This window comes from Streptomyces viridochromogenes DSM 40736, from assembly GCF_000158955.1.
Taxonomy (GTDB): Bacteria; Actinomycetota; Actinomycetes; order Streptomycetales; family Streptomycetaceae; genus Streptomyces; species Streptomyces venetus.
The window spans coordinates 7,218,070-7,275,740 of record NZ_GG657757.1 but is presented as its reverse complement, the minus strand read 5'-3'; the positions used below and the strand labels follow the sequence as shown (position 1 = coordinate 7,275,740).

At 72.5% G+C, this 57,671-nt stretch carries 42 protein-coding genes, 4 pseudogenes and 1 riboswitch (1 of these 47 running past the window's edge); of the genes and pseudogenes, 16 read left to right on the top strand and 30 right to left on the bottom strand.

Annotated features, from left to right (window positions below; genetic code table 11):
* Nucleotides 1-539: the beginning of a glycoside hydrolase family 2 TIM barrel-domain containing protein gene (locus SSQG_RS31850; RefSeq protein ID WP_003994071.1), read on the bottom strand. 3,352 nt of this gene lie to the left of the window's left edge; 539 of the gene's 3,891 nt are visible here — the first part of the coding sequence; it begins with the start codon at nt 537-539; its stop codon lies off the left edge, out of view.
* Between the two features lie 394 nt (nt 540-933).
* Here SSQG_RS31850 and SSQG_RS31845 point away from each other — a divergent pair, with 394 nt between their 5' ends.
* Nucleotides 934-2,979, top strand: coding sequence for a SpoIIE family protein phosphatase (locus tag SSQG_RS31845; RefSeq protein WP_039934085.1), 2,046 nt, complete (start codon nt 934-936; stop codon nt 2,977-2,979).
* 101 nt (nt 2,980-3,080) lie between these two features.
* Here SSQG_RS31845 and SSQG_RS31840 read toward each other — a convergent pair whose 3' ends face one another.
* Nucleotides 3,081-3,467: a DUF7144 family membrane protein gene (locus SSQG_RS31840; RefSeq protein ID WP_052310373.1), complete on the bottom strand. Its 387-nt coding sequence runs from the start codon at nt 3,465-3,467 to the stop codon at nt 3,081-3,083.
* Nucleotides 3,468-3,562: 95 nt separating this feature from the next.
* The gene (locus tag SSQG_RS31835; protein ID WP_003994068.1) at nt 3,563-3,994 is read right to left on the bottom strand and encodes an SHOCT domain-containing protein; all 432 of its coding nucleotides are present in this window, start codon (nt 3,992-3,994) and stop codon (nt 3,563-3,565) included.
* Between the two features lie 258 nt (nt 3,995-4,252).
* Between SSQG_RS31835 and SSQG_RS31830 the strand changes: the two genes are divergently transcribed.
* On the top strand, nt 4,253-4,831 hold the full coding sequence (locus tag SSQG_RS31830; RefSeq protein ID WP_078506960.1) for an ion channel: 579 nt from the start codon (nt 4,253-4,255) through the stop codon (nt 4,829-4,831).
* Between the two features lie 3 nt (nt 4,832-4,834).
* Nucleotides 4,835-6,250: a DUF2252 domain-containing protein gene (locus SSQG_RS31825; protein ID WP_003994066.1), complete on the top strand. Its 1,416-nt coding sequence runs from the start codon at nt 4,835-4,837 to the stop codon at nt 6,248-6,250.
* A 21-nt stretch (nt 6,251-6,271) separates the two neighbouring features.
* On the opposite strand, the gene SSQG_RS31820 is transcribed toward SSQG_RS31825, so the two are convergent.
* Both SSQG_RS31820 and SSQG_RS31815 read right to left on the bottom strand, forming a co-directional pair.
* The gene (locus SSQG_RS31820; RefSeq protein ID WP_003994065.1) at nt 6,272-6,469 is read right to left on the bottom strand and encodes a hypothetical protein; all 198 of its coding nucleotides are present in this window, start codon (nt 6,467-6,469) and stop codon (nt 6,272-6,274) included.
* 182 nt (nt 6,470-6,651) lie between these two features.
* Nucleotides 6,652-9,337 (bottom strand): annotated as a pseudogene (locus SSQG_RS31815) (LuxR C-terminal-related transcriptional regulator).
* Between the two features lie 271 nt (nt 9,338-9,608).
* Between SSQG_RS31815 and SSQG_RS31810 the strand changes: the two are divergent.
* On the top strand, nt 9,609-10,442 hold the full coding sequence (locus tag SSQG_RS31810) for a class II glutamine amidotransferase (RefSeq protein WP_003994063.1): 834 nt from the start codon (nt 9,609-9,611) through the stop codon (nt 10,440-10,442).
* A gap of 28 nt (nt 10,443-10,470) precedes the next feature.
* On the opposite strand, the gene SSQG_RS31805 is transcribed toward SSQG_RS31810, so the two are convergent.
* From SSQG_RS31805 to SSQG_RS31790, 4 genes and pseudogenes are all read right to left on the bottom strand, one after another.
* A complete protein-coding gene (locus SSQG_RS31805; RefSeq protein WP_003994062.1) occupies nt 10,471-10,980 on the bottom strand; it encodes an O-acetyl-ADP-ribose deacetylase in 510 nt (169 codons plus the stop codon).
* On the bottom strand, nt 10,977-12,386 hold the full coding sequence (locus SSQG_RS31800; RefSeq protein WP_039934084.1) for a phytoene desaturase family protein: 1,410 nt from the start codon (nt 12,384-12,386) through the stop codon (nt 10,977-10,979). Before SSQG_RS31800 ends, SSQG_RS31805 begins: the two co-directional genes overlap by 4 nt.
* A 150-nt stretch (nt 12,387-12,536) precedes the next feature.
* A complete protein-coding gene (locus tag SSQG_RS31795) occupies nt 12,537-13,382 on the bottom strand; it encodes an inositol monophosphatase family protein (RefSeq protein WP_003994060.1) in 846 nt (281 codons plus the stop codon).
* Nucleotides 13,383-13,489: 107 nt separating this feature from the next.
* Nucleotides 13,490-15,321, bottom strand: a pseudogene (locus SSQG_RS31790) (gamma-glutamyltransferase family protein).
* Between the two features lie 240 nt (nt 15,322-15,561).
* Here SSQG_RS31790 and SSQG_RS31785 point away from each other — a divergent pair.
* From SSQG_RS31785 to SSQG_RS31765, 5 genes are all read left to right on the top strand, one after another.
* Nucleotides 15,562-17,265, top strand: a complete 1,704-nt coding sequence (locus SSQG_RS31785) for an NAD-dependent malic enzyme (protein WP_039934082.1) — start codon at nt 15,562-15,564, stop codon at nt 17,263-17,265.
* 124 nt (nt 17,266-17,389) lie between these two features.
* Nucleotides 17,390-18,451 (top strand): AEC family transporter, encoded by a 1,062-nt coding sequence (locus SSQG_RS31780; RefSeq protein ID WP_003994057.1) that lies wholly within the window; start codon nt 17,390-17,392, stop codon nt 18,449-18,451.
* A 166-nt stretch (nt 18,452-18,617) separates the two neighbouring features.
* Entirely contained in the window at nt 18,618-20,276 is a 1,659-nt protein-coding gene (locus SSQG_RS31775; RefSeq protein WP_063749176.1) for an FUSC family protein, read from the top strand.
* Nucleotides 20,277-20,311: 35 nt separating this feature from the next.
* Entirely contained in the window at nt 20,312-21,217 is a 906-nt protein-coding gene (locus SSQG_RS31770; RefSeq protein ID WP_039934080.1) for a LysR substrate-binding domain-containing protein, read from the top strand.
* A 218-nt stretch (nt 21,218-21,435) separates the two neighbouring features.
* Nucleotides 21,436-22,110 (top strand): hypothetical protein, encoded by a 675-nt coding sequence (locus SSQG_RS31765; protein ID WP_039934079.1) that lies wholly within the window; start codon nt 21,436-21,438, stop codon nt 22,108-22,110.
* Nucleotides 22,111-22,136: 26 nt separating this feature from the next.
* Here SSQG_RS31765 and SSQG_RS31760 read toward each other — a convergent pair whose 3' ends face one another.
* From SSQG_RS31760 to SSQG_RS31720, 9 genes are all read right to left on the bottom strand, one after another.
* Nucleotides 22,137-23,663 carry an NCS1 family nucleobase:cation symporter-1 gene (locus SSQG_RS31760; RefSeq protein ID WP_039934078.1) on the bottom strand — a complete coding sequence of 509 codons (1,527 nt, stop codon included), beginning with the start codon at nt 23,661-23,663 and terminating at the stop codon, nt 22,137-22,139.
* A 134-nt stretch (nt 23,664-23,797) separates the two neighbouring features.
* Entirely contained in the window at nt 23,798-24,820 is a 1,023-nt protein-coding gene (locus SSQG_RS31755) for a TIGR03842 family LLM class F420-dependent oxidoreductase (RefSeq protein ID WP_003994052.1), read from the bottom strand.
* 11 nt (nt 24,821-24,831) lie between these two features.
* The gene (gene hydA, locus SSQG_RS31750; RefSeq protein WP_003994051.1) at nt 24,832-26,235 is read right to left on the bottom strand and encodes a dihydropyrimidinase; all 1,404 of its coding nucleotides are present in this window, start codon (nt 26,233-26,235) and stop codon (nt 24,832-24,834) included.
* Nucleotides 26,236-26,329: 94 nt separating this feature from the next.
* A complete protein-coding gene (locus SSQG_RS31745) occupies nt 26,330-27,172 on the bottom strand; it encodes a nitrilase-related carbon-nitrogen hydrolase (protein WP_039934075.1) in 843 nt (280 codons plus the stop codon).
* Nucleotides 27,173-27,327: 155 nt separating this feature from the next.
* Nucleotides 27,328-28,923, bottom strand: coding sequence for a PucR family transcriptional regulator (locus tag SSQG_RS31740; protein WP_003994049.1), 1,596 nt, complete (start codon nt 28,921-28,923; stop codon nt 27,328-27,330).
* Nucleotides 28,924-28,959: 36 nt separating this feature from the next.
* Nucleotides 28,960-30,246 carry an aspartate aminotransferase family protein gene (locus SSQG_RS31735; RefSeq protein ID WP_003994048.1) on the bottom strand — a complete coding sequence of 429 codons (1,287 nt, stop codon included), beginning with the start codon at nt 30,244-30,246 and terminating at the stop codon, nt 28,960-28,962.
* Nucleotides 30,243-31,085 (bottom strand): nitrilase-related carbon-nitrogen hydrolase, encoded by an 843-nt coding sequence (locus tag SSQG_RS31730; protein ID WP_003994047.1) that lies wholly within the window; start codon nt 31,083-31,085, stop codon nt 30,243-30,245. Before SSQG_RS31730 ends, SSQG_RS31735 begins: the two co-directional genes overlap by 4 nt.
* A 170-nt stretch (nt 31,086-31,255) precedes the next feature.
* Nucleotides 31,256-33,238, bottom strand: coding sequence for a hypothetical protein (locus SSQG_RS31725; protein ID WP_003994046.1), 1,983 nt, complete (start codon nt 33,236-33,238; stop codon nt 31,256-31,258).
* Between the two features lie 116 nt (nt 33,239-33,354).
* Nucleotides 33,355-33,606 carry a helix-turn-helix domain-containing protein gene (locus SSQG_RS31720; protein ID WP_003994045.1) on the bottom strand — a complete coding sequence of 84 codons (252 nt, stop codon included), beginning with the start codon at nt 33,604-33,606 and terminating at the stop codon, nt 33,355-33,357.
* Between the two features lie 32 nt (nt 33,607-33,638).
* Here SSQG_RS31720 and map point away from each other — a divergent pair, with 32 nt between their 5' ends.
* The 3 genes from map to SSQG_RS31705 all read left to right on the top strand — a co-directional run bounded on the left by map (nt 33,639) and on the right by SSQG_RS31705 (nt 38,144).
* Nucleotides 33,639-34,406, top strand: a complete 768-nt coding sequence (map, locus tag SSQG_RS31715; protein WP_003994044.1) for a type I methionyl aminopeptidase — start codon at nt 33,639-33,641, stop codon at nt 34,404-34,406.
* A 186-nt stretch (nt 34,407-34,592) separates the two neighbouring features.
* Complete coding sequence (locus SSQG_RS31710; protein ID WP_003994043.1) at nt 34,593-37,121, top strand: ATP-dependent Clp protease ATP-binding subunit; 2,529 nt, start codon at nt 34,593-34,595, stop codon at nt 37,119-37,121.
* 48 nt (nt 37,122-37,169) lie between these two features.
* A riboswitch (ZMP/ZTP riboswitch) is annotated at nt 37,170-37,255 on the top strand.
* A gap of 22 nt (nt 37,256-37,277) precedes the next feature.
* Entirely contained in the window at nt 37,278-38,144 is an 867-nt protein-coding gene (locus SSQG_RS31705; protein WP_003994042.1) for a bifunctional 5,10-methylenetetrahydrofolate dehydrogenase/5,10-methenyltetrahydrofolate cyclohydrolase, read from the top strand.
* A gap of 204 nt (nt 38,145-38,348) precedes the next feature.
* Here SSQG_RS31705 and SSQG_RS31700 read toward each other — a convergent pair whose 3' ends face one another.
* Nucleotides 38,349-39,044, bottom strand: a complete 696-nt coding sequence (locus SSQG_RS31700; RefSeq protein WP_039934071.1) for an NADPH-dependent F420 reductase — start codon at nt 39,042-39,044, stop codon at nt 38,349-38,351.
* A 73-nt stretch (nt 39,045-39,117) separates the two neighbouring features.
* On the opposite strand from SSQG_RS31700, the gene SSQG_RS31695 reads away from it, so the two are divergent.
* On the top strand, nt 39,118-39,513 hold the full coding sequence (locus SSQG_RS31695) for a winged helix-turn-helix transcriptional regulator (RefSeq protein WP_003994040.1): 396 nt from the start codon (nt 39,118-39,120) through the stop codon (nt 39,511-39,513).
* Here the strand turns inward: SSQG_RS31695 and SSQG_RS43175 are convergent.
* Both SSQG_RS43175 and ggt read right to left on the bottom strand, forming a co-directional pair.
* Nucleotides 39,502-39,801, bottom strand: a pseudogene (locus SSQG_RS43175) (transposase); the annotation flags it as partial. The gene SSQG_RS31695 and the pseudogene SSQG_RS43175 sit on opposite strands and share 12 nt — an antisense overlap.
* Nucleotides 39,802-39,945: 144 nt before the next feature.
* A complete protein-coding gene (gene ggt / locus SSQG_RS31685; RefSeq protein WP_003994037.1) occupies nt 39,946-41,751 on the bottom strand; it encodes a gamma-glutamyltransferase in 1,806 nt (601 codons plus the stop codon).
* Nucleotides 41,752-41,855: 104 nt separating this feature from the next.
* Between ggt and SSQG_RS31680 the strand changes: the two genes are divergently transcribed.
* On the top strand, nt 41,856-42,614 hold the full coding sequence (locus SSQG_RS31680; protein ID WP_003994036.1) for a hypothetical protein: 759 nt from the start codon (nt 41,856-41,858) through the stop codon (nt 42,612-42,614).
* Nucleotides 42,615-42,730: 116 nt separating this feature from the next.
* On the top strand, nt 42,731-44,299 hold the full coding sequence (locus tag SSQG_RS31675; protein ID WP_003994035.1) for an alpha/beta fold hydrolase: 1,569 nt from the start codon (nt 42,731-42,733) through the stop codon (nt 44,297-44,299).
* A 225-nt stretch (nt 44,300-44,524) separates the two neighbouring features.
* Here SSQG_RS31675 and SSQG_RS31670 read toward each other — a convergent pair whose 3' ends face one another.
* The gene (locus tag SSQG_RS31670) at nt 44,525-45,268 is read right to left on the bottom strand and encodes an amino acid ABC transporter ATP-binding protein (protein WP_039934068.1); all 744 of its coding nucleotides are present in this window, start codon (nt 45,266-45,268) and stop codon (nt 44,525-44,527) included.
* 142 nt (nt 45,269-45,410) lie between these two features.
* Nucleotides 45,411-45,818 (bottom strand): DUF6278 family protein, encoded by a 408-nt coding sequence (locus SSQG_RS31665; protein WP_003994032.1) that lies wholly within the window; start codon nt 45,816-45,818, stop codon nt 45,411-45,413.
* A 178-nt stretch (nt 45,819-45,996) separates the two neighbouring features.
* Between SSQG_RS31665 and SSQG_RS31660 the strand changes: the two genes are divergently transcribed.
* A complete protein-coding gene (locus tag SSQG_RS31660; protein ID WP_039934067.1) occupies nt 45,997-47,778 on the top strand; it encodes an SGNH/GDSL hydrolase family protein in 1,782 nt (593 codons plus the stop codon).
* Nucleotides 47,779-47,791: 13 nt separating this feature from the next.
* Here the strand turns inward: SSQG_RS31660 and SSQG_RS31655 are convergent, their stop codons facing one another.
* From SSQG_RS31655 to SSQG_RS31625, 7 genes and pseudogenes are all read right to left on the bottom strand, one after another.
* Nucleotides 47,792-48,571, bottom strand: coding sequence for an exodeoxyribonuclease III (locus tag SSQG_RS31655; RefSeq protein WP_003994030.1), 780 nt, complete (start codon nt 48,569-48,571; stop codon nt 47,792-47,794).
* A gap of 43 nt (nt 48,572-48,614) precedes the next feature.
* Nucleotides 48,615-49,250 (bottom strand): MBL fold metallo-hydrolase, encoded by a 636-nt coding sequence (locus tag SSQG_RS31650; RefSeq protein WP_003994029.1) that lies wholly within the window; start codon nt 49,248-49,250, stop codon nt 48,615-48,617.
* 33 nt (nt 49,251-49,283) lie between these two features.
* A complete protein-coding gene (gene pcaC, locus SSQG_RS31645; RefSeq protein ID WP_003994028.1) occupies nt 49,284-50,591 on the bottom strand; it encodes a 4-carboxymuconolactone decarboxylase in 1,308 nt (435 codons plus the stop codon).
* 530 nt (nt 50,592-51,121) lie between these two features.
* Nucleotides 51,122-52,675: an alpha/beta hydrolase gene (locus SSQG_RS31640; RefSeq protein WP_003994027.1), complete on the bottom strand. Its 1,554-nt coding sequence runs from the start codon at nt 52,673-52,675 to the stop codon at nt 51,122-51,124.
* Between the two features lie 147 nt (nt 52,676-52,822).
* Complete coding sequence (locus SSQG_RS31635; RefSeq protein ID WP_003994026.1) at nt 52,823-53,428, bottom strand: dihydrofolate reductase family protein; 606 nt, start codon at nt 53,426-53,428, stop codon at nt 52,823-52,825.
* A 213-nt stretch (nt 53,429-53,641) separates the two neighbouring features.
* Nucleotides 53,642-55,720: an SWIM zinc finger family protein gene (locus tag SSQG_RS31630; RefSeq protein WP_003994025.1), complete on the bottom strand. Its 2,079-nt coding sequence runs from the start codon at nt 55,718-55,720 to the stop codon at nt 53,642-53,644.
* A pseudogene (locus tag SSQG_RS31625) lies at nt 55,717-57,671 on the bottom strand (DEAD/DEAH box helicase); the annotation flags it as partial. The pseudogene SSQG_RS31625 and the gene SSQG_RS31630, both read right to left, overlap by 4 nt.

The following is a 57,671-nucleotide window of genomic DNA, read 5'->3' as shown; positions in this document are numbered from 1 at the left end:
GTGAACGTCCGGCGGTACTGGCCGACGGGGTTGTAGCGGGTCGGGGCGGCCGGCGGCTGCGCGTCCTCGCCGCCGCCGTTGGGGCCCCACCAGGGATAGGTGATGTTGACGTAGATCGGGAAGTCGTAGCCGTGCAGCTGCCAGGCCGAGGGCACGGGGATGGTGTCCCAGCCGGAGTCGTCGACGTCGGTGCGGTAGAAGTCCGTGTCCCGGTCGTCGGGCCGGTCGGCGTAGGCGAACTTCCACGTGCCGTCGAGGCTCATCCGGTACGGCGAGCGCGTACGGTCGGCGGCCAGTGCCTGCGGGAGGTCGGCGTACGGCATGAGCGTGGTGTGCGGCGGCTCGGTGCCCACCCGGTGGACGGTCAGGCCGTCGTTCCACTCCGGAGGCCCGTCCGCCGCCGGGCGCCGGCCGGCCGCGTGCGCCGCGACGGGCGACGCTGACAGGGCGAGCGCGCCGAGCACTGCGGCTCCTCCCTCCAGCAGACGGCGACGGCTGACGACGGGCCGGTCGGTGGGAGACGGGTGCGGGTGCGGCATGACCGTGGCCTTCCTCGGTTCGACAGGGTGCTGCACGGACTGAGGGCACATCAGCTGACGTCCTCAACTGCCCTCCCGGCGTGGGAGTTTCTGTTGGGACGCGTAGCAACTGACGGTGACGGAGCAACTGCTGAGCAGGCACACCCTAGAACTCGAACACAATCGAAGCAATGACCGCGTCGGACTTTGTGCGGTCCTGATGGTTAGCGCCGTCTCCCTCGGTGAAGGGAGTCGACGTGTCCTCGATGCCCCGGCGGACTCCAGGTGCGCGCACCTCGGTTTTTTGCCACTTCGGCGCGACAGTGCCGCCCTTCCGACTTAATGTGACCTCATCGGAAAGCCCGCATGACGGATCTTGGCGGTACCTTTTGCCGCGCCGGAAGGAGCGGCTCGCATGAACGGGTATGCGACCTCGGACCGCGATGCCGTCACGGCCGCGCCCGGCGGGCTCCTGGACCTGCTGAAGGTCGCCGCCGTGGTCCTCGACGCGAGCGGGCACATCGCGCTCTGGAGCCCCGAGATCGAGCAGCTGCTCGGCTACACCGCGGCCGAGGCCCTGCGGCAGCGCGCCGACACGCTCCTGATCGCGCCGGAGAACCGCGACCGCGGCCGGGAGCTGTTCGCGCAGGTCAGATCGGGGGACCGCTGGGCCGGGGTCTTCCCGCTGCGGCACAAGGACGGCACGGAGCGCGCCGTGGAGTTCCGCACCATGCGGCTGCTGGACCCCGAAGGCCAGCCCCACCTGCTCGGCCTCGCCACGGACGCGACGACCGTACGGAACGTGGAGCGGGACCTCGCCCTCTCGCACAGCCTCGTCAACCAGACGCCGCTCGGCATCGCCATCTTCGACAACGACCTGCGCTGGGTCGGGGTCAACCCCGCGCTGGAGCGGATGAACGGCGTGCCCGAGGAGGCCGTGCTGGGACGCCGGGTCGCGGAGGTGCTGCCGGACCTGGACGTGGCGGCCATCGAGAACCGGATGCGGCACGTCCTCAAGACCGGCAGACCCCTGCTCGACCAGCAGACCATCGGCCGGACGGCGGCGGACGAGGAGGACCGCGCCTACTCGGAGTCGTACCACCGCATCGAGGACACCGACGGCCGGGTGCTGGGCCTCGCCATGGCCGTGCTGGACGTCACCGAGCGCCAGCAGGCCGCCGCCGAGGTCGCGCAGGCCCGCCAGCACCTGTCGGTGATCGCCGACGCCGGGGTGCGGATCGGCACCACGCTGGACCTCCAGCAGACCGCCCGAGAACTGGCCGACGTGGTGGTGTCGCATCTCGCGGACCTGGCCGCGGTGGACGTCCTGGAGTCCGTCGTGGCGCACGGCACCATCGCGCCGGTGTCGGACAGCGCGCCCGCCGAGTTCAGGGCACTGGCCGTCGCGGCCGGCTACCCCACCGACGCCATCCACGCCGCCGACCCGGTCGGCGAGGTCGCCACCTACGGCTCGTCACGGATCATCACGCAGTGCGTCCGCAGCGGACGCCCCGTATTGGTCGAAAGCGTGGACACGAAGATGATGCGGCGCATCGCCCGGGACGCGCGCGCCGCCCAGACCCTGCGCGAGGCCGGCGCGCACACCTACCTGGCGCTGCCGCTGATGGCCCGGGGCAAGGTGCTCGGCACGCTCACGCTGTACCGCACGATCACCGAGCGCCCCTTCGACGACCGGGACCGGGTGCTCGCCTCGGAACTCGCCGCGCGCGCCGCGATCTGCATCGACAACGCCCGCCTCTACGGCCGGGAGCGCGGCACGGCCCTGACGCTGCAGCGCAGCCTGCTCCCGGCCACGCCCGCCGAGCGGGAGGGGCTCGACATCGCCGCCCGCTACCGCCCGGCCCTCAGCGAGGTCGGCGGCGACTGGTACGACGTGCTGCCGCTGGGGCCGGGCCGCACCGGGCTCGTCGTGGGCGACGTCATGGGCAAGGGTGTCCAGGCCGCGGCGATCATGGGGCAGCTGAGCACGGCGACGCGGGCCCTGGCCCGGCTGGACCTGCCGCCCGCAGAGCTGCTGCGGCACCTCGACGACATCGCCGGTTCACTCGGGGACGCGATCGCCACCTGCGTGTACGCCGTGTGCGACCTGCGGGCCGGCACCTGCGCGCTGTCCAGCGCGGGTCACCTGCCGCCCGTGCTCGCCGGGGCGGACGGCAGCGCCGAGCTCGTCGACGTGCCCGGCGGCGTCCCGCTCGGGGTGGGCGGCGTGGAGTTCGGCACCGTGGAGGTGGAGCTCGCCCCGGGCTCGCTGCTCGCCCTGTACACCGACGGGCTGGTCGAGAACCGCGGGGAACCGATCGACACCGGCCTCACCACGCTGACCCGCCACCTGCAGAACGCGGGACCCAGCCTGCAACGCACCAGCGACATCCTGCTCAGCGCGCTCAGCCCGGAACCCGACGACGACGTCGCGCTGCTGCTGGTCCGCGCCCGCGCCTGAGGCCGCGACACTCACAGCCGTGAGCCTGTCCGTGTGAGTTGCGTTCTCCCCCTCTGATCCGGGCCACGGCTCCGCCCTCGCACCGTCGAGCGGGCTGCGTCTCACGGATTGCCCGGCGGTTGTTCGAAGGGCTGCCAGACGTCGTCCTTGCGGACCGTGCACAGCGCCCAGATGATGAGCCCGGAGATCGCGATCATCACCAGCGACCAGACCGGATAGGACGGCAGGGAGAGGAAGTTGGCGATGATGACGAGTCCGGCGATGCCCACTCCGGCCACACGCGCCCACGTCGACGCCTGGAACAGTCCGATGCTGACGGCCACGGCGACCGCGCCCAGGATCAGGTGGATCCAGCCCCAGCCCGTGAGGTCGTACCGGAAGACATAGTTGGGGGTGGTGACGAACACGTCGTCCTCCGCGATCCCCGCGATACCGCGCATGATGCCCAGGATCCCGGCGATCATGAGCATGACGGCCCCGAGGGCCATCGTGCCGACGGCCCATCGCGCCTCGCCGTGTGCGCGCCCGTCGGGTGAGTGGTGGTCATCCTGCTGCCTCGTTTCGCCGGGTGGACAGGTCGGGGTCAGGTTTCCGACCGGCCGGAACCGCTCAGGACCATCTCCTTCGCCCTGCGGAACTCCTCGTCCGTGATGTCGCCGCGGGCGCGGATCTCCGACAGCCTGGCGAGTTCGTCCGCGCTGCTGCCGCCGCCCTTGGCGGTCTCCCGGATGTAGCTGTCGAAGGCCTCCTGCTGCTCGCGGGCCTGTGCCGTCTCGCGGCGGCCCATGTCCTTGCCGCGGGCGACGACGTAGACGAAGACGCCGATGAAGGGGAGGACGATGCAGAAGACCAGCCAGCCGGCCTTGCCCCAGCCGCTGAGGGAGTCGTCCCGGAAGATGTCGAGAACCACGCGGAACAGCAGCACGATCCACATGATCCACAGGAAGAAGAACAGGATCGCCCAGAAGCTGCTCAGCAGCGGAAAGTCATACGCGAGATACGTCTGCCCACTCATGTCACTCCTCCGTCCCTGACCCACGCCCGGCAGCCGTGCCGTGCCGCTCCCAGCGTGCTCACGGCCCGGTCCCGGCCGCCTCACCCGGGGCGGGTGAGCGTCCGGCGGCGGGGTCCACCGGGTCGGCAGCGAGTCCGGTCCTCCCTGGTCAAAGGCTCGCGCGCAGTCGATCACCGGAATCACCCGCGGTGGGTGATCCGTCTCCGGCTCCGCCGCGATGGAGTGGGGAGCCCAGTCCACAGGACCGGGAGACACGAGATGGACCGACCAGCGGCTTCCCCGGCCGGGCCCGCCCGTTCTCGGCGAGCCCGGGAGCGGCGTCCCGGGCGACGCGCGCAGTTCGCCGCTCTCGTCCGTACCGCCCTCATCGCCTCCGGGCTCGTCACCGTCTACTACGTGCTGCCCCTGGACGGGCACAGCACGGTCCACACCTCGGCGCTGCTGGCCTTCGGCCTGCTGGTGGTCCTCGTGGTCTTCTGGCGGGAGGTGCGGGCCATCATGTCCTCGCCCTACCCCCGACTGAAGGCCGTCGAGGCCCTGACCACGACGCTGACACTCTTCCTGCTGCTCTTCGCGGGCACGTACTTCCTGGTGGAGCAGACCACCCCGGGCTCCTTCAGCGAGCCTCTGACCAAGACGGATTCCCTGTACTTCACGCTCACCACGTTCACCACCGTCGGGTACGGCGACATCGTCGCCCGGTCCCAGACCGGACGCATGGTGACGATGCTTCAGATGCTGGGCGGACTGCTCCTGGTGGGCGTGGCCGCACGCGTTCTCGTCAGCGCGGTGGAGGCCGGGATGCGGAAACAGGGACGCGAGCCGCCGAAGGGCTGAGCCATGACCGTAACGAGCCCCGAGAAGGCCTTTCTGTCGCCGGCCGAGCGGGCGGCCGGGGGCCGGAGCGCGCGGCGGCGCATCCCGCGTTCGTCCCACGGCTCCTTCGAGGCGGGTCCGGAGCGGTTCGACCCGGTCGACGTGGTGGAGCGCCAGTCGGCGACCCGGGTGGCGGACCTGGTACCGATCCGCTACGCACGGATGCTCGAGTCCCCGTTCCGCTTCTACCGGGGCGCGGCGGCCATCATGGCCGCCGACCTGGGGGCCGCCGCGGACACCGGTCTGCGGGTGCAGCTCTGCGGGGACGCCCATCTGCTGAACTTCCGGCTGCTGGCCTCGCCGGAGCGCCATCTGGTCTTCGACATCAACGACTTCGACGAGACCCTGGCCGGGCCGTTCGAGTGGGACGTGAAGCGGCTGGCGGCCAGCTTCGCCATCGCGGGCCGGGCCGACGGGTTCGAGACCGCGGTGCAGAACAGCACGGTGGAGGCGTGCGTGCGGGCCTACCGGCAGCGGATGCGGGAGTTCGCCGGCATGCGCACCCTGGACATCTGGTACGCGCAGGACGACGCCGACCAGCTGCGGGAACTGATGGCCGCGTCGATGACCAAGGACGCGAGGCGCCGTACCGCCGAAGCGACGGCGAAGGCCCGCACCCGCACCGGCCTCCAGGCCTTCGCGAAACTCACCCGGGCGACGGCCGAGGGACGGCGGATCGCACCCGACCCGCCGCTGATCACTCCGCTGCGGGACCTGGTGACCGACTCCTCACCGCACGGGCAGGAGAAGGAGCTGCGCACCGTCCTGGAGGGGTACGCCCAGTCCCTGTCCTCCGAGCGCCGGCACCTGCTGAGCCGCTACCGCATGGTGGACATCGCCCGCAAGGTGGTCGGGGTCGGCAGCGTCGGCACCCGCTGCTGGATCGTGCTCCTGCTCGGCCGGGACGACGACGATCCCCTGCTGCTCCAGGCCAAGGAGGCACAGGAGTCCGTGCTCGCGGCCCACACCGGCGGCGACCGCTACGACAACCAGGGCCACCGCGTGGTCGCGGGACAGCGGCTGATCCAGACCACCAGCGACATCCTGCTGGGCTGGACGCACGCCGTGGGCCTCGACGGGCACGAGCGGGACTTCTACGTACGGCAGTTGCGGGACTGGAAGGGCATCGCGCGCCCGGACACCATGAGCCCCGGCCTGCTGCGGCTGTTCGCGCGGCTGTGCGGGGCGAGCCTGGCCCGGGCCCACGCCCGCTCGGGCGACCCCGTCGCCATCGCGGCCTACCTGGGCGGCAGCGACCGCTTCGACCGCGCGCTCACCTCGTTCGCCCAGGCCTACGCCGATCAGAACGAGCGGGACTTCGCGGCGCTGGGCACCGCGGCCCGCTCCGGCCGGATTCGGATTCCCACGGCGACCCTGTGACCGGGCGGGCCCCCCGCCCGGTCACTCCGGCAGCCGGCGCATCTCCACGACCCTGAGTCCCAGTGACTGGAATCGGGTCAGCAGCCCGTACAGGTGCGCCATGTCGACGACGGGACCGTACAGGACGGTCTGACCGGACATCGTCACGTGCTCCAGCTCCGGGAAGACCTTGACGAGCGTCTGTGACATCTGCCCGTCGACACGGATCTCGTAGCGCATGAGCTGCTCTCCCGCGGGCGGCCTGGGCGGTGGTGCGCGCCCTGTCCCCCCGATGCTCCGCCCGGGTGGGCCGGCCGCCCTCACCCGGCGCAGGTGAATCCTCGCCGACCTCTTCGCCGACCTCGTCGTCGGCCTCGTCGATGGGTCCGTCGATGGGTCCGTCGAAAGGTTCGTCGAAGGGTTCACAGCAGGCGCAGGTCGCGGGCGCGGCGCACGGCGTCGCCGCGGCGGCTCACCGCGAGCTTGCGGTAGATGCTCTTGAGGTGGGTCTTCACGGTGTTCGCGGAGAGATGGAGGTCGGCGGCGATCTCCTGCGTCGACATCATCTGGGACAGTCCGCGCAGCACGTCCCGCTCCCGGGCGCTCAGCTCCTCCACGGCCAGGTCCGGGCCGGACTCCGCCCGGGTGTGCGGCGGGGTGTGCCCAAGAGCGCGGTACCGGTCGTGACCGGAGACGAGCCAGCCCTCGGCCAGTTGCCGTGGTCTGCCGGTGCTCAGCAGCGGGCGGAGCCAGGGTCCGGCCTCCCGGAACGGCCGGCGCAGCCGCTCGCGCCGGCCGTCGAGCAGCGCGCGGGCGACGAGGCGGCGGGCGCCGTCGTCGTCCCCGGTCTCGTGGGCGGCCTGGGCTCGTACCAGCGTGGCGCGGACGGTGACCGCCGGGCCGGGCCGGTCGTCCTCGGGCAGGCCGTCCATGATGTCGAGCGCCTCCTCGGGACGCCCCGCCGCGAGGCGGGCCCGCGCCGCCCCGACGGCACAGGCCGTCCGGTGCCGTGCCACCGGCTCCACGACCTTCTCGGCGAGCTCGGTACGCCCTTCCGCCAGGTGGGCGGCGGACGCGAGCAGGGCGCTGTGGTCCCGCGCCCCAGGGTGAGCTCGCGGCGGCCGGGACGATCGCCTCGGCCGCTGTCAGCGCGCCCCTGGCATCCCCTCTGGCCAACAGCAGGCGGCCCCGGGTGAGGGTGCGGCCCGCCTCCCACACCGGGTCCTCGACGAGCGACGGGGAGCCGTCCGCCGCGTCGAGGAGCGCCTGGGCCTCGTCGAGTTCGTCGCGGTCGATGTGCACGGCGGCCAGGACCACGGGGCCGGTGCCGGCTCCGGAGCGGTGGGGCAGGCTGTAGTGCTCCGCCTGGCCGGCCGCCGCCCGGGCCTTGTGTTCCGCCCGGCCGGGCCAGCCGTTCAGGTAGTCGATCAGGGCCAGCTGTCCGAGGGCCTCCCACCGGGGCAGCGCCATCGCCGCTCCGCCCGGGTGCCCCGCGACCGCCGACAGGGCGGACCGGGCGTCGTCGAAACGCCCTGCCCACAGCCGGGCGGCGCCGAGGTGGGCGAGCAGGAGGGCGGTGAGTTCCGGATGCTCGTCGAGAAGCTGCGCGGGGACGTCCTTCCGCAGGGCCCAAGCCTGCTCGGCGGCGCGTTCCGCTCTGCCCGGAGAGCCGGTCAGCCGTCCCGCGAGGACTTCCAGCAGGGCGCAGCTGAGCCGGCCCCGCGCCGGGTCGGTCCCGTCTCCGGCCAGTTGCTCCTCGGCCCGGCGCAGATGGGTCAGGCCGTGGTCGAGATCGTGCCGCGCCAGCTCGCGTGCCGCGCGGACGAGGTCGGGCGCCGGACCCCGGACCTCGGATCCCATCCGTGCGAACAGGGCGGACAGGTCCTCGGAGCGCAGGCCGGTGAAGAGCTGCCCGATCGCGAGGTCGTCGACGACCGCCCGGGTGGTGAACTCCCAGTCGTCCGCCGCCGCCCCCTGGACGAGTGCGTCGGGGAGTGCTCCGGAGCGGCGCAGCCACCGCGCGGCCCGGCCGCGCAGCTCCGGCTCCAGGCCGGGGAGGCGCTCCCGGAGGTGGGCGCGGAGTATCTCCGCGAAGAGGGGATGCAGGCTGTACCAGGAGTGGCCGAGGTAGTGGACGAACGCGTTCTCGCGGTGCAGCGCGGCCAGGATCGGCTCCGCGTCACCGCGCTGCGTCAGCGCGTTCACCAGGTCGGGACAGAAGCGGTCCAGGACGCTGATGCGCAGCAACAGGTCCTGGGTGCCGGGTGGCTGCCGGTCGAGCACCTCGGCCAGCAGGTAGTCGGCCACCGTGCTGTGGTCGGCCTCGAACTGTTTCACGTAGGCCTGGGGGTCCGGGCCCTGCCGGGCGGCCAGCGCGCACAGGCTGAGGCCGGCGGCCCACCCCTGGGTCCGCCCGACCAGGGCGCGGACGGCGCTCGCGGGCAGGTGCAGTCCGTGCCGTGACAGCAGCTCGTGGGCCTCCTCCGAGGTGAAGGCCAGCTCCGCGTCCCGGATCTCGGTCAGCTCGCACGAGGCCCGGTACCGGTGGAGCGGCAGCAGGGGCTCCGTACGGGTGACGAGGACCAGGCGCAGGCCCCGTCCGGCGTGGCGCAGGACGAACTCAAGCTGCTCCGCGATCTCGGGCGAGGTCACGCGGTCGAACTCGTCGAGGACGACGACGGTGGTGTGGTCGCGGTTCTCGAGGTCGGCGGCGAGGCACGTCAGCGTCCGCTGGTCGACGCGGCCGGCCTCCGCCGGGCAGCCGACGTCGCCCGCCACGGGCACACCGGTGGCACGCAGCGCCTCCAGCAGATAGGCCCAGAAGACTCCGGGGGCCTGGACGGTGGTGTCGGTCGTGAGCCAGGCGACCGGCTTGGGCAGGCTGGCGGCCCAGTCGGCGACCAGGAGGGTCTTGCCCGCGCCGGCCGAACCGTTGACCATCGTCAGGGGCGTCACGAGGGCCTGGTCGAGGTGCCGGACCAGACGGGTCCGGCGCAGGAACGTGGCGGGCCGCTCCGGCAGCGCGAACCGGGTGCGCAGCAGCGGGTCGCCGGTCGGATCGATGCCCGTGATCGCCGGCTCCGTACCAGTCGCGTCGGTCGTGGCCATGATGCTCACCACCGCCTGTCGTCCGTCAGGACACGAGCAGTACTCCCTTCGCTCAGGATCTCAGTCTTCCCTCCCCCACGCATGCCCGGAGCAGGTCGCGCCCGACGGCACCCGGCCCGGACCGGGTTCGGGGCAACCACCCGCCACGGGCGATGCGGACGCCCCACGGGCCGGGGTTCGCTGGGACCACACGGGCGGGAGACGGATCCGCTCCCCTCACCCACGCAGCCGCACGGTACGCCGGACGCGGCCCGGAACGGGGGTACCGACCATGTGCCGCTGGCTCGCCTACACGGGCACTCCCGTGCTGCTCGACGATGTGCTGTACCGCCCGGAGCACTCGCTGATCGACCAGAGCCTGCACGCGCGGATGGGCGTCGAGACCACCAACGGGGACGGCTTCGGGGTCGGCTGGTACGCGTCACATCTGCGCACGCCCGCCATCATCCGCGACACCGGTCCCGCCTGGAGCAACCGCAACCTCCGGGAGATCGCCGACCACGTCCGCTCGCCGCTGTTCTTCGCCCATGTGCGCGCCTCCACCGGTTCGGCCGTGCAGCAGACCAACTGTCATCCCTTCCGGCACGGGCGGTGGATGTGGATGCACAACGGGGCCATCAGCGGGTTCGCCGAGCTGCGCCGGGACCTCATGCTGGCCGTCGACCCGGAACTGTTCCCGTCGCTCGAGGGCACGACCGACTCCGAGGTGATGTTCCACGTGGCCCTCACCCTCGGGCTCGACGGCGACCCGCCGGGCGCGGTGGCGCGGATGGCGGGGCTCGTCGAACGGCTGGGGCACGAGCACGGGGTGCCGGAGCCGCTCCAGATGACGATCGCCGTGACCGACGGCGAACGGATGTGGTTCTTCCGCTACTCCAGCGCCGGGGCCTCGCGGTCGCTGTTCTACAGCAGCCGGGTGGAGGACGTGCGCGCCCTGCACCCCGACCTCATGTTCCTGCGGCAGATCTCCGAGGAGACCCGTCTGGTCGTGTCGGAGCCGCTGGGCGACCTGCCCGGCGTCTGGAACGCCGTACCGGAGAGCACGTACGGGGCAGTCCATCGCGGCCGGGACGTGTTGCGGCACTTCGAGCCCGAGCCCGTCTGAACCCCGTCCGGCTCCCGGCCGTGATGTCTCAGCGCAGTCGCGCGGCGAACGCCTCGTAGGCCCGCTCGTCGAAGAGCACGAAGCGGACCTCCTCGACGTCGGTCTTCGCCGCCCGCACCGCGTCCACGGCGATCCGCGCCGCGTCCTGCATCGGGTAGCGGTAGACGCCGGTGGAGATCGCCGGGAAGGCGACGGTGCGGGCGCCGAGTTCGTCGGCGATCCGCAGGGACTCGCGGTAGCAGGAGGCGAGGAGGCCCGAGCGGTCCTCGGTCGCGCTGAAGACGGGTCCGACGGTGTGGATCACCCAGCGGGCGTCCAGGTCGCCGGCGGTGGTGGCGACGGCCTTGCCGGTGGCCAGGCCCTTGCCGTACCGCGAGGCGCGGAGCCCCCGGCACTCCTCCAGGATCGCGGGGCCGCCGCGCCGGTGGATCGCCCCGTCGACCCCTCCCCCGCCCAGCAGCGAGGAGTTGGCCGCGTTGACGATCGCGTCGACGCTCTCGCGGGTGATGTCGCCCCGGACCAGTTCGATGAGGGTCATGTCTGCCTCAGTCGCTTCCAGACGGCCTTCGCGGCGTTGTGCCCCGACATGCCGTGCACACCAGGTCCCGGCGGTGTCGCCGACGAGCAGATGAAGACGGCCGGGTGGGGGGTCGTGTACGGGGAGAGGGTGAGCTTCGGGCGCAGCAGGAGCTGGAGGCCGGAGACCGCGCCGGAGGCGATGTCGCCGCCGACGTAGTTGGCGTTGCGTGCGGCGATTTCGGGCGGGCCCGCGGTGGCCCGGGCCAGGACGCGGTCGCGGAACCCGGGGGCGAAGCGCTCCAGTTGGCGTTCGACGGCGTCGGTGAGGTCGCCGGTCCAGCCGTGCGGGACGTGGCCGTAGGCCCAGAAGACGTGCTTGCCCGCCGGGGCCCGGGTGGGGTCGACGACGCTCGGCTGGACCGTGATCAGGAACGGCTTGTCGGGGGCGCGGCCCTCCCGGGACGCCGCGCGCAGGGCCGCGCCGATCTCCGCGCGGTCCGCGCCGACCTGCACCGTGCCGGCGACGCGGGCCTCCTTCGCGGTCCACGGCACGGGGCCGTCCAGCGCGTAGTCGATCTTGAAGACGCCCGGTCCGTAGCGGTAGTTGCGGTAGTAGTCGCCGAAGCCCGCGATGCGGGCCAGGGCGGTGGGCGAGGTGTCGAAGACGTAGGCGCGGGCCGGTGGCAGGTCGTCGAGGCGCTTGACCTCGTAGTCGGTGTGGACGCTGCCGCCGAGGTCGCGCAGGAGGGCGGCGAGGGCGTCGGAGATGGCCTGTGAGCCGCCACGGGCGACGGGCCAGCCGCGGGCGTGCGCCGCGAGGGCGAAGACCAGGCCGATGGCGCCGGTGGCGAAGCCGCCGAGCGGCGCCATGACATGGGCGACGAGCCCGGCGAACAGCGCCCTGGCCCGCTCGTCACGGAAGCGGCGCATCAGCAGGGTCGACGGCGGCAGGCCGACCAGGCCGAAGCGGGCGAGGGTGACCGGGTCGCGGGGCAGCGCGGTGAGCGGCAGCGACATGAAGTCGCGGGCCAGGACGTCCCACTGGGGCAGGAAGGGCTCGACGAGCCTGCGGTAAGCCCCGGCGTCGCGCGGCCCGAAGGAGGCGGCCGTCTCGCCGACCGACCGGGCCAGCACGGCCGCCGTGCCGTCCGGGAAGGGGTGGGCCATGGGCAGTTCGGCGTGCAGCCACTCCAGTCCGTGACGCTCGAGCGGGAGGGCGCGGAAAGCGGGCGAGTTGATGGCGAGCGGATGGGCGGCGGAACACGGGTCGTGCCGGAACCCGGGGAGCGTGAGCTCCTCGGTGCGGGCTCCGCCGCCCACGGTGTCCCGGGCCTCGAAGACGGCGACGGAGAAGCCGCGGCGGGCCAGTTCCACGGCGGCGGTCAGTCCGTTCGGTCCCGCACCCACCACGACGGCATCGAGCATCGACGGCACCTTCGGACCCCTTCGTCAGCCGACGGCCACTGGGGATCAGGATATGCCCGGGGACTGACAGTCACCGGCCGAGGGCGGAATCTCGCCGACAGCAGGGCTGGAGCGCGGTTCGAGCGACGAGCCGCGTACGCTCCGTGAGCGTCACGCCCCGCCCGCCAGAAGGGCCGCGATCCGGCGGGCCGTGGCGGCGTCACGGGCCGCGGTGAACGGGAGCGCGTTGCCGCCGGTGATCCGGAACGGCTCGCCCGCGCGGGTCAGGTGGGCGCCGCCCGCCTCCTCGACCAGGAGCAGCCCGGCCGCGTGGTCCCAGGCCGCCTCCCAGGAGAAGGCGACCGCGTCGGACTCGCCCCGGGCGATGGCGAGATACTCCAGTCCGGCCGAGCCGCAGGGGCGCGGTGCCACGCCCTCGGTGCGCAGGCAGAGCAGGGCGCGCTTCTGCTCGTCCGTCGTGTAGTCCGGGTGGGAGGTGGCCACGCGGAGGTCCCGGCCGGGCTCGGGCACACCGGCGAACAGCCGCTCTCCGTCGAGGTGGGCGCCCTTGCCCCGCTGGGCGGTGGCGAACAGGTCGCGGGCGGGGGCGTAGGTCCAGGACGCGAGCACGGTGCCGCCCTGGGCCAGCGCGACGAGGGTGCAGAACCCGGCCTCGCCCCGCACGAACTGGCGTGTCCCGTCGACCGGGTCGACGATCCAGACCGGGGCGTCGCCGCTGACCGCCTCATAGGACGCCGGGTTGGCGTGGACCGCCTCCTCGCCGACGACGACCGAGCCGGGCAGCAGGGCGGCCAGCGCCTCGGTCAGGAACAGCTCGGCCTTGCGGTCGGCGTCCGTCACCAGGTCATGCGGTCCGGCCTTCTGGTCGACCTCGTGTGCGGCCAGGCGGCGCCAGCGCGGCATGATCTCGGTGGCCGCCGCCGTGCGGATCGCCTCCTCGACGTCGGAGGCGTGCTGTACGAGAAACTCTTCGATGGTTTCGGTGCTTTCGATCACCCCTCCATGACAACACGCGCCACTGACAATCCCCGGCCGCCCGGTGCACTCCGGGTGCAATCCCGATGAACGGTGAAAGGGGGACGCGGCCCGGCCGGGGCTCCCGGTCAGCGGCCGACCGCGTAGCCCTGCATGCCGCGTGGGTTCGCCGCCGCCGACAGCACACCGGTCTCCGGGTCGCGGGCGACCGCGCAGAGGCGGCCCTCCGACCAGGGGCCGCCCACGGTCACCTCGTGGCCGCGCCGTCGCAGCTCCTCGACGACGGCCGGGTCCGTGCGGGACTCCACGGTCACGCTCCCGGGGCGCATGCCGCGCGGGTAGAAGGAGCCGGGGAAGCTGTCGTTGTGCCAGTTCGGGGCGTCGATCGCGCCCTGGAGGTCGGGGCCGCCGCGGACCCGGCCGCGCTGTGTGACCGCCAGGAGGAAGTGCAGCTGCCACTGGTCCTGCTGGTCCCCGCCGGGTGTGCCGAACGCCAGGACCGGCACGCCCGCGCGCAGCGCGATCGACGGGGACAGGGTGCTGCGGGGGCGGCGGCCCGGGGTGAGCGAGCTGGGCAGGCCCTCTTCCAGCCAGGCCATCTGCAGCCGGGTCCCGAGCGGGAAGCCGAGCTCGGGCACGACGGGGTTGGACTGGAGCCAGCCGCCACTGGGCGTGGCCGAGACCATGTTGCCCCACCGGTCGACGACGTCGAGGTGACAGGTGTCGCCCCGGGTCGTCCCGTCGGCGGTGATCTCCGGTTCGCCCGGCACGGGGTTCGCAGGGCTGCCGGCGACCGTCGGTTCCCCGATGCCGAGGGCGTCGAAGCCCTCCTGGGCGGCTCCCGCCACGCGCGCGTGCGCACCCAAGCGTGGGGTGCGTCCGCCGGGGCTGCCGGGCCTCAGGTCGTGGGAGGCCCGCTCGCCGACGAGGGCGCGGCGGGCGGTGTTGTAGGCGTCGGAGAGCAGGTCGTCGAGCGGCACGTCGGCGATGTCCCCGTACCAGGCCTCCCGGTCGGCCATGGCGAGCTTGCAGTTCTCGACCAGGAGGTGGACGTGGTCGGCCGAGCCGTACGGCGGCAGGTCGGGCGGGAGGAGGGCGAGCTGCTGGAGGAGGACGGGTCCCTGGCTCCAGGGGCCCGGCTTGCACACCGTGCCAGCCGTTCCAGTCGTACGTCACCGGCATCTCATAGGTCGAGGACCAGGAGGCGAGGTCAACGGCCGTGAAGGGTGACGGTGTGGCGTTCGCCGCTGGTGTCCAATGGTGAGGGCGCCCGGCCTGGCGGAACGAAGGCCTCGGCGATGAACCCGGTGCGCCACACCTGGCGCGCGGCTTCGATCTGTGCCTCCCGGTCCCCCGCGCCGGCGGTCTCGGCGAGCAGGCGCTTCCAGGTCGCGGCGAGCACGGGGTTGCTGAAGAGCTCGCCGGTGCGCGGTGCCTTGCCGCCGGGCAGATAGACGTCCGCCGAGGAGGCCCACTCCGTCTCGAACAGCTCGCGCACGGTCTCGACGGTCTCGCCGACGCGCTCCACGGGCGCGTGCCCGTGCTCGGCGTATCCGACGGCGTACTTCAGGACGTCGTCGAGGGACTTGGTGCCGTGGTCGCGCAGCAGCAGCATCCAGGCGTCGAACGCGCCCGGCACGGCGGCGGCGAGCGGCCCGGTGCCGGGGACGAGGTCCAGGCCGAGGCCCCGGTAGTGGGCGACCGTCGCCCCGGCGGGCGCGACGCCCTGCCCGCAGAGCACCCGCACCTCGCCGCCGGCCGGGGCGAGCAGGATAGGCACCTCGCCGGCCGGGCCGTTGAGGTGCGGCTCGACGACGTGCAGCACGAACGCGCCGGCCACCGCGGCGTCGTAGGCGTTGCCGCCGTCCTCCAGGACGGCCATCGCCGACTGCGAGGCGAGCCAGTGGGTGGAGGAGACCATGCCGAAGGTGCCCTGAAGGGTCGGGCGGGTGGTGAACATCTGACCTCTCACCGGGTCCGGGGGCCGGAACTCTCTCCCCCGTCGTTGCCCCCGACAGGGCGACGTCAATCACACCGCGCGGCTCGACCGGCTCCGCACGCTCCGGAAAACCCGCAGGTCAGAGCTCGAATGCAGTCAGGTCATGGATCTCCGCGATGTCAGGCATTGGACGCATGCGACGCTGCGTCACAGTCTGGAACGTCTGGCACGAACCCCGGTCCCGACCTGCGAGGAGTCATCATGGGCACAGAGAGGAGCACCGTCGACGGTGTCATCCGGACGAGCGCACGCGGACACTCCGTACTGAACAGTCCGCGTCTGAACCGGGGTACGGCCTTCACCCGGCGCGAACGGCGGGAGCTCGGGCTGGTCGGCCTGGTGCCGCCGCAGGTGCTGACGCAGGACCAGCAGGCCGCCCGCGCCTACGCGCAGTTCCGTTCCCAGCCCGACGACCTCGCCAAGAACGTCTACCTGACGGCGCTGCGCGACCGCAACGAGGTGCTCTTCCACCGGCTTCTCGGCGACCACCTCGCCGAGATGCTGCCGATCGTGTACACCCCGACCGTCGGTACGGCGATCGAGCGCTACAGCTACGAGTACCGCCGCCCGCGCGGCGTGTACCTGTCGGTCGACGACCCCGACGCCATCGAGAGCTCCCTGCGGGCCTCCGGGCTGGGCGCCGACGACGTGGACCTGATCGTGGCGACGGACGGCGAGGCGATCCTCGGCATCGGCGACTGGGGGGTGGGCGGCATCGACATCGCGGTGGGCAAGCTCGCCGTCTACACGGCCGCCGCAGGCGTGGACCCGGCCCGCACCCTGGCGGTGATGCTGGACGTCGGCACCGACCGGCAGGACCTGCTGGACGACCCGCTGTACCTGGGCAACCGGCACCCGCGCGTGGACCGGGACCGCTACGACGCCTTCATCGACGCCTACGTCACCGCGGCCACGAAGCTGTTCCCCGACGCCCTGCTGCACTGGGAGGACTTCGGCTCGTCCAACGCCCGCCGCGTCCTCGACCGGTACCGCGAGAAGACGCTCACCTTCAACGACGACATCCAGGGCACCGGCGCGGTCAACCTGGCCGCCGTGCTCTCCGGCGTGCGCGCCGGCGGTGCCGCGCTGCGCGACCACCGGGTGGTGCTCTTCGGCGCCGGTACCGCCGGTGTCGGGATCGCCGAGCAGCTCCGCGACGCGATGATCGCGGACGGGCTGACATCGCGGGAGGCTGCGGGCCGCATCTGGGCCGTCGACCGGCACGGCCTGCTGACCGACGGCCAGCAGGGGCTGCGGGACTTCCAGATGCCCTTCGCCCGTCGCCGCGCCGAGGTGGCCGACTGGCGGCACGACGAGGACCTCGGTGGTGTGCCGCTGGCCGAGGTCGTCGACCGGGTCCGCCCGAGCGTCCTGATCGGCACCTCGGGGCAGGGCGGCGCCTTCACCGAGGACATCGTCCGCTCCATGGCCGCGCACACCGACCGGCCGGTCATCCTGCCGCTGTCCAACCCCACGCGGCTCGCCGAGGCCGTCCCCGCCGACCTGCTCGCCTGGACCGGCGGCCGGGCCCTGATCGCCACCGGCAGCCCCTTCGCGCCGGTGGAGACCGACGGCGTCACCCACCACATCGGGCAGGCCAACAACGCGCTGGTCTTCCCCGGCCTGGGGCTGGGCACCGCCGTCGCCCGGGCCGGGCGGATCACCGACGGCATGCTGGTGGCCGCGGCCCGCGCCATCGCTGACCAGACCGACGCCACGGCGCCGGGCGCTCCGATTCTGCCCCCGATCGACCGGCTGCGTGACACCTCCGTGGCGGTGGCCGTGGCCGTGGCCCGCGCTGCGGTCGCCGACGGCGTCGCCCGGGAGCCCGTCGACGACACGGTCGAGGAGCGCGTCCGCGCGGCCATGTGGCTGCCGGAGTACCCGCCGATCGAGGCCGTCTGACGGGCCCGCGCCGGGTCTCGCCCCACACCCCCGGGGTCGCCGACCGTACCCCCTCGGCTCTCTGACGTGCTGTCACCGGCCCGCACGGTCGCGCCTCCGCCCTTTCCGAAGGATTGACGCAGTCATGTCTTACGCCGAGATCTTCACCGTCGTGGTGCCGGTCTTCCTCCTGATCGCGGTCGGCTACGGCACCGGCCGCCGGGCGCTCTTCGACGCGGGCGGCGCCCAGGCACTGCGCGAGCTGACCATGCAACTCGCGCTGCCCGCCGCCCTGCTGCTGAGCATCTGGCAGACACCGCGGCACGTGCTGGTCGAGCAACTGCCCCTGGTGGGTCTGCTGGCGTTCGGGTTCCTCGCCGTGTACGCCGTGCTGCTCGGCGTCCTGCGTCTCGCGGCCCGCCGTTCGCTGCGGCGGTCGGCCCTGTTCGCCCTGGCGTGCGTCCAGCCGCAGTACGCCTTCATGGGCACCCCCGTCCTGGGGGGCCTGTTCGGGACCGCGCAGGCCGCCGTGCCGATCGCCGTCGCGGGCATCATCGTCAACGTCGTTCTCGACCCGGTCGTCCTGATCCTCCTCGGCATGCCGGACCATCCGGCGCCCCGGACGGTCGCCGCCGGTGCGGCGGCCCCCGCTCGGCAGCCGGCTCTGGCCACCGTCGGCGGGGGCGCGCCCGAGGCGGCCGCCCCCGAGCCGGCCCCCGCCGGGGCCCCGGCGCCCGGCCCTCGTCCCTCCGTGCTGCGCACCGTCGGGCACGCGCTGCGCGAGCCGTTCTGCTGGGGCCCGGTCCTGGGCCTGGTGCTGTCGGTCGCCGGGGTCGGTGTGCCGGAGATCGCCGACTCCGCACTGAGTCTGCTCGCCGGCGCCGCCTCGGCGACGGCCCTGCTGTACGTCGGCGTCTCCGTCGCCCGCATCGGCCGGCCCGCGCTCTCCCCCGCGGTGTGGGCGGTCTCGCTCACCAGCGTGGTCGTCCTGCCCCTGCTCGTCTACGGAACGGGACTGGCCCTGACCTCGCAGGCCGTGGCCGCCCAGGCCGCGCTGATCCTCGCGTTCCCCGTCTCGCCCGTCCCCCTGATGTTCGCCGCCCGGCACGGCTCGGCCGAGGACGTGCGGACCGTCGGCTCCGCCGTCGTACTGAGCCTGCTCCTCTCCTTCGTGACCCTGCCCCTGCTCATCGAGCTGGTCGGCTGACCGCGGTCGGGGGGCCGCCGGGGCACCGCCTCGCGTGGCTCCCGCGCCCGCCTTCCGGCCGACCACCCCGAAAGGACACGGCCTCATGACACCAGCAGCAGACACGCGACCGGACCGTCCGCGCCGCTTGTCGTGCCCGCGGTGGCCGCGCTCCGTTCTCGGCCGCGTGCCCGGCTCCCTGCCGCTCGCGGCGGCGGCGCGAGGCGCCGTCGCGCTCGCGCTGCCCCTGCTCGTCGGACTCGTCACCGGATGGGTCGTGCCCTCGGTGATCGCCGCGATCGGCGCCCTGTGGGGTGTGAGCCAGGACGGTGCCGATCCCTACCGGGTGCGGGTGCGGCGGCTGGGCTGGACCGGGGTGTCCAGCGCGCTCGGCCTGCTCGCCGGTGAACTCGCCCTGCGCAGCGGGCACCCGACGGCGGTCGCGGTGACCATGGTGGCGGCCGCGCTGGTGGCCGGCGGTGTCAGCCTGCGGGAGCGGATCGCGTCCGTGTCGGGCATGCAGCTCCTGCTCGGTGTCACGATCGGCAGTGGCATCCCCGTGCCGGGGCCGTGGTGGCAGGCGCCGCTGGCGCTGCTCGCCGGTGTCGCCCTGGTCCTCGTGCTGTCCGCGGCCCCGTGGCTGTGGCGCCGGCACCACGTCGAACGGGCCGCCGTGCTCGCCGTGTACCGGAGCGCCGGCGAGGCCCTGGCCGTGGCGGGTACCGACGCCGCCGAACAGGCCCGCCTGCGGATGACGCTGGCCCTGAACCACGCCCACGAGGTGATGGCCCCCCATCTCGCCCCGCGCGGCCGGCGGCGGCAGGACGGGGCCGGGGAGCTGGTCCGGGCGTTCCACTACGCCGTGCGGCTGGGCGAGGCCGTGACGGCGGTGGTGTGGGAGGGCCGTGCGCTTCCGCCCGCCCTGACCGGCGTACCGCGGCACCTGGCCGGCCGTCTGCTGCCGGACCGTCTCACGGCCCCGGAGGACCGCGTGGCGGAGCCGGCACCGCAGACCGACTCGCCGGGGACGCGGGCCCTGGCCGATCTGGCCCGCGTCGTCGACGGCGAACCGGACGGCGCCGACCTGCAGTTGCGTCTTCCCGCGCGCGAACGGCCCGGACGGGCGGCGCGGGTGCGCTACGCCCTGCTGCTGGCGGGATGTGTGCTCGCCTCCCATCTGCTCGCCGAGGTACTGCACCGCCCCCGCGGTTACTGGCTGCCCATGACGGTGGCCTTCGTCTACAAGCCCGACTTCGGCCCGCTGCTGCCCCGGGCACTGCACCGGTGCGTCGGCACGATCGTCGGAGTGGCCGCCATCGGGGCGGTGTCCGCGGCGGCCACCGGAACCTACGCCGTGGTGGGTGTCGTGGCCGTGTTCGGCGCGCTGATGGCCGTCGGCGTGCGGCACCACTACGCGCTCGCCACGCTGGGCCTGACCGCCGTCGTGTTCGTGCTCCTCGATCTGCTGGGCGACCACCGGGCGCTGTACGGCACGCGGGTGGTGGACACGGCGCTGGCGTCCGCGCTCGTGCTCGTGGCGCACTTCGTGGTGTGGCCGGACTCCTCCGAGCACCGGGCCGAGGCACAGACCGAGGCCGCCGTCGCCGCCGCTCGCCGGTATCGCGACGCCGCGCCGGAAGCGGGCCCGGTGCAGCGGCAGTCGCTGCGCCGTGCCGCCTACCACCAGCTGGCCGAGGCGCGTCGCACGGTCGCTCACGCCCGGCGCGAACCGGCCCGCCGCGGGCGGCCACTGCCCGACTGGGAGAGCGCCATCACGGCCGCCGAACGGCTCTGCGACCAGGTCACCGGGCAGGCGGTCGCGGGGGCGGCGAGCCCGGCCCGGTGACGGCTCCCGTCACGCGGCGGGGGAAGAATGGGGCCATGGACCTCCAGGTACTGCGTTCCTTCCAGGCCGTCGCCGAGGGAACGACGGTGACCGACGCCGCGACGGACGCCGGCATCACCCAGCCCGCCCTGTCACGGGCCCTGGCCCGGCTGGAGGACGAGGTCGGCGCGGCGCTCCTCCAGCGGGTCGGACGGGTGCTGCGCCTCACCCCGGCGGGGCGGGTGTTCAAGGAGTACGTCGACGGGATGCTCGACAACTACGACCGGGGGCGGCGAGCCGTGGCCGAGATGGTCCACCCCGACTCCGGAGTGGTGTCGCTGGCCTTCTTGCACACCCTGGGGACCTGGCTGGTTCCGCGGCTCGTCACGGACTTCCGGCGGACCTTCCCCCAGGCGCAGTTCGAGCTGCACCAGGACGGCGAGATGGGGCTGACCCGGCACCTCCTCGACACCACCGCCGATCTGGTCATCACCAGCAGCGACCCCGGCCACCCCTTGATCACCTGGCGGCGGCTGCTGGTGGAGCCGCTGCGGCTGGCCGTCCCGGCCCGGCACCGGCTCGCCAGACGGCGCCGGATCCGTCTGGCCGAGGTGGCCGAGGAGCGGTTCATCCTGCTCAAGCAGGGATACGGGCTGCGCGACATCACCGCGGCACTGTGCCGCGAGGCCGGCTTCACTCCGGTGATCGCCTTCGAGGGCGAGGAGGTGGAGACCCTGCGCGGCCTGGTCGCCGCGGGTCTGGGGGTGTCCCTCATTCCGTCGTCGCCGGACATCACGGCGGCCTCCGAGTCCCCGATCCGCTACCTGGAGATCACCGACGTCCGGGGCGCCCGGGACATCGGCATCGCCTGGCTCAGCTCACGTGCCGTGCCGCCGATCGCGCGGCGCTTCCTCGACCACGCGCTGCGAACGTCGGCCGACCGGGCGACGCCCATGACGTGAATGTCCCTCCTGTGCCGCGAAGTCGAGGTATGTCCCGCCTTGCCCAGGGGGCGCGGGCCCGATCCGCGCTGCGCAGCGCGACCGCGCCGACGCGAACAGTATTCCCGCGGCCCGGCTGGGAGGTCGCACTTCCGCCTCACAGGGACTCATGTGACACTGTCGTCCCGCCCGCCGTGCGGACCTGATCCGCACCGTCCGTCCCCCACGAGAAGGGCGCCGTGCGTTCCCTACCTCTGCCCCTCGCCCTGACCGCACGCCTGTCGCCGGTGGCCGTGCTCGCCGCGGCGGGCTGGGCGCTGTCGTCCGGTCCGCTCGCCGCGCCGCAGGCGGCCGAGCACAGGCCGGCCGAAGAGAAGACCGGGACGCAGTCCGCGTCCGCGCCGTCGACGTCGACCGAGTCGAAGACGTACCCGGCCGCGCCCGCCCCGTGCGGGAGCGTCACCGAGAAGACCGTCACGTCCCTGGTCCCGGGGGCCAAGAAGGCCGGCAAGGAGATCCCGTCCACGGACTCCGCGTTGCGCCGCACCTGCTCCTGGAACGCGCTCAAGGGGTACGACTACCGCTGGCTCGACGTCTCCTTCGAGATCATGGGGTCGGACGAGGCGGCGCAGAAGTCGTACACGGCCCGCACCGAGGAGAAGAGCGGCGGAGGGGCCGTCCCGGGTCTGGGCGACAGCGCGTACTCCGTCGTGAACCTCACCACCGAGGACAAGCAGGAGACCCGCGAGGGAACGGTCGTCGCCCGCGCCGCCAACGCGCTGGTCGTCATCACGTACAACGGCAGTGACTTCGAGTCGAAGAAGGCGCCCGACACGGACACCATCAACAAGGGCGCCATCAAGGCCGCCAAGGAAGCGGTCGCCGCGCTGGAGGACGGTGGCGGCAAGGGCTGACCGCCCTCCGGCGCCCGCGTTTCCCGTCAGACGGTGGTCCGGTTGCGGCCCGTCGCCGTCATCAGCACCAGGTACAGCAGCATCGACGTGCCGAGGCCCACCGCCCAGCCGTAGTCGGCCAGGCCGGCCAGTGCCGGGACGGGGCGGCCGTCGATCAGCGGCCTGAAGCTCGCTCCGCCGACGGCCAGGACGCCGCCGGCCACGAAGGCGACGACGGCCGGCCAGTTCCAGCCGCCCTCGTACCAGTAGCGACCGCCCGTGCGGTACAGGTCGGCCAGGTCCAGCCGGGAGCGGCGCAGGATCCAGTAGTCGGCGATGAGGATGCCGGCGACGGTGCCGAGCAGACCGCCGACCAGGCCGAGCCAGGTGAAGATGTAGCCCTGCGGGTCGGAGTACAGCTTCCAGGGGAAGATGAGCACGCCGAGCACGCAGGTGGCGAGGGCGCCCGCCCGGAAACTGATCTTCCGCGGGGCGATGTTGGAGAAGTCGAACGCCGGCGAGACCAGGTTGGCCGCGACGTTGACCGACAGCGTCGCCACCAGGACGGTGACGAGGGCGAAGAGCAGACCCACCGTGTTGTCGGTCCTGGCCGCGAGCTGCACCGGGTCCCAGATGGCTTCGCCGTAGACGGCCTGCGAGCCCGAGGTGACCATCACCGACAGGAACGCGAACAGCGTCATCGTCGTCGGCAGACCGAGCGCCTGCCCCCACGTCTGCGCCTTCTGGCTCTTGCCGTAGCGGGTGAAGTCCGGGATGTTCAGCGACAGCGTGGACCAGAAGCCGATCATGCCCATGAGCGCGGGTGCGAACAGCTTCCAGAAGTCGGCGCCCCAGCCGAGCTTGGAGGGCTGGTCGAACAGCGGGCCGAAACCGCCCGCCTTGCCGCTCATCCACCACAGCATCACGAACGCCCCGACGAGCACGAACGGCGCCGCCCAGTTCTCGAAGCGGCGGATCGTCTCCATGCCGCGGTAGATGATGACGACCTGGAGCGCCCAGAAGATCGCGAACGACAGCCACATGGTCCAGGCGTGGCCGCCGACCTTCGCGGCGTCCGTCCAGCCGCTGCCGATGAGCTTGCCGGCCAGGAAGTAGATGGCCTCGCCGCCGATCCAGGTCTGGATGCCGAACCAGCCGCACGCGACCAACGCCCGTACGACGGCGGGCAGGTTGGCCCCACGGACACCGAAGGAGGCCCGTGCGAAGACGGGGAAGGGTATGCCGTACTTCGGTCCGGCGTGCCCGGTGAGCAGCATCGGTATCAGCACGATCACGTTGGCCAGGGCGATGGTGAACACCGCCTGCTTCCAGTCCATGCCGACGGCGATCAGACCGGAGGCCAGGGTCCAGGAGGCGGTGTTGTGGGCCATGCCGACCCACAGCGCGGAGAAGTTGTACGTGGTCCAGGTGCGCCCCTCGACGGGGACCGGCAGCAGGTCCGCGTTGGCGTAGCGGCCGGTCGGTGCGGGAACGCCCGGGGCGATCTCCACCCGGCCGTCGGCGAGGGTGACTTGTGAGGTCGGCGGTGTGGCCGTGGGAGCGGTGTCGGTCATGGGCCAGGCCAATCAGGGGAGGTGGGACGGGAAAGGCCATGCGGGTGACGCCGATGGGGGGTGCGCTCGGGAGCGTCCTGGGCCCCCTTCCCGGCCGCCGGGAAGGGGGAGTCAGTGGGGTAGCGCCGGGGGGATCAGCCGTTGACGGCCGGGATCACCCGTGATCCGTACGCGTCGATCACGGCCTCCTGCGCGTCGTGCATGTCGTAGACGGCGAACTGGTCCACGCCGAGCGCGCGCAGCGCGTTCAGCTTCTCGATGTGCCGCTCGACCGGGCCGATCAGGCAGAACCGGTCGACGATCTCGTCGGGCACGAACTGGGTGTCGGGGTTCCCGCTGCGCCCGTGGTGGGAGTAGTCGTACCCCTCGCGCGCCTTGATGTAAGCGGTGAGTTCGTCGGGTACGGCGGCGGAGTGCTCGCCGTACTTGGCCACCAGGTCGGCGACATGGTTGCCGACCATCCCGCCGAACCACCGGCACTGCTCGCGCGCGTGGGCGAGCGCCTCGGGCGAGTCGTCCTCGGTGACGTAGGCCGGGGCGGCCACGCAGACGGTCACCGCCTCCGGGTCCCGGCCGGCGGCGACGGCCGCGTCCTTCACGGCCTTGACCATGTACTCGGTCAGATACAGGTCGGCCAGCTGGAGGATGAACCCGTCCGCCTCCTCACCGGCCATCTTCAGGGCCTTGGGGCCGTACGCGGCCATCCACACGGGCAGTTCGGCGCCTGGCCTGATCCACGGGAAGCGGACGACGGTCCCGCCGCCGAGGTCGGCCTCCCGGCCGCCGGCCAGCGCCCGGATGACCTGCATGGCGTCGCTGATGCGGGCCAGGGTGTTGGGCTTGCGGCCGGCCACGCGCATGGCGGAGTCACCGCGGCCGATGCCGCAGACCGTGCGGTTGCCGAACATGTCGTTGAGGGTGGCGAAGGTGGAGGCGGTGACCTCCCAGGTGCGGGTGCCCGGGTTGGTCACCATCGGCCCGACCTTCAGTTTCGTGGTGTTGGCCAGGATCTGGCTGTAGATCACGAACGGCTCCTGCCACAGCACGGCGGAGTCGAAGGTCCAGCCGTGCGAGAAACCGTTCCGTTCCGCGCGCTTCATCAGGCTGATCACCCGCGAGGCCGGCGGGTCGGTCTGCAGGACGAGTCCGAAGTCCATCTGCGCCACTCCTAGTTGAGGTACTGACAGGTGGATCGCGGGGTGAAGACGCCGTGTCCGGCGTGACCGGTGTACTCCCGCTCGGTGATGACGGGCACGCCCCGCGAGAGGACCGTCTCGACCCGGCCGGTGACGCGTTTGCCCTCGTACGCCGAGTAGTCGACGTTCATGTGGTGCGTGTCGGCGGACATGACCTGCTCGGCGTGCGGGTCGTAGATGACGACGTCGGCGTCCGCGCCCGGCGCGATGGTGCCCTTCTTCGGGTACAGGCCGAACATCCGGGCCGGAGTGGCGCAGGCGATCTCGATCCAGCGGCGGCGTGAGATGTGCCCGTCGAGGACCGCCTGGTGGAGGAGGTCCATCCGGTTCTCGACGCCCGGGAGGCCGTTGGGGATCTTGGAGAAGTCGCCGCGGCCGAGCTCCTTCTGGCCGACGAAGCAGAAGGGGCAGTGATCGGTGGAGACGACCTGGAGGTCGTTGGTGCGCAGGCCCCGCCACAGCGCGGCCTGGTGTTCCCGGGGCCTGAGCGGTGTGCTGCACACGTACTTGGCGCCCTCGAAGTCCGGCTCTGCGAGGTTGTCGGTGGACAGGAACAGGTACTGCGGGCACGTCTCGCCGAAGACGTTGAGCCCCTCGTCGCGGGCCCGGGCCAGCTCGGCGACCGCCTCCGTCGCCGAGACGTGCACGACGTACAGGGGGGCGCCCGCGACCTGGGCGAGCTTGATGGCGCGGTGGGTGGCCTCGGCCTCCAGCAGGGCCTTGCGGACCTCGCCGTGGAAGCGCGGGTCGGTCTCGCCGCGGGCCAGCGCCTGCTCCACCAGGACGTCGATGGCGATGCCGTTCTCGGCGTGCATCATGATCAGGCCGCCGTTCTCGGCGGAGCGCTGCATGGCGCGCAGGATCTGGCCGTCGTCGGAGTAGAACACCCCCGGGTAGGCCATGAACTGCTTGAACGAGGACACGCCCTCCTCGATCAGCAGGTCCATCTCCTTGAGGGTCTCCTGGTTCACGTCGGAGACGATCATGTGGAAGCCGTAGTCGATCGCGCAGTTGCCCTCGGCCTTGGCGTGCCAGGCGTCGAGGCCCTCGCGCAGGGTGTGGCCGACGCTCTGCACGGCGAAGTCGACGATCGTGGTCGTGCCGCCCCAGGCGGCGGCGCGGGTGCCGGTCTCGAAGGTGTCGGAGGCGAAGGTGCCGCCGAAGGGGAGTTCCATGTGGGTGTGGGCGTCGACGCCGCCGGGGATGACGTACTTTCCGGTGGCGTCGATGACCCGGTCGGGGGTGAAGGCCTGCGCGGCGGGGGTGTTGGAGGCCGCGAGGGCGGCGATTCGGCCGTCCTCGATCAGGACGTCGGCGTGCAGTTCGTCGGAGGCGGTGATGACCAGGCCACCGCGGATGACGGTTCGGGTGCTCATGCTCTGTCGCTCCTCGCCGTTTTGACGTGCCGGTTGTGTGTGGCTGGTCGCGCCCGCGCGGCGGCAGCCGCATATCGAATACAGCCCCGCGCCCCTAGAGGTCCGTCAGCGGCCCGTACGTTCCAGGTGCCCGGTCCCGGTAGAACTGCCAGCGGTCGCGGACCTCTCGCAGCTTCGCCATGTCCAGGTCGCGGACGACCAGTTCGCTCTCCTTGTCGCTCGCCACCTCGCCGACGAACTGGGCCTCCGGGTCGACGAAGTACGAGGTTCCGTAGAAGTCGTTGTCGCCGTACTCCTCGACGCCCACCCGGTTGATCGCGGCGACGAAGTACTCGTTGGCCACGGCCGCCGCCGGCTGTTCCAGCTGCCAGAGGTAGCCGGAGAGGCCGCGGGAGGTGGCCGAGGGGTTGAAGACGATCTCCGCGCCCGCGAGGCCGAGCGCCCGCCAGCCCTCGGGGAAGTGGCGGTCGTAGCAGATGTAGACGCCGACCCGGCCGACCTTGGTGTCGAAGACGGGCCAGCCGGAGTTGCCCGGGCGGAAGTAGAACTTCTCCCAGAAGCCCCTGACCTGAGGAATGTGGGTCTTGCGGTACTTGCCGAGATAGGAGCCGTCCGCGTCGATCACGGCGGCGGTGTTGTAGAGGACCCCGGGTTGTTCCTCCTCGTACATCGGCAGCACCAGGACGATGCCCAGTTCCTTCGCGAGTGCCTGGAAGCGGCGGACGATCGGGCCCTCGGGGATCCGCTCGGCGTACTCGTAGAAGGCCGGGTCCTGGACCTGGCAGAAGTAGGGCCCGTAGAACAGCTCCTGGAAGCACAGGACCTGGGCGCCCTGCGCGGCCGCGTCGCGGGCCGCCTGCTCGTGGACCTGGATCATCGACTCCTTGTCGCCGGTCCAGGCGGTCTGGAAGACGGCGGCACGGATCACTCGGCTCATCGGGACCTCCGGTCGCTCGGTGTGCCGTGAGCCTAGGAAGTCCGGAAGTCGTCTTTGAGTTGCACGGTGTCACGTCCGGGGGTGTGCGGCGTGCCACCGTGTCACTCTGCCGTGGGCCCATGTTTCACCGCCGTTTTCCCAGGTGGTCGGGTGTTTCACTGCTGTTGCGCGTCGTGCGCGAGGAGCGCGATGTGCACCGAGGCGGCCTGCTCGAAGTCGTCGAGGTCCACGCCGAGGCGGACCTGTATGGACTCCAGTCGGCGGTAGAGGGCGGGCCGGGAGACGTGGTGGAGCAGGGCCGTGCGGGACTTGTTGCGGCCGGTGGCGAGGTAGGTGCGCAGGACGGACAGCAGGGTCTCGTCGGTCTCGCGCAGCAGCCCGCCCAGCTCCCGTTCCGCGAAGGACTGGACGTGCGGGTCGTCCCGCAGGAGTCGGATCAGGCCCCGCAGGTGGACGTCCTTGAGGCGGACGACGGGCGGAAGTTCGAGGGCCGCGGCGGAGTCGGCGACGGCGTCCGCGACGTGCTGCGCCTCGCGCAGTCCGGCGGGTACGTCGTCCCAGCCGGTCCGGGGGTCGGCCGCGGCGACGACCGTGCGGGCGGTGCCGGACTCGGTGCGCAGCCGGGTCGCGAAGTGTTCGGCGAGAGCGCCCGCGTCCTGGTCGCGGGCGAGGCTGAGCAGCACGGCGGTGGCCCCGTCGGCCAGTTCGGCGACCAGGCCGGGCAGGCCCAGCAGCCGCAGCAGCCGCTCCAGCCGTCCGGTGTCACCGTCGCGGACGACCAGCGGCACGAACGTCCGCCGGTTGACCGGCAGTCCGGCCGCACGCGCCCGGGGCAGCAGCTGACGTGCCGGTACGACACCGCTGACCAGGTCGGTGAGCAGGCTCTGCGCGGACTGCTCCTCCCACGAGCAGGCGGCGCCGCCGAGCATGCGGTGCAGGACGAGGGCCTCGGCGGCGCGGTCGGCGAGCAGCCGCCCGGTGGCGGTGTCGCCGCGGTAGCCGCAGAGCACGATCCGGCCCCACCGCTCCCCGCGGCCGCCCAGTTCGGCCCGGATCCAGCCGTCGCCCTCGGTACCTCCCCCAGTGCCTGAACGGCCTGGGTGGTGCCCCCATGCCTGGCGGGCGATGCGTTCCCAGTCGCGCAGCACGTCGTCCACGGCCGGCCGCTCCCCCGCCGTGCCGAGGACGCGGTGGGCGAGGTTGGTGACGACGACCGGGCAGGCGCTGTGCCGGGCGACCTCGTCGAGCAGGCGTTGCAGCGGGGCTCCCGCGGTGATGAGGGCGGTGAGTTCGGTGCGGACGGCCTCGGAGAGGCTGACGGCGGCGAACTTGCGCCGTACGAGCCGTGACTGGACCTCCTCGGTGAGCTCGGCGAAGGGGAAGGGCCGGTGCAGGACGACCATCGGCAGTCCGCACCGCTCTGCGGCCCTGCGCATCACGTCCGGCGGGGCCGGGAAGGCGCGGCCGAGTCCGAGGACGACGGCGGCGGCCTCCGCGCGGTACAGCGAGCGGACGTACTCGGCCTGCTTGTCCTCGTCGCCGGCCAGCAGCACGCCCGTGGTGAGGACCATCTCGCCGCCGCTGAGCATCACGCCGACGTCGGCGGCCTCGGCGACGTGCACCCAGCGCACCGGCCGGTCGAGCTGGCTCGCACCGGCCACCACCTCGGGCTCCCCGGCGAGCACCCGCTCCAGGGTGAGGACCTGCCGGACCGACAGCGCGGGTTCCAGGGAATCCAAGGTGATGGTCATGGCGCCGTATCCCTTGTTCTGTCGTTCAGCCCACTGCTACTGGATGCTCCTCAGAGCGGTCTCGAGGATCGCGGCGCCTTCCTCGGCCTCCGCGACGTTGAGGGACAGCGGCGGGGCGACACGCAGCGAACTGGTGTTGTGGCCGCCGCCCTTGCCGATCAGCAGGCCGCCCTCGCGGGCCGCCTCCAGGACGGCCGCGGCGGCCTTCGGATCGGCCGTATCGGTCCCCGGTTCGGTGATCTCGATGCCGATCATCAGGCCGCGTCCGCGTACCTCCCGTACGGCCGGCACCTGTGCGGCGACGGCCCGCAGCCGCTCGATGAGCAGACCGCCGACGCGCCGTGAGTTGCCCTGCAGATCGTGTTCCAGCAGATAGTTGAGGTTGGCGAGGCCCGCCGCCATGGTGATCTGGGTGCCGCCGAACGTGGAGATGCTGTTGGAGTCCAGGCAGTTCATGATCTCGGAGCGGGCGACGACACCGCCGATGGACATGCCGTTGCCGATGCCCTTGGCGAAGGTCAGGATGTCCGGCGGCCCGTTCCGGCCGTGGGCCTGCCAGCCCCAGAAGTGCTCGCCGGTACGGCCCCACCCGGTCTGCACCTCGTCGGCGATCCACAGGATGCCGCGCTCGCGCAGCACCTCGCGGAACGCGGCGTACAGCCCGTCCGGCGGCGAGGTGAAGCCGCCGACGCCCTGGATGGGTTCGGCGATCAGCGCGGCCGGGGCGCGGGTGTGCCCGAGCAGGTCGACCAGGTCCTCGACACAGGCCGCGATGAAGTCGGCGTCGCCGAGATGGGCGTAGGGGCCGCGGGTGCGCACGCCGCCGTGGACGTACAGGGTCTGCAGCGGCGACAGCGAGGTCGGGGACCAGCCGCGGTTGCCGGTGATGCCGACGGAGCTGAAGGAACGGCCGTGGTAGCTGTTGCGCATGGCCAGGATCGTGTTGCTGCGCCGGTACGCCGTGGCGAGCAGCAGGGCCGTGTCGTTGGCCTCGGTGCCGGAGGTGGTGAAGAAGACGCGGGCGTCGGGGATGCCGCTCAGCTGGGCGATGCGCTCGGCGAGTTCGACCATCGGGCGGTTGAGGTACAGGGTCGAGGAGTGGATGATCCGCCCGGCCTGCTCGCTCACCGCCTTGGTCACCTCGGGCAGCGCGTGCGCGGTCATGGTGGTGAGGATGCCGCCGAAGAAGTCGAGGTAGCGGTTGCCCTGGGCGTCCCAGACGTGGCGGCCCTCGCCGTGGGTGATCTCGATGGGGTCCTCGTAGTAGAGGGCGAGCCAGTCGGGGAGCACGGCCCGGTGGCGGCCCAGCAGGTCGTCGGTCACGGCTTCACCAGCCCTTCGTAGGCGTCGGGGCGGCGGTCGCGGTAGAAGGCCCACTGCTGCCGCACTTCTTCGATGAGGTCGAGGTCGAGGTCCCGGACCACGAGCTCCTCCTTGCTGTCGCTGGCGACGTCCCCGACGAACTGCCCGCGCGGGTCGACGAAGTAGCTCGTGCCGTAGAAGTCGTTGTCCCCGTACTCCTCCTGGCCGACGCGGTTGATCGCGGCGACGAAGTACTCGTTGGCGACGGCCGCGGCGGGCTGCTCCAGCTGCCACAGGTGGGAGGAGAGGCCGCGGTGCGTGGCGGAGGGGTTGTAGACCAGCTGGGCCCCGGCCAGGCCGAGCTGCCGCCAGCCCTCCGGGAAGTGGCGGTCGTAGCAGATGTAGACGCCGACCCGGCCGACGGATGTCTCGAAGACGGGCCAGCCGAGGTTGCCGGGTTTGAAGTAGTACTTCTCCCAGAAGCCCTTGACCTGCGGGATGTGGTGCTTGCGGTACTTGCCGAGGTAGCTGCCGTCGGAGTCGATCACGGCCGCGGTGTTGTAGTAGAAGCCGGACTGCTCGATCTCGAAGACCGGCACGACGATCACCATGCCGGTCTCGCGGGCGAGGGTCCGCATCCGGCGCACGGTGGGGCCGTCGGGGACGGGCTCGGCCCAGCGGTAGTGCTCGGGCTCCTGGACCTGGCAGAAGTAGGGGCTGTTGAAGACTTCCTGGAAACCGATGATCCTCGCGCCCCGGCAGGCCGCCTCGCGGGCGTGCTCCTCGTGTTTCGCCACCATGGACTCGGTGTCGCCGGTCCAGGTGGCCTGGACCAGAGCGGCACGTACGACGTTGGCCATGAGCTGCTCCTTCGACGCGACGTCAGCGCCTCTACGCCCGTAGAAACGGGCCATAGAGCCACGAACGTAAGCCTCCGGCGAGGGCTTGCCAAGACCATCGTCCCCAACCCGCTGGACCGGGCGCGATTCGCACTCCTGTGGGTGAGTCGCCCGGGACGCCGTGGGGGCGGTCAGGCGGGGAATCCGGCGACCCGGAGGGCGTGCACGAGGTCCCACCGGCGCTCCTCCGACACTCCCTGGGCTGCCTCCAGCAGGAGCGGTACCAGGCGCCGGGGGTCGGGTTCGACGCTGCGGGCCGCCTCCTCAGGGGTGCGGGCCCTGACGTAGGCGTCGAGCAGGGTGCGCACCTCGCGGCGACGTCCCTCGGCGACGAGCCCGAGCACGGCGTGCCCGACCTCGCCCGGGGGCCGGGCGACGCCCTGCCGCAGGATCTGCTGCCCGTCTCCCGGACGCCCGGCCGCGCCCAGCGCGTCCGCCGCGGCGACCAGCCGGCCAGCGGGCAGCGAGGCGGCCTCCCACAGCAGTGTCTGCCAGTCGGCACCCAGCCCGGCCCGCTCCAGCTCGTCCGCGAGCAGCGGGAACGTGGCAGGGGCGCAGTCCGCGGCCTCGACCAGCAGCGCGTGGGCCTCTCCGCTGCGCCCCTCGCCCCGCAGCCGCGCGAGTGCCTCGACGGTGCGTGCGACCTCGCCGCGGTCCCCCACCCCCATGGCTTCGCCCGGCGGCTGCGCGGGCTCCGCTCCCCTGTCCGCGTCGGCCCAGGCGAACCGCGCGCCACGCGGGCCGCGGCCGGTGACGGGGGCGGGGTCGGGAAGCGTCGGCACGGCAGCGGGCGGTACGACGACGGCAGCGTCCTCCTCCTCGGCCATCCCGGCGAACCGTGCGCTGCCGCGCCGGCGTTTGCGCTGCTTGGGGACGGGCGGGCGGGGGGCTGGAAGTTCGGGTGGGTCGAACGGCCGGGAGGCCGGAGCCTCGGGGGTGGCGGACAGCGAGGCTGCGTCCGGCTGGGACCTGGCGTCGGCGGCGGCTTCCCCGGGGGCGGCCCAACCGCTCGCCCGCTCACCCGGCCGCCCCTCCGGCCCGGGACCCGAGCCCGCGTGCCGGGTGTCTTCCGAGCCGAGGCCCGTCTCATCCGGCGCCTGCCCGAACGAACGACCCCCCAGCCCGGGGCCCGAGCCCGCGTGCCGGGTGTCCTCCGAGCCGAGGCCCGTCTCATCCGGCGCCTGCCCGAACCAACGATCCCCCTGCCCGGGAGTCGAGCCCGCACGCCGGATCCCCTCCGAACCGAGGCCCTTCCCATCCAGGGCCTGCCCGAACGAACGACCCCCCAGCCCGGGGCCCGAGCCCGCGTGCCGGGTGTCCTCCGGAGCGACATGGCCCGGCCCGTCCGGTGTCCGCTCGCGGTGCCGTGGTGGGGCGGGCGTTGTGGTGGCGGATGGGTCGCGAGGGTCCGGTCGGATGTGTTCGTCCGGCGCCGCGGAGGGGCCGTCTGACGGGTGGCGCCGCGCTCCGTACCCGTCGGGGGCGCCCCCGACGCCGTGGGGGCCCTGCGCAGCCCCCGGGCCGGCGCCGCCCGGTGCGCCCCCGTCGCCCCGCACCGGGGAACCGGGTCCACCGGGGCCGCGCCGGACCGTCACGGCCTCCCGCTCACGGCGGTCCAGACCGGCCATCCGGGCCCGGAGTTCCGCGCACCGCGCCGTCGCGCGTTCGTGGTCGTCGTGGACCCAGGCCAGGTCGAGGCGGAGGGCGTCGGCCTGGTCGCGGGTGGCGGCCGAGGCGAGGAGGCGGGTCAGTTCGGCCTGGCGGTCGGCGGCGTACCGCTGCTCGCGGAGCATGACGTCGAGCCGGTCCCCGAGTGCGTCGCGGGCGCCCGGCCGGGCGTCGAACGCCGCGAGCGCTGAGGCGTGCAGGGTCCGGGCACGTTCCGACTCCGGGCCGGCGCCTCCGGGGCCGTACTGCCCGGCGAGGTCGTGCAGCAAGGCCTCCACCACGTCCCAGGGCGGCAGCTCGCGCCCGTCGAGGCAGGCCCGCATGCCCTCGGGGTCGCGCTGCCAGAACACCGCGCACCAGCCTCCGGACGGGTCCAGGCGTGCCAGCAGGCCGTCCAGGTAGTGCGCGAACTCCCTTACTTCGGACGGGAGTTGATCCGCCGCCATCGCTCGACTCCCCTGTCCGGACCGGAGGGCTCCGTCCAGTAGGCAACACCAGCCGTGTTACAGACGTGCTACGGGGAGTTTTCGCGTGCGGCGCGGGAGCCTCAGCGCCGCGCGCGTCAGACCGGCACCATCACGCACTGCCCCGCCAGTTCGTCCATGGACAGCCCGAGGACACCGGCCAGCGCGGCCACCGTGAAGAAGGCCGGGGTCGGGGCCCGCCCGGTCTCGATCTTCCGGAGGGTCTCCGCGGAGATACCCGCGCGCGCGGCGATCTCCGTCATGCTCCGGTCGCCACGCGCCTCACGCAGCAGCTTGCCCAGCCGCTCGCCGCGTTCGCGCTCTTCGGGGGTGAGAGGGGTGCGCACCATGCCCCCATTCTAATACCGGTATAGTAATTGGCATGGTGGAGCTGAAGACCGACACATCGATCGATGCCATGTACGAGGCGGGCCAGGTCGTCGCCCGCGCACTGACGGCCGCACGGCAGGCCGCGGACGTGGGCGTCTCCCTGCTGGAACTGGACGAGGTGGCGCACGGCGTGCTGCGCGAGGCGGGCGCGAAGTCACCGTTCCTGGGATACCGTCCCTCCTTCGCCCCGACCCCCTTCCCCGCCGTCCTCTGCGCCTCGGTCAACGACGCGATCGTGCACGGCGTCCCGGGCCGCTACCGGCTGCGCGACGGCGACCTCGTGTCGCTCGACTTCGGTGCCGAACTGGGCGGCTGGGTCGGCGACTCGGCGCTCAGCTTCGTCGTGGGCACGCCGCGGGAGGCCGACCTGCGCCTGATCGAGACCGTCGAGCGAGCCCTCGCCGCGGGCATCGAGGCGGCCGTGGTGGGCAACCGCATCGGCGACATCGCCCACGCGATCGGCACCGTGTGCCGCGCCGCGGGCTACGGCATCCCGGACGGTTTCGGAGGCCACGGCATCGGCCGCCGCATGCACGAGGACCCGTCCGTGCCGAACGAGGGCCGCCCGGGGCGCGGGATGCGGCTACGGCACGGCATGGCGCTGGCGATCGAGCCCATGGTCATCGCCGGCGGCACGGACGGCTTCCACGCGGCCCCCGACGGCTGGACCCTGAAGACCGACGACGGCTCCCGCGCGGCTCACGCGGAGCACACGGTGGCGATCACGGACTCCGGACCGAGGATCCTGACCGCACGCTGACCTCGCCCGGCAGCCCGGATCCTCCCGAAATGCCCCGAAGGTGCCCGTCACCCGCGATCGTGCGAAGGTGTTCTACGAGCGCGCCCCAGGTGTAACGGGCTGCCACCCGGGTTACCCGACCCCGGCACGTCGACCAGCGAGGGCGTCCCCCGCCCGGGCGCCGGGGACGCCGGGAACGGAAGGCCCATGAGCAGCGGCTTCACCAGCCCGGAGGGCTACGGCTCGGACCCCTTCGGAGAATTCCTCGCACGCTTCTTCGGCGGACCGCGTCCGAGTCCCCGGCAGATCGACCTCGGGCGGCTGCTCAGCCAGCCGGCCCGGGAGCTCGTCCGCGGCGCCGCCCAGTACGCCGCCGAGCACGGCAGCCGGGACCTGGACACACAACACCTGCTGCGGGCGGCGCTCGCCACCGAGCCCACCCGGACCCTGCTCAGCAAGGCCGGGGCCAATCCGGACTCGATGGCCTCCCAGATCGACGAGCGGTCGGGCCCCACCCAGCACGGCCCGGAGGACACTCCGCCGCCGACCGCGCTCTCCCTCACCCCCGCGGCCAAGCGGGCCCTGCTGGACGCGCATGAGATGGCCCGGGCCCGCGGCTACGGCTACATCGGCCCGGAGCACGTGCTCAGCGCCCTGGCCTCGAACCCCGACTCGGCCGCCGGGCACATACTGAACGCGGCGCGCTTCGCCCCGTCCGGCCCGCCCGAGGCGCCGGAGGCCCCCCAGGCCGAACGGCCGCGCGTGACGAACACGCCGACCCTCGACAAGTACGGCCGCGACCTCACCGAACTGGCCCGGCAGGGCCGTATCGACCCGGTGATCGGCCGGGACCAGGAGATCGAGCAGACCGTCGAGGTCCTCTCCCGGCGCGGCAAGAACAACCCGGTGCTGATCGGTGACGCGGGCGTCGGCAAGACCGCCATCGTCGAGGGGCTGGCACAGCGCATCTCCGAGGGGGACGTGCCCGACGTGCTGATCGGGCGCCGTGTCGTCGCGCTGGACCTGACGGGCGTGGTCGCGGGCACCCGCTACCGGGGCGACTTCGAGGAGCGGATGAACAACATCGTGGGCGAGATCCGCGCCCACTCCGAAGAGTTGATCATCTTCATCGACGAGCTGCACACGGTCGTCGGCGCCGGGGCCGGTGGCGGTGACGGCAGTTCCATGGACGCCGGCAACATCCTCAAGCCGGCCCTCGCCCGTGGCGAGCTGCACATCGTGGGCGCCACCACGCTGGAGGAGTACCGCCGGATCGAGAAGGACGCGGCGCTGGCCCGCCGCTTCCAGCCGATCATGGTGCCGGAGCCCACCGCCGCCGACGCCATCGAGATCCTGCGCGGTCTCCGGGACCGCTACGAGGCCCACCACCAGGTCCGCTACACCGACGAGGCCCTGGTGGCGGCCGTGGAGCTCTCGGACCGCTACCTCACCGACCGCCGGCTGCCCGACAAGGCCATCGACCTGATCGACCAGGCCGGTGCCCGGGTGCGGCTGCGGGCCCGGACCAAGGGCACGGACGTCCGCGCCATGGAGCGCGAACTGGAGGAGCTGACCCGGGACAAGGACCAGGCGGTCGCGGAGGAGCAGTACGAGCAGGCCTCCCAGTTGCGCGACCGGATCGTGGACCTGAAGCAGCGGATCACCCAGGCTGGCGGCGAGGGCGAGATCGACGAGGGCCAGGACCTGGTGGTCGGGGCCGAGGCGATCGCCGAGGTGGTGTCCCGGCAGACCGGCATCCCGGTCAGCAGCCTCACCCAGGAGGAGAAGGACCGGCTGCTGGGCCTGGAGGAGCACCTGCACCAGCGGGTCGTCGGCCAGGACGAGGCCGTGCGGGTCGTCTCGGACGCGGTGCTGCGCTCCCGCGCCGGTCTGGCCAACCCCGACCGGCCGATCGGCAGCTTCCTCTTCCTCGGCCCGACCGGCGTCGGCAAGACCGAACTGGCCCGGGCGCTCGCCGAGGCCCTGTTCGGCAGCGAGGACCGCATGGTCCGCCTCGACATGAGCGAGTACCAGGAGCGGCACACGGTGAGCCGTCTGATCGGCGCCCCGCCCGGTTACGTCGGCCACGAGGAGGCCGGCCAGCTCACCGAGGTGGTCCGCCGCCACCCGTACTCACTCCTGCTGCTGGACGAGGTCGAGAAGGCCCACCCGGACGTCTTCAACATCCTGCTCCAGGTCCTCGACGACGGACGCCTCACCGACTCCCAGGGCCGCACGGTCGACTTCACCAACACCGTCATCGTGATGACCAGCAACCTCGGCTCCGAGGCGATCACCCGCCGCGGTGCCACCACGGGCTTCGCGGCGGGCGGCGCCGACGCGGACGAGGAGGCCCGGCGGGAGCAGATCCTGCGCCCCCTGCGTGAGCACTTCCGCCCGGAGTTCCTCAACCGCATCGACGAGATCGTCGTCTTCCGGCAGCTCACCACGGACGAACTGCGCCAGATCACCAACCTGCTGCTGGACCGCACCCGCTCCCTCGTCCAGGCCAAGGGCATCACGGTGACCTTCACGGACCAGGCGGTGGAATGGCTGGCCGACCACGGCTACCAGCCGGAGTACGGCGCCCGCCCGCTGCGCCGCACGATCCAGCGCGAGGTGGAGAACGAACTCTCCCGACTGCTGCTGGACGGCAGGGTCGAGGAGGGCGGCCGGGTGACGGTGGACGTAGAGGACGGCCACTTGGCGTTCCAGACGCAGAACTCGGCATCGTAAACGAGAGAGCCGACACTGTCTGGCCCCGAGTTTGGGCACCTACAGTTCGGGGTGGGCCGTGACTGGCGCTGAGGTGGAGCACCACCGGGGAGCGGTCTGACGAGACGTCGTTGCCGTGCGCCTGGGCAAGTGGTCAGCAACGCCTGGAGGGCAACGATGTCCGCGACTCAGACGGCCCAGCTCATGCATGGCACCAGCCTCGCCGAACGCATCGTCGAAGAGGCTGCTGCCAAGGCGGCGGAGATCTCACGACACACGGGTACCAGTCCCTGCCTGGCGACGGTGCTGGTGGGAGAGGATCCCGCGTCGGCCACGTACGTCCGCATGAAACGAGCACGGTGCGCGAAGGCAGGCATCAAGTCCCGGCACATCGTCCTGCCTGGCGCCACCACGACCGCCGAACTGATCGACACCCTCGCGGACCTGTCCAGCGATCCGGACGTGCACGGGATCCTGCTCCAGCACCCCTGCGGCCCGCACATCGACGAGCGAGCGGCGTTCGAGGCCATCGCTCCGGAGAAGGACGTCGACGGGGTCACGATGCATTCCTTCGCCGCGATGAGCTTCGCACTGCCGGGCTTCGTGTCCTGCACTCCGGGCGGGATCATGCGGTTGCTGGAAGCGTACGACGTCGAACTCGCCGGCAAGCACGCCGTCGTGGTGGGTCGCAGCGCGATTCTCGGCAAACCGGCCGGGATGCTCCTGCTCGCCAAGGACGCGACGGTGACGTACTGCCACTCCCGCACGGCTGACCTGTCGGCGATCGTCCGGGAAGCGGATGTCGTGGTAGCAGCCGTGGGACGGCCTCGGCTGATCCGCGGTGAGGACATCAAACCTGGCGCGGTCGTGGTCGACGCCGGCTACAACCCGGGCAACGTCGGCGATGTGGACTACGACACCGCCCTCACACGAGCTCGTCTGATCACTCCGGTTCCCGGCGGCGTGGGGCCGATGACCATTGCCGTCCTGCTCGCGCAGACCGCGGAAGCCGCCGCGAACCAGCTCGGCGTGCAGCAACGCTGACGCCTCGCCAGCACGGTGATGCCGTGTCAGCGAGGTTGTCGCGCAGAGCGAGAGCCCGCGTGTCGGCCTGGCGGGCGGTTCTGCTGATGGATGGCGGCTCGCTGCCTGTGAGGGCCGTGCGTCGCCGAGGAGGCATAGTCTGCCGATGCGTCAGCCGGCCTTGGCGGGTTCTGCGGCACTTGGAGCGGCCGGGACACCTGCTGCTCAGGCAGCCTCGAGCGGAAAGCCCCCGCCGAGTTCCGTTTCCTGGTGGCTCGGTCCGGCCGCGTAGGCCAGCGGAGGTGCGATTGCCTGCGCATCCGCTCCCTCGCCGACCCACAGGGCGATGAACAGCGCGGCGGTCGCTTCCAGGAGTCCCGCACGTTCGAGACCGCCGCCGGCCACGGGGTCGCAGCCCACGTCCTGCACCAACTCGCGTACACGCGCGAGGGCCGTCTCGTCGTCCCCGCAGACCGGCACGGCCAGTGGTCGCCCATCGAAGACGGGCGGCCGCATACGCCACACGTCCTCGTGGCAGAGGTTGAAAGCCTTGACCACGTGGGCTCCTGGCGCCGCCGCAGCCAGTTGCTGCGCGGCTGAGGGGCCTCCTTCCGTCAGCAGCCGGAAGCCCGGGCCGACCGGGTTGGAGCAGTCGAGCAGCACCTTGCCCTCCAGGGCCGCGTGCAGTTCTCGCGCCACGTCTGCTCCCGCACCGAAGGGCAGCGCGGCCAACACCACCTCCTGACCGATCTCGGCCGCCGCGCGCAGACCGGCAGGCTTCGCGCTGCCTCCGATGCGCGTCGCGAGCCGCTCCGCCTTGTGTGCGTTCCGCCCCCCGATGGTCACCTGGTGCCCGGCCCGCACCCAGTGGGTGGCGAGCGCGTCGGCCATGTTGCCCGTTCCCAGTACGCCGATTCTCATCACACGTTCCCTCTCCGTGCCTGCTTCGCCGTTCACACCGACGCTAGAAGGCGGTTCGGGCACCATTTGGTACGTGACGACCGACGCCTTCCTCGCCGACTGCCGCGCCCGCCTCGCCTTCGACCTGCTCTCCAACACCTGGAACGCCGTGGTGCTCTGGGCACTGCGCGAGGGCCCCAGGCGCCCGGTCGACCTACGGGAGCGGATCGGGGGCATCAGCTCCAAGGTCCTCACCGAGACTCTGCGCCGGCTGCAGTTCAACGGGCTGGTCGACCGGCTGGCAGACCCCGACGCACCATCACGGGTCGAGTACAGGCTCACCGCTCTGGGCCGGACCTTGCTGGCGCCCATCGACGCCGTCGGCGCCTGGGCCTTCGAATACGGCGATGAGGTGATGGCCGCCCAGGAAGCGGCATGCACTTCTGACCCAGTCCCCTCGTCCAACCTGCCAGACGGGTCAACAGCGTGAGCGCGGACGTCGCCGGCAGATGAGCGCACATCCCAGGGTGAGGAAGGCTTCGTGGATCTCGTCGCGGATCTCCCAGTGGATCCTCAGGCGGCGGAACCAATGCAGGTGGGCGAACGCGCGCTCCACGTCCTAGCGTTGAGTGCCCAGACCGGAGCCGTGCTCGGTGCCCCGGCGGGCGATCAGCGGCTTCACCCCGAGGTCCCGGACGAGGCGGCGGTACTTGTCATGGTCGTAGCCTCGGTCGCCCAGCACCACGTCTGGGTGGCATCGGGGCCGGCCGCGCCACCCCGCACCCCCGGTTCAGCAGTCCCGGAGTGATCCATCCCCTCGAAGATCATTTCGTGAGGGGTTCTTAGGGGCGCGGGGCTCTATCGATGTGCGGCTGCGCCGCGTGGGCGCGGCCAGCCCCCACGCAGCCGCAGACGAAAGCCGTCAACGCACAGGCCGCACCACCATCGCCGACCCCCCACCCCTGCGCACCGTCTCAGCGGCTGCCAGCCACTTCCCCCCGGGCAGCCGCTGAACACCGGTCGCCGCACCGATCTCCGGGTTGGCCTTGAAGGAATGCCCGATCGCCTCGAGCTGCTTCCTCAACCCGGCGTTGTCGTACAGCCCCGGCTCCAGCTCGGTCTGCGCGGCGTTCCGCTGACTGGCCCGGGGCGCCGCGATGGCGTCCACGAGCGGCAACCCCCGGTCGAGCAGCCCGACGAGCGTCTGCAGAACGGTCGTGATGATGGTCGCCCCACCCGGCGACCCCAGCGCCACCACGGGCTTGCCGTGCCGGTCGAGCACGATCGTCGGTGAGATCGAGGAACGGGGCCGCTTCCCCGGCCCCGGCAGGTTGGGGTCGTGCACGGCGGGGTTCGCCGCGGTGAAGGAGAAGTCCGTCAGCTCGTTGTTGAGGATGAACCCCCGCCCCGGCACGGTGATGCCGCTGCCACCCGTCTGCTCGATGGTGAGCGTGTAGGCGACGACGTTCCCCCACTTGTCGGCCACGGTCAGGTGCGTGGTGCTGTCGCCCTCGTACGTCGTGGGAGCAGCCGTACCGCCGGAACCGCACCGCTCAGGGTGACGCGGATCGCCGGGCGCCACCGGGCTGGTGAGCACGGCGTCGTCCTTGATGAGGCAGGCCCGCGAGTCGGCGAACCTCTGGGACAGCAGTTCCTTCGTCGGCACGTCCTCGAAGGCGGGGTCGCCCACCCAGCGCCCCCGGTCCGCGAAGGCGATCCGGCTCGCCTCGATGAAACGGTGCAGGTACTTCGCCTGGCTCGCCTTCGACAGGTCCGTCCGCTCCAGGATGTTGAGCGCCTCGCCGACCGTCGTCCCGCCTGAGGAGGACGGCGCCATGGAGTAGACGCCGAGGCCGTGGTACGAGGTCCTGGTCGGCGCCTGGAGCTTGGTGCGGTACGCCGCGAGGTCCTTGGCGGACAGGTCGCCCGGCCGGGCGTTCCAGCCCGAGCCGGGGTCCACCTGCGGCTTGTTGACCGTGTCGACGATCTCGCGCCCGAGCCGGCCGTGGTAGAGCGCCCCGACCCCCTCGCGTCCCAACTCCGCGTAGGTGCGCGCGAGATCGGGGTTCTTGAAGGTGGATCCGACGACGGGGAGCTTGCCGCCCGGCAGGAACAGCTCGGCGGTGTCCGGGAAGTAGCGGAAGCGCGTCTCGTTGGACGCGGTCTGCGAGCGGAAGGTGTCGTCGACCGTGAAGCCGTCTCGGGCGAGCCGCTCGGCCGGCTTCAGGACACTGGCGAGTCCCTTGCTGCCCCACTGGTCGAGGGCCGTCTGCCAGGTGCCGGGCGTGCCGGGCGTGCCGACGCTCAACCCGCTGCTGACGGCGTCGGCGAACGGGATGGGCTTCCCGTTCTCGACGAACAGGTTCTTGTCGGCGCTCCGCGGAGCGGTCTCGCGGCCGTCGATGGTGCGCACCGTACGGGACTTGGCGTCGTAGTAGACGAAGTAGCCGCCTCCGCCGATGCCGGCGGAGTAGGGCTCGGTGACGCCGAGCGCGGCGGCGGTGGCGACAGCCGCGTCGACGGCGTTGCCGCCCTTGCGCAGGACCTCGATGCCGGCGGCCGAGGCGTCGGGGTCGACGCTGGAGACGGCGCCGCCGTAGCCGACGGCCAGGGGAGATTTCTCCTCGGCGGTGCGCTGCGCGGTCGGCGGCGCCGCCGCTCCCACCGACACCACCACGGCGGCCGAAACCGCCAGGACCGTCAGATTCCGTGCGACAGGGCGACGCATCCGCACCTCCAGTAAAAGGCCGTTCGCGCAGCTTAATTCATGTCCATGGTCGCGTCAGGCACACGTCGAACACCGGTGCGTCGAGCCCGCTACCATGCGCGCCCATGAATGACGACGTGCGCAACATCGTCCTGGGCGTGGTCGCGGCGGGGGTCAGTGCCGCGATCGGCTGGGTGGCCCGCACCTACCTGTGGAAGCGCAGGCTCCGCCGGAAGCAGGTCTTCTTCGGGCTGCCCGACAACTCCGAATCGCTGCTGGTGGTGAACCGGGGGGCGGGGGGACCCGAGTTCGCGGTGATGCGCTACGACGTGTTCGCGCTCCTCGAACTCGCCGCGCTGATCAAGGACTGCAACGCCCACGCCCAGATACTCCCGCACGACACGGCGCGTCAGGGCTTCGGCGAGCGCACCGAGTTCTGCGTCGGCGGACCGGCGTCCAACCGCCGTATGGCCGCCCACCTGTCCTCCCTGCTTCCCGGGGTGCGGGTGAACGTCGACGCCGAACCGGGCCCGGACCGGGGCTCGTTCCAGGTCGGTTCCGAGCGCTACCGCGTGGAGAACGGCAGGCAGGAGTACGCGCTGCTCGCCCGGCTCACCGCGGACCGGAGCCAGAACATCCGCCCTGTCTTCCTCTTCTGCGGTCAGACGTCGATCACCAACCAGGCCGCCACCCGCTACCTCGCCCGCAACCACGAACGGCTGGCCCGCAAGTACGGCAACGGCTCCTTCGTGCTGCTGCTCAAGGTGATCAACTCGCAGGCGTACGGCCCGGACGTCGTCGAGCTGACGGACGACGTGACCCGGGCGGCGCAGGCCCCTCTGCCCGCGGCCGAGACTCCACGCGACAGCCGCCGGGCCTCCTGAGGTCCTCCACGTCTCAACAATCGTTACTGGCACGTAACTTACCGACGGGTTACCAGTGGTAAGGAGGTGAGGTTACCGTCTGGTCACTTTGCACTTACACGAGTGAGGAGTGACCCGTGGGACTCCACCGCAAGGCCCTGCGCACCACCGCCGTAGGCGCGGTCTCGGCGACCCTGGTCGCCGGCACGGCCCTCGGACTCGCCCCCACCGCACAGGCGGCGCCGAACCCGGTCCGGTTCGTCGACATCACCGGCGACGGCGGCACCGTCCTCAAGGCCAACGTCGTCACCCCGGCCGGTTCCGACGGCGCGCGCCGCTATCCGCTGCTCGTCATGCCCACGAGCTGGGGGCTGCCCCAGGTCGAGTACCTGGCCCAGGCACAGAAGCTCGCCGACTCCGGGTACGTCGTGGTCACGTACAACGTGCGCGGCTTCTGGCAGTCGGGCGGCGAGATAGAAGTAGCCGGCCCACCCGACATCGCCGACGCCTCGAAGGTCATCGACTGGGCGCTCGCCAACACCCCCTCGGACGCCGGGCACATCGGCATGGCGGGCGTCTCCTACGGGGCCGGCATCAGCCTGCTCACGGCCGCCCGGGACAAACGGGTGAAGGCCGTCGCCTCACTGAGCGGCTGGGCCGACCTGATCGGCTCGATCTACTCCGGGCGCACCCAGCACGTCCAGGCGGCCGCCCTGCTGGACGGCGCGAGCCTGGTCACGGGACGGCAGAGCCCCGAAGCCCGGCAGGTCTTCGACGACTTCTACGCCTCCAATCTGGCGAAGGAGCCGGAACTCGTCGCCTGGGGAAAGAAACGTTCCGCTGTGACCTACGTCGACCAGATCAACAGCAACGGCGCGGCGGTCATGCTCGCCAACGCGTGGGGCGACACCGTCTTCCCGCCCAACCAGTACGCCGACTTCTACGAAAAACTCACCGGCCCGAAGCGCCTGGAGATGCGTCCCGGGGACCACGCCACCGCCGAGCTGACCGGTCTGTTCGGGCTGCCCAACGACGTGTGGAAGGACACCGAGCGCTGGTTCGACCACTACCTCAGGGGCGAGGACAACGGCATCGACCGTGAACAGCCCGTCCAGCTCAAGTCCCGCTCAGCCGGTGGCTACGAGGGCTACCCCGACTGGAAGTCGGTCGCCGCGACGGACCGGAAGATCAGCCTCGCGGGCACCAGCACGATCCGCGCCAACGTGAACTCGGGCGCCGACGGCGGGATCGTCTTCCTGTCCAGCATCCTCGACCAGGTGGCCCAGCTGCCGCCGATGGCCTCCATCCCCCTGCTCCCCCGCCGCTGGGCCGCCGTGTGGCAGTCGGAGAAGTACGGCACGGCCCAACAGGTCCGTGGAACGGCGAAGTTGCACACGACCCTCACCCCGACCAAGGAGAGCGGCACCCTCGTCGCCTACCTCTACGACGTGGGGCCGCTCGGCCTCGCCAAGCTGGTCACCAACGCGCCGTACACCTTCCACGGGCGCACCCCCGGGAAGCCGTTCGGCGTCGACCTGGAACTGTACTCCACGGCCTACGACGTCCCGGCCGGGCATCGCCTCGCCCTGGTCGTCGACACGGTCGACCCGCTCTACATCGAGCACAACCCGTCCGGCGCGCAGCTGACCTTCTCCTCGCCGCCGAACGACCCGTCGTACGTGTCGGTTCCGCTGCGCGAGCAGTGATCTCCGGCTGCCGCCGGACGGGTCTGGCCAATGTGAACCGCCGCCCCCGTGGCCCGGAAGGGCCCTGGGGGCCGCGCCCGGCGGGCGGTCGCCCGCGGACCGGACGGGCGGTCTGCTCGTCCCCGGCGGGATCGGCGGATTTCGGCGAAGTCCCCCTCTCCGACAGGGATGAAGGACACATCGTAGTCGAGGTCCGGCTCGACGAGCTGTCCGGCTCCTGCCCGTTCAGTGCTTGAGGATCTTGGAGAGGAAGTCCTTGGCGCGGTCGCTGGTGGGGTTGGTGAAGAACTCGTCGGGGACGCGGTCCTCGACGATACGGCCGTCGGCCATGAAGACGACCCGGCCCGCGGCCGAGCGGGCGAAGCCCATCTCGTGCGTGACGACGATCATGGTCATGCCGTCGCGGGCCAGTTGCTTCATGACCTCCAGCACCTCGTTGATCATCTCCGGGTCGAGGGCGGAGGTCGGCTCGTCGAAGAGCATCGCCTTGGGCTCCATGGCGAGAGCGCGGGCGATGGCCACGCGCTGCTGCTGGCCGCCGGAGAGCTGCGCCGGGTACTTGTCCGCCTGGTCGGCGACACCGACCCGGTCGAGGAGTTCACGGGAGCGCCGGTCGGCGTCCTCCTTCCGGCGCCCGCGAACCTTGGTCTGCCCCAGGGAGACGTTCTGCAGGACCGTCTTGTGGGCGAAGAGGTTGAACGACTGGAAGACCATGCCGACGTCGGCGCGGAGCCGGGCCAGGGGCTTGCCTTCCTCCGGCAGCGGCCGGCCGTCCAGGACGATCTCCCCGGACTCGATCGTCTCCAGCCGGTTGATCGCCCGGCACAGGGTCGACTTGCCCGACCCCGACGGGCCGATGACGACGACCACCTCTCCCCTGCCGACGGTGAGGTCGATGTCCTGAAGGACATGCAGCTCCCCGAAGTGTTTGTTGACTTCACGCAGCTCGATCAGCGGATCCACGGCCATACTCAGCCCTACTCACTCTCAGCTGTGTGGTGGTTGCCGCAACGTATCCAGGCAAGATCGAACGTGTGGGGGCGACACGCACCTTTCGGTCATTAGCCGTATTTACGGCGGACTTTGGGCCAGAGGTTTTGGGGGGCCGGGCTCACGCCTCCGCTACTTCCGCGTACAGCTGGGACAGCTCGGGCACCCCGTTCGCCGCCCACTCGTGACCGGAGTCCACGACGTCGAACTCCCGGCCGGAGACGAGCCGCACCACGGGCTGCCCGTCCGACCTGATCTCCCAGGCCGCCCCCGGCACGGTACGCACCAGGACGGTGCCCAGGTAGAGCCCGGCGTCGTTGCCGAGCCAGTGCAGGATCTCCTCGTCGTCCCGCCAGCCCGGCACCAGCTGGTCCAGCGCCTCCAGCGAGGCCACCGAGTCGTCCAGCCGGACACCCGCCCGGGACGCCTGGGAGCGGAGCAGTTCGCACTCGGCGAGGAGCTCCGCGATGCCCGCCGGATCGGGGAACCCGAGCTTTTGGCGCCGGTGGCCCAGGAAAGGGATGTTCATACGCCCAGCGTGTCATTCGTACCGGCGTGCGCACCACAGGGCGCGCGGACCGGCCTTTGCGGTCGAGTTCTCGTCGAGTTCGCGCACGGTTCGTTGACGAGTCCCTGATGTCTCCCTAGCTTCACCGTGCGTCAGCTTCACCGTGCGTCGTGTGTCGGTTGAGCGGGAGGAGTCGGCCGTGGGCCGATGTGTCCGGGGGATCCTGTCCGTCCTGGCCCTGTGCGTGGCCCTGTGCGGGTCCGTGCTGCCGACGGTGCCGGCGGCACGGGCCGCCGAGGAGCGGCGCGCCGCGCCGGTGCCGCTGGAGAGGCTGTTCGACAACATCGCCGTCAGCGACGACGACCGGCCGGGCCGGGCCGACTTCGACGGGGCCGGTGCCTCCCTGTCCGCGCGCGACCTCACGGCCGCGGGCTGGACGCCGGGCCGCGCCCTCACCGTCCAGGGGGCCCGGCTGACCTGGCCGCGGCGGCAGCCCGGCGAGCCGGACAACGTCCGCGCGGCCGGGCAGGAGGTGCGCGTGACGGGGCGCGGGGACGCCCTCGCCTTCCTGGTGGCGGGCACGGCGGGCACGGAGGCGGGCGGCACGGGCACGGTCACCTACGCGAACGGCACCCGTTCCGGGTACCGGCTCACCGCGCCCGACTGGCGTACCGGGCCGCTCGCCACGAAAGCGGTGGCGCTGCCGCACATCAACACACCGGGCGGGCAACTCGCCGAGCAGGCGCGCCTGTACGTCGTGACGGTGCCGCTGGTGCCGGGGCGGGCCGTCACCTCGGTCCGCCTGCCGCGCGCGGCCGGGCTGCACGTCTTCGCGGTGACGGTACGGGCCGCGACGCGGGACTGGACGGGCAGCTGGACGACGTCGACCGGCGGCTACGGCGCCGTGGGGCCCTGGACGGACCGGACGCTGCGGCTGGTCGTGCACACGTCGGCCGGCGGGCCCCGGGTGCGGGTGCGGTTCGACAACACCTTCGCGGCGGCGCCGGTGCGGATCGCAAGCGCGACGGTCGCCGTGCGCGCGTCGGGCGCCGCGGCACAGGGGACGCCGGTGCCGCTCGCTTTCGGCGGCGCGGCCGGTGTGGAGATCCCGGCCGGCGCCCAGGCCTTCAGCGACCCGCTGGGCTTCGCGGTGCCGGCGGACACCGATCTGCTGGTGAGCTTCCATCTGCCCGGCACGGTTCCGGCGGCGCCCGTGCACCGGCTCGCGCAGCAGCGGTCCTACGTCAGCGGGCCGGGCGACCACGCCGCGGACGGTACGGCGGCGGCCTACACCTCGGTGATCACGAGCTGGCCGCTGCTCACCGGGGTCGACGTGAGCGGCGGGCCCGGGTCCGTGGTGCTGCTCGGTGACTCGATCACCGACGGCGACAAGTCCACGGTGGACGCGAACCGACGGTGGCCGGACGTGCTGGCCGACCGGCTGCGCCGGCAGAGCGCCGTCCCGTCCTACGGGGTGCTGAACCAGGGCATCTCGGGAAACCGCGTGGTCACCGACCGGTATCCGGGCGACGGCGTGTCCACGGACGGGGCGGGAGTGAGCGCCCTGCACCGGTTCGACCGGGACGTGCTCGCCCAGACGTCGGCGCGTACGGCGGTCGTCTTCGAGGGCGTCAACGACCTGCGGTGGGACACCTCGGCGGAGCAGGTGATCGCGGGGCTGTCGGAGCTCGCGGCGCGCGGGCACGCCCGGGGCCTCAGGATGCTCGCCACCACGATCCTGCCCTGCGAGGGCGAGGCGCGGTGCACGGCCGCCGTCGACACCGAGCGGGCGGCGGTCAACGAGTGGATCCGGGGTGGCGGGGTCTTCGACGGCGTGCTCGACTTCGATGCCGTCGTGCGCGACCCCGCCCACCCGTCGCGCATCCTCGCCGCGTACGACAGCGGGGACCATCTGCACCCGGGTGACGCCGGGCTCGCGGCCATGGCCGAGTCGGTCGACCTGTCGCTGCTCGTGCCGTGACGGCGGGCCCGGCCTACACGTCCAGGTCGACGACCACCGGCGCGTGGTCCGACGCGCCCTTGCCCTTGCGCTCCTCACGGTCCACGTACGCGTCCTCGACCGCCTTGGTGAACGGTTCGTTCGCGTACACCAGGTCGATGCGCATGCCGCGGTTCTTCGGGAAGCAGAGCTGGCGGTAGTCCCAGTACGTGAACGGGTGCTCGTACTTCAGGGGCCGCGGGACCACGTCCGACAGGCCCGCCTCGCGCAGGGAGGCCAGGGCGGCGCGTTCGGCCGGGGTGACGTGGGTGGAGTCCGCGAAGGCGGCCGGGTCGAAGACGTCGTCGTCCGTCGGCGCCACGTTGTAGTCGCCCATCACCGCGAAGGGGCGGCTGCCCGCCGCGTCACCGGCGACGGCCGCCTTCAGGGCCTCGAACCACTGGAGCTTGTAGGCGTAGTGCGGGTGGTCCACCTCACGGCCGTTCGGCACGTAGACCGACCAGACGCGGAGCGGGCCGCAGGTCGCCGAGATGGCGCGGGGCTCGACCGAGCCGTCGAAGCCGGGGTCGCCGGGCAGGCCCTTGACGACGTCCTCGATGCCGACGCGGGACAGCACCGCCACGCCGTTCCACCGGCCGGTCGCGTGGACCGCCGACTCGTAGCCCAGCTCGCGCAGTTGCTCCGAGGGGAACTGCTCCTCGGCGACCTTGGCCTCCTGGAGGCACAGCACGTCCGTGCCGCTGCTCTCCAGCCAGGCCAGGAGCCTCGGCAGGCGCGCGGTGATCGAGTTCACGTTCCAGGTCGCGATGCGCATGCCCCACAACCTACCCGGCGGGTCTGACAACGCCGTCCCGGCCTCAGAGGTCCGCCGACGTCCCGGGGGTGAGCCGCAGGTGCTCCGAGCCGCCGAGCTGCCCGATCTGGCGGTCGTAGATCGGGCGGGCGAGGTCGGTGAGGAGGGCGTCGTGGATGTCGTAGGCGCGCTGCGGCCGCACCTCGCGGACGTAGTCGATGACCTCGGAGATCTTGCTCCACGGGGCCATGACCGGGAGCATCAGCGTCTCCACCGGGTGGTCGGGGACGGTGAGGGCGTCGCCGGGGTGGAAGACCTTGCCGCCGTCGACGAGGTAGCCGACGTTGGTGATGCGCGGGATGTCCGGGTGGATCACCGCGTGGAGTTCGCCGTGGACCTGGACGTCGAACCCCGCGGCGGTGAAGGTGTCCCCGTGGCCGACGGTGTGCACACGGCCGGGGAACGCCGGGGAGATCTTCTCCGCGACGGACCTGAGGGTCCAGATCCGCGCGGCCGGGTTGTGCTCCATCGCGGCGCGCAGCCGGGACTCGTCGAAGTGGTCGGGGTGCTCGTGGGTGACGAGGATGGCGTCCGCGCCGAGAGCGGCGTCCTCCTCGCTGAACCCGCCGGGGTCGAGGACGAGGGTCCGGCCGTCCTTCTCCAGGCGGACACAGGCGTGCGACATCTTCGTGAGCTTCATGCGTCCATCCTGCCCCCGCCCTCCCCCGTGGGCTCACTCCTGGGGGGTGGTCTCCTCGCGGATGACCTGCTGGGCGACCTTGAACGCGCTGTTCGCCGCCGGTACGCCGCAGTAGACGGCCCCCTGGAGCAGGACCTCCTTGATCTCCGCCGGGGTGAGGCCGTTGCGCAGGGCGGCTCTGGTGTGGAAGGCCAGTTCGTCCAGGTGACCGCCGGCGACCAGGGCGGTGAGGGTCACGGCGCTGCGGGTGCGCCGGTCGAGGCCGGGGCGGTCCCAGATCTCGCCCCAGGCGTAGCGGGTGATGAACTCCTGGAAGTCCCCGGAGAAGTCGTCGGCCTGCGCCAGCGCCCGGTCGACGTGCGCGTCGCCCAGCACCTCGCGGCGGACCTTGAGCCCGGCGTCGTAGGGATCGGGCCGCCCCTGGGCCTGGGGTGGCACGGCGATCGGCGCGATCTCGGCGACCGGTCCGCTCTGCAGGGGCTGCGGCGGTGCGGGCGACAGGACCGGCTTGACGGCGGCCGCGGGCAGGGCCGTGTGGCCCGTGGAGGTGTCGAAGCCCGGGTGCCAGGCGGTGGAGAAGTGCCGGACCAGGAGGTCGGTGACGGCCGCGGGCTGCTCCACCGGCACCAGGTGGGAGGCGCCGGGGACGACGGCGAGGCGGGCGTCCGGAATGCCGGCGACCAGGGTGCGGGCCTCGGCGGGGCCGGTGACCTGGTCGTCCGAGCCGACGAGGACCAGGGTCGGCGCGCCGACCCGACCGAGTTCGGCCCGGACATCGAACGAGGCGAGCGCCTCGCAGGCGGCGATGTAGCAGCCGGGGTCGGTGGTGCGCACCATCTGCACGGCCCACTCGGTGATCGCGGGCTGCGCGGCGGCGAACCCGCCGGTGAACCAGCGCTCGGGCGCGGTGCGGGCGATGGGGTCGAGGCCGTTGGTCCGGACGATCACGCCCCGCTGCCGGAACTCGTCGGCCGTGCCGAAGCGGGGCGAGGCGGCGATCAGTGCGAGGGAGGCGAGCCGCTCGGGGTGGCGCAGGGCCAGCTGGATACCGACGGCGCCGCCGAGCGCGCAGCCCGCGTAGCCGAAGCGCTGCACGCCGAGCCCTTCGAGGGTGGCCAGCAGCCGGGTGGTGAGGTCGGTGACCGAGCCCCCCGGGTACGCCGGCGCGCCGCCGTGCCCCGGCAGATCGAACCGGAACACGCGCCACTGCTTGGTCAGCTCGAGGATCTGCCGGTCCCACATGTGCCATGTGGTACCCAGTGAGGGACCGAGGATCAGAACCGGGGCCTCTTCTGGCCCGTCAAAGCGGTATTGCAGGGTGCTCGGTGGTGTCTCACTCACGTCCCAGACCCTCTCACGTCTCGCAAAATCTCACACAGCCGGGGGAAACCAGTGACCCGATGCATCCGCGGCTCGACGCGTCGGGCATTGCCGACGGCCTCATCGATCGAGTCTGAGCCTCTCAGTTTGCACGCGCGCTGCTGACGCGGCGGGTCCTGCCGGCCGCCCTCTCACCCGGTCCTCACATCGACGCGCTGCTTCCTTCATCACCACAGCTGCCGGCTGTTCCGAGTTCGCGGCACAGCGTGTGGTGCCGTCCGCCCTGGACGACGGTGCGACAGACGCGCTCCATCCGGTGATCGCCAGGCCCGAATGGCCGAGACAGAGCTGGAAAGGCTGCTGCAGGCCGAACCACATCCCAGCCAGGAGGGGACGACCGGGACGCCCCGCCGTGCTCGTCGACGCGATCGGGGCGGGATACGCCAGCGATCATGCCCCAGGCGTCGGACCGGGCGGTGTGGTGGTTCACGCCCGCGGCCCCTGCGAGCGAACCGGTGTGCTGACCGCTGCCCGACGAATCCGTACGGGCCTCAGGACATGCTGCCCCGGCACACCGTCCCCGGGGCCGGGGTGCGGCCCGTGCGGAGGTATCGGTTGACCGTCTCCGTGACGCAGCGGTTCTGCGGATACGTGCCGTGGCCCTCCTCCTCGGCCGTCAGGAGCACGCCGACACCGTCGCCCAGGGCGCGGGCCATGTGGCGGGCGCCGGCGTATGGGGTAGTCGGGTCGCCGGTGCCGCCGACCACCAGGACGGGGGCCGCGCCATCGGCGTTCACCTGGGGCGTGGCGCGCTCGCCGTCGAACGGCCAGTCGTAACAGAGGTAGACGCCGGTGGACCAGGCCGCGCCGAAGACGGGCGAGGCGGCTTTGACGCGGGCCTCATCCCTGTCGAGGCGTTCGAGGCCGGGGCGCAGGCTGGAGTCCGCGCAGGTGATCGCGGTCTGGGCGACGGTGCTGCTGTCTCGCGGGGCGGCCGCGCGGTCGGCGGAGCCGAAGTCGTCCGCGCCCTTGCTCAGCGGACGGCCGTCGTTGTGGTCGATCAGCGCGGTGAGGGCCTTGGCGAGCGGCGACCAGCCGTCTGTGCCGAGGACGAGATGATCGCTGACGGCGTGCGCGAGGTCGTCGGCGTCCAGGGTCCTTCCGCCGCCGGCCGGGGCGGGCTTCTTCTCCAGGCGGTCGGCCAGGCGCGCCATGCGTCGCGCGGCCTCCTCGGGCCCGTCGCCGGTCGGGCAGTGGCGGACACGGGCCGCGCAGTGCGCGGCGAACCGGTCGAACGCCGCCTGGACCGCCTTGACCTGCGCCACCTGCTCCTCGTCGAGGTCCTCGGTCGGATCGACGGGCGCTTCGAGGACGAGCCGTCCGACGTGCGCCGGGTACAGGTGGGCGTAGACCGCGCCGAGCGCCGTTCCGTACGAGACGCCGAAGTAGTGCAGCCGCTCGTCGCCGAGGAGGTAGCGCATCAGGTCGAGGTCGCGCGCGGTGTGCGAGGTGCCGATGTACGGGAGGATGGCCCCGGAGTGCTCGGCGCAGGCGTCGGCCCCGGCGTAGCCGGTGTCGTCCGCGGTTTTCCCGCAGCGCACGGGGATGGTCGCGCCAACCCCGCGCGGGTCGAAGGAGACCAGGTCGTAGCGGTCAAGGAGCGGCTGGTACTGGTTGAGGCGTTCGGGCAGTCCGCTCACGCCGGACACGCCGGGGCCGCCGAAGTTGAGGACGAGCGAGCCGATGCGCCGGGTGTTCGGGCCGGTGGCCTTGCGGCGGATCAGGGCGACGTCGATCGTCCTGCCGTCTGGCTTCCGGTAGTCGAGGGGGGCCTTCATGGTGGCGCAGTCGTAGCCCGTGCGCGCGGTGGGCGGCGAGCTGCAGCGGGACCAGCGGAGGTGCTGGCCGGTGGTGAGCGCGGTGGGCAGACCGGCAGGCGGGTTGGTTGCGGTGAACGCCGTACGCGGTTCCGCACTCCGGCCGGGAGCGTCGTGCTGGAGCCAGGCGCCGATGGCTCCGATCGCGGCGAGGACGACCCCGGCGATGATGAGCGCACCGGCCGGGAGGCCCGGTCTGCGGCTTCGTAACGGATGTGCGTCACTCATCGAAATCCCCGTGCTCCCGCCCCTGGATGCCCAGGCCCCGTGCCCGCATGCCCGTACCCGTGATCGTCCGATCGTCGAATGAGTGCAGGGTACTAGCCGCGCCCGCCGCCGGCCTGGCGGCCGTCCGGACCGGCGGACGGGGCGACGTCACGCAGGGGCGCCGAGCGGCGGGTGCTCGAGGACGCGGGGCTTGTACTCGACCAGCTGGATGCGGCCGTCGAAGGTGCGGTGCTCGATCATCTCGAGGGCAACGTCCGGATAGCCGTCGTAGATGCGTTCTTGGCCCGTGGCCCCCGTGATCACCGGGAACATCACGACCCGGAAGCGGTCGACGAGTCCGGCTCGGAGCAGGGATCGGCACAGGCTGAGGCTGCCGATCGTGCTCAGGACTCCCGAGCCACTCGACTTCATGGCGCGGACCGCCTCGACGGCGTCGTCGCGGACGAGCGTGGAATTGGCCCACGTCAGTGGCTCCTCGAGTGAGGAGGAGAACACCACCTTGGACGCTTGCGTGAGCTCGTCGACGGACGCCTCTTCTTCGGGCCTGAACTCGTCCTGGCCATGGGGGACCTCGCCTGCGGCGAAGCCCGACATCAGGCGGTAGGTGTTCGCTCCCATCAGATAGGTGACCTCGGGCTGCTCGCCGAGCCATGCGAGGTACTCCGGGCCCTCGAGGCCCCAGAACCCGGGCCATCCCTCTCCCGACGCGTAGCCGTCGAGGGAGGTGATGAAGTCGACGAGAAGCTCCGACATGACGGTGTCCTTTCCTGGGGTGTCACGAGCTTGGACCGCCCGGGAGCCACAAACTCATCGGCCGCGCTGTGGAGCAACGGGAAACCCCATGACGCTGCAGCCGACCAGGTCGGCGGAGCGGCTGATCAGGGCGCCGAGAACCCGAACCCGGGGCGACCGGCGCGGACAGTCGCGGCACGGGCCGGCATTGCCCAGCCGACTGTGTGAGAGACCTCAAAGATCGCCCGGTACGCCGAGGCCCGTCAGCGCGCCGACCGGGTCCAGGTCGGGGGTGCCCCGGGGCCACCAGTCCTCGCGGCCCGGCTCGGACTCGTAGGCGTACCAGAGGTGGTCGCGGCCGAGGCGGAGCTGGACATGGCCGTGGGGGTGGGTGAGGTGGTTGCGCCAGGGGCGGAAGGCGGGCAGGTCGGCGGCGAGGAGCAGCGGGCGGGCACGGTCGAACCGGCCCGCCGGCGGGTCCCACGGTTCCTCCAGTACGGCGAGGCCCTCCGGCCCGCCCTGCCGCCAGGCGGCGACCGCGCGGGCGAGGTCGGAGGGGGTGCGGCCGGCTGCGGAGGCGAGGGCGGAGTAGAGCGCCCGGGTGCCCGCGGTGAGCCCCGAGCCGGGGCGGGCCGCGGCCAGGCGGACCGCGTCCTCCCAGAGCGTGAGCTGCCCGACCGGATCACGGCCGGTGGTGAGCAGGGCGTGAGCGCGGGCGGCGGCGTCGGTGGCCAGTTGGTCCAGCGCGAAGGGGTCGGGGCCGCCGGGGGCCGCCGGGTAGGACGGGGGCTGTTCCGGGTGCGGGGGCGGGGGCAACGGCGCGGGGAGGGGCGGGAGGGCGCGCGCCGCCAAGGCGTCAGCGGCCCGCACGCCGGGGAGGGGCGCCGGCTCCTTGTCCTGGGCGGCGCGCGCCGCCCGGGTGGCGCTCAGCCGGGACAGCGCGTCGAGCAGCTCCCGTTCGCCCCGGCCGCGCAGCAGAAGCAGCACGAAGGGGTCGGCGTCGAGCAGCCGCGCGGTCTGGTAGCAGAGGGCGGCGGCGTGCTTGCAGGGGTGGCCCCGGTCCGGGCAGCTGCACCGCGGGTCCAGGTCCCCGGGCCCCGGCAGCAGGGGTACGCCGCAGTCCGCGAGGGACTGGGGCAGCTCCTTGTCGAGCAGGGCCGCGATGTGCCCGGGCCGGTCGGCGGCGGTGTCCAGGAACCGCTCCCAGTCGGTCGGTTCCAGCGTGCGCAGCCGCACCTGCACCCGGTACGGGCGCGGACGGCTGCCCCGTACGTACGCCAGGACCAGTCCTGGTGTCACGGTGATGGCGTACACGTGCCCCTGCCCCGCGTATCCGCGCCCGCGCTCCAGCCGCTTGGGATCCAGCGCTCCCTGTTCCAGGGCGGCCACCCAGGCGTTTCCCCACCAGCTCTCGGCGAACTCCTCGCCCTCCCGGGGCGGGAGGGGCGGGAAGGTACGCCGGAGTTCGCTGTCGCGGTCGGGGGCGGCCATGGAGTGCGGGGGCCTGGGGGCTCCTGAAGTCCCGGAGGTTCGGGGGGCGTCGGGGGGTGGCGGGCTCGTGGCCTCGGTGGAGCGGGAGCGGGTGGAGTCGGGAGTCTCCGGGAGCTCCGCCGTCGGCATCCGGAACATGTCGGCCGTCAACTGCCGTACGTCCCGTGCTCCACCCATGGCGGCGCGTTCGCCCGCCCGCCGCGCGGCCGCCGCCCTCTCGTCGACAGCTCTCTGCCGGGCGCCCCTGCGCCGTCGCCGGGCGCCTTCGCTCTCGGCCTCCTCCCTCGCCCGCCGCGCGTCGTCCCGGGACGCTCGGAGGGCCTCACGCGCGATGTCCGCAGCGCGTGAGGCGGACCGGGCGCCCTCGCGGGGGGCCGCGGCGCTCGCCCGCGGATCACCGGGGCCGTCCGGCGCCGCTCGTCCGGGTGCCGGGGCGTCCTCCGGCACAGCGGCGGGCGCGCCGGCCTCGCTGACCCGCTGTCCGCGCGGCGCGTCGAGCTCCGCCGCGCCCACGGCAAGGGTGTCCGCCGGCCGGCCGGCGGGCGCGCCGGTGTCTTCGCCCTCTGCTTCGTCCGCTGCTTCGGCCGTGACCGCGTCACTCGCCGGGTCCTCGCCGCCGGGGCCGCTCCCCCGGTGCTCGGACACCGATCTCCGCAGTGCCTCGCGGGCCACGTCGCCCGGCCGGGGAGTCTCCTGGCCGGTGGCTGCCCGTGGCGGGGAGGGTGCCGGGCGGTCCGTCGGCGCCGCGTCCGGCTCCTGGGCCGCCCGCTCGCGGGCCTCCCGCAGCGCGCGGCGGGCCTCGTCGGCGGGCCGGGGCGTCATGACGACCTCCGCAGGGACACCAGGTCGGACAGCTCGCGGTCCGTCAGTTCCGTGAGGGCCGACTCCCCGGAGCCGAGGATCGCGTCGGCCAGGGCCCGCTTGGCCTCCAGCATCTCGGCGATGCGGTCCTCGACCGTGCCCTCGGTGATGAGGCGGTGGACCTGGACGGGCTGGGTCTGGCCGATGCGGTAGGCACGGTCGGTGGCCTGTTCCTCGACGGCCGGGTTCCACCAGCGGTCGAAGTGGACGACGTGGCCCGCGCGGGTGAGGTTGAGGCCGGTGCCGGCCGCCTTGAGGGAGAGGACCAGGACCGGGGTCGAGCCGGCCTGGAAGCGGTCCACCATGCGCTCGCGCTCCGGCACCGGCGTACCGCCGTGGAGGAGGTCGACCGGGACCGCCCGGGTCGCCAGGTGGGAGGTGATCAGACGGGCCATCCCCACGTACTGGGTGAAGACGAGGGCGGAGCCGTCCTCGGCGAGCAGCGTGTCCAGCAGTTCGTCCAGCAGGGCGAGTTTTCCCGACCGCGCCGCCAGCCGGTCACCGGACTGCGCGTGCTCCTCCTTCAGGAACAGGGCCGGGTGGTCGCAGATCTGCTTCAGCGAGGTCAGCAGCTTCAGCACCATGCCCCGGCGGGCGATGCCCTCGGCGGTCTCGATGGCGAGCATCGACTCGCGGACCACCGCCTCGTACAGCGCGGCCTGTTCGCGGGTGAGCGGCACCGGACGGTCGGTCTCCGTCTTGGGCGGCAGCTCGGGCACGATGCCGGGGTCGGACTTCCTGCGGCGCAGGAGGAACGGGCGGACCAGGCGGGCCAGCCGCTCCACCGCCTCCTCGTCCTCGCCGTTCTCCACCGCGCGGGCGTGCCGGGCGCGGAAGGACTTCAGCGGGCCGAGGAGGCCCGGGGTGGTCCAGTCGAGCAGCGCCCACAGCTCCGACAGGTTGTTCTCGACGGGCGTGCCGGTCAGGGCGACGCGCGCGGGGGGTCGGGATGGTACGCAGGGCCTTCGCCGTGGCCGAGTAGGGGTTCTTGACGTGCTGCGCCTCGTCGGCCACCACCATGCCCCACGGCTGCCCGGCCAGGGTGGGTGCCGCCGAGCGCATCGTGCCGTACGTGGTGAGGACGAACCCGCCGTCCAGGTCGTCCAGGCTGCGGTCCGGGCCGTGGAAGCGGCGGACGGGGACGCCGGGCGCGAACCGGGTGATCTCCCGCTGCCAGTTGCCCAGCAGCGAGGCCGGGCACACCACCAGGGTCGGCTCGCGGTGGGCCCGCTTCAGGTGCAGGGCGATGACGGTGACGGTCTTGCCGAGGCCCATGTCGTCGGCGAGGCAGCCGCCGAGGCCGAGGGAGGTCATCAGGTCGAGCCAGGCCAGGCCCCGGAGCTGGTAGTCGCGCAGCGTGGCGTGCAGGCCCGGCGGCGGCTCGGCCGGGCGCAGCCCCGCGGTCAGGCGGTCGCGCAGGGTCGCCAGCGCGCCGGCCGGTACGGCCTCGACCGTCTCGCCGTCCACGTCGGCGGTGCCGGTGAGGGCGACGGACAGCGCGTCGACCGGGTCGAGGAGGCCCAGGTCGCGCTTGCGGGCCTTGCGGACGAGGGCCGGGTCGACCAGCACCCACTGGTCGCGCAGCCGGACGACCGGGCGGTGGGACTCGGCGAGGGCGTCCATCTCGCTCTCGGTGAGCCGCTCGCCGCCGAGCGCCAGCTGCCAGCGGAACTGGAGCAGGTCCTCGCTCTCGAAGAAGCCGGTGCCGTCGGTCGCCGAGCCGGGCGCCGGCCGGACCACCGCCGTGGCGGACAGGTCCTGGGCGAGGTCCTTCGGCCAGTGCACGGCGACCCCGGCCGCGGCGAGCCGGGTGGCCGCGACGCCGAGCAGGTCGCTCAGCTCCTCCTCGGTCAGGGCCAGCACGTCGGGCACGTCCTGGTCGGAGAGCCGGTCGAGCGGGGGCCAGACCCGG

Excerpts from the sequence above, each read along its gene's own strand:
- SSQG_RS31845 (WP_039934085.1), top strand. The coding sequence starts at position 934 with ATGAACGGGTATGCGACCTCGGACCGCGATGCCGTCACGGCCGCGCCC.
- SSQG_RS31840 (WP_052310373.1), bottom strand. The coding sequence starts at position 3,467 with ATGGCCCTCGGGGCCGTCATGCTCATGATCGCCGGGATCCTGGGCATC.
- SSQG_RS31835 (WP_003994068.1), bottom strand. The coding sequence starts at position 3,994 with ATGAGTGGGCAGACGTATCTCGCGTATGACTTTCCGCTGCTGAGCAGC.
- SSQG_RS31830 (WP_078506960.1), top strand. The coding sequence starts at position 4,253 with ATGGACCGACCAGCGGCTTCCCCGGCCGGGCCCGCCCGTTCTCGGCGA.
- SSQG_RS31825 (WP_003994066.1), top strand. The coding sequence starts at position 4,835 with ATGACCGTAACGAGCCCCGAGAAGGCCTTTCTGTCGCCGGCCGAGCGG.
- SSQG_RS31820 (WP_003994065.1), bottom strand. The coding sequence starts at position 6,469 with ATGCGCTACGAGATCCGTGTCGACGGGCAGATGTCACAGACGCTCGTC.
- SSQG_RS31810 (WP_003994063.1), top strand. The coding sequence starts at position 9,609 with ATGTGCCGCTGGCTCGCCTACACGGGCACTCCCGTGCTGCTCGACGAT.
- SSQG_RS31805 (WP_003994062.1), bottom strand. The coding sequence starts at position 10,980 with ATGACCCTCATCGAACTGGTCCGGGGCGACATCACCCGCGAGAGCGTC.
- SSQG_RS31800 (WP_039934084.1), bottom strand. The coding sequence starts at position 12,386 with ATGCTCGATGCCGTCGTGGTGGGTGCGGGACCGAACGGACTGACCGCC.
- SSQG_RS31785 (WP_039934082.1), top strand. The coding sequence starts at position 15,562 with ATGGGCACAGAGAGGAGCACCGTCGACGGTGTCATCCGGACGAGCGCA.
- SSQG_RS31780 (WP_003994057.1), top strand. The coding sequence starts at position 17,390 with ATGTCTTACGCCGAGATCTTCACCGTCGTGGTGCCGGTCTTCCTCCTG.
- SSQG_RS31770 (WP_039934080.1), top strand. The coding sequence starts at position 20,312 with ATGGACCTCCAGGTACTGCGTTCCTTCCAGGCCGTCGCCGAGGGAACG.
- SSQG_RS31760 (WP_039934078.1), bottom strand. The coding sequence starts at position 23,663 with ATGACCGACACCGCTCCCACGGCCACACCGCCGACCTCACAAGTCACC.
- SSQG_RS31755 (WP_003994052.1), bottom strand. The coding sequence starts at position 24,820 with ATGGACTTCGGACTCGTCCTGCAGACCGACCCGCCGGCCTCGCGGGTG.
- hydA (WP_003994051.1), bottom strand. The coding sequence starts at position 26,235 with ATGAGCACCCGAACCGTCATCCGCGGTGGCCTGGTCATCACCGCCTCC.
- SSQG_RS31745 (WP_039934075.1), bottom strand. The coding sequence starts at position 27,172 with ATGAGCCGAGTGATCCGTGCCGCCGTCTTCCAGACCGCCTGGACCGGC.
- SSQG_RS31740 (WP_003994049.1), bottom strand. The coding sequence starts at position 28,923 with ATGACCATCACCTTGGATTCCCTGGAACCCGCGCTGTCGGTCCGGCAG.
- SSQG_RS31730 (WP_003994047.1), bottom strand. The coding sequence starts at position 31,085 with ATGGCCAACGTCGTACGTGCCGCTCTGGTCCAGGCCACCTGGACCGGC.
- SSQG_RS31725 (WP_003994046.1), bottom strand. The coding sequence starts at position 33,238 with ATGGCGGCGGATCAACTCCCGTCCGAAGTAAGGGAGTTCGCGCACTAC.
- SSQG_RS31720 (WP_003994045.1), bottom strand. The coding sequence starts at position 33,606 with ATGGTGCGCACCCCTCTCACCCCCGAAGAGCGCGAACGCGGCGAGCGG.
- map (WP_003994044.1), top strand. The coding sequence starts at position 33,639 with ATGGTGGAGCTGAAGACCGACACATCGATCGATGCCATGTACGAGGCG.
- SSQG_RS31710 (WP_003994043.1), top strand. The coding sequence starts at position 34,593 with ATGAGCAGCGGCTTCACCAGCCCGGAGGGCTACGGCTCGGACCCCTTC.
- SSQG_RS31705 (WP_003994042.1), top strand. The coding sequence starts at position 37,278 with ATGTCCGCGACTCAGACGGCCCAGCTCATGCATGGCACCAGCCTCGCC.
- SSQG_RS31700 (WP_039934071.1), bottom strand. The coding sequence starts at position 39,044 with ATGAGAATCGGCGTACTGGGAACGGGCAACATGGCCGACGCGCTCGCC.
- ggt (WP_003994037.1), bottom strand. The coding sequence starts at position 41,751 with ATGCGTCGCCCTGTCGCACGGAATCTGACGGTCCTGGCGGTTTCGGCC.
- SSQG_RS31680 (WP_003994036.1), top strand. The coding sequence starts at position 41,856 with ATGAATGACGACGTGCGCAACATCGTCCTGGGCGTGGTCGCGGCGGGG.
- SSQG_RS31670 (WP_039934068.1), bottom strand. The coding sequence starts at position 45,268 with ATGGCCGTGGATCCGCTGATCGAGCTGCGTGAAGTCAACAAACACTTC.
- SSQG_RS31665 (WP_003994032.1), bottom strand. The coding sequence starts at position 45,818 with ATGAACATCCCTTTCCTGGGCCACCGGCGCCAAAAGCTCGGGTTCCCC.
- SSQG_RS31655 (WP_003994030.1), bottom strand. The coding sequence starts at position 48,571 with ATGCGCATCGCGACCTGGAACGTGAACTCGATCACCGCGCGCCTGCCG.
- SSQG_RS31650 (WP_003994029.1), bottom strand. The coding sequence starts at position 49,250 with ATGAAGCTCACGAAGATGTCGCACGCCTGTGTCCGCCTGGAGAAGGAC.
- SSQG_RS31640 (WP_003994027.1), bottom strand. The coding sequence starts at position 52,675 with ATGAGTGACGCACATCCGTTACGAAGCCGCAGACCGGGCCTCCCGGCC.
- SSQG_RS31635 (WP_003994026.1), bottom strand. The coding sequence starts at position 53,428 with ATGTCGGAGCTTCTCGTCGACTTCATCACCTCCCTCGACGGCTACGCG.
- SSQG_RS31630 (WP_003994025.1), bottom strand. The coding sequence starts at position 55,720 with ATGACGCCCCGGCCCGCCGACGAGGCCCGCCGCGCGCTGCGGGAGGCC.